39 protein-coding genes and 1 pseudogene are annotated in these 44033 nt (G+C 66.2%); 24 read left to right on the top strand and 16 right to left on the bottom strand.

The annotated features are described in order from the left end of the window. The coding region (locus INE98_RS02280) for a CopG family transcriptional regulator (protein ID WP_293536215.1) at window positions 1–314 on the top strand (314 nt) is incomplete at its 5' end. Window positions 315–570: 256 nt separating this feature from the next. Here INE98_RS02280 and INE98_RS02285 read toward each other — a convergent pair. The 5 genes from INE98_RS02285 to INE98_RS02305 are packed head-to-tail and all read right to left on the bottom strand — an operon-like array spanning window position 571 to window position 6703. Next, on the bottom strand, window positions 571–3828 hold the full coding sequence (locus tag INE98_RS02285; protein WP_293536216.1) for a DEAD/DEAH box helicase: 3258 nt from the start codon (window positions 3826–3828) through the stop codon (window positions 571–573). Next, window positions 3821–4609: a hypothetical protein gene (locus INE98_RS02290; RefSeq protein WP_293536218.1), complete on the bottom strand. Its 789-nt coding sequence runs from the start codon at window positions 4607–4609 to the stop codon at window positions 3821–3823. Before INE98_RS02290 ends, INE98_RS02285 begins: the two co-directional genes overlap by 8 nt. Window positions 4610–4611: 2 nt before the next feature. Beyond that, on the bottom strand, window positions 4612–5148 hold the full coding sequence (locus tag INE98_RS02295; RefSeq protein WP_293536219.1) for a gamma-glutamylcyclotransferase family protein: 537 nt from the start codon (window positions 5146–5148) through the stop codon (window positions 4612–4614). After that, the gene (locus tag INE98_RS02300; protein WP_293536221.1) at window positions 5145–6464 is read right to left on the bottom strand and encodes a type II toxin-antitoxin system HipA family toxin; all 1320 of its coding nucleotides are present in this window, start codon (window positions 6462–6464) and stop codon (window positions 5145–5147) included. Before INE98_RS02300 ends, INE98_RS02295 begins: the two co-directional genes overlap by 4 nt. Then, window positions 6461–6703 (bottom strand): helix-turn-helix transcriptional regulator, encoded by a 243-nt coding sequence (locus tag INE98_RS02305; RefSeq protein WP_293536223.1) that lies wholly within the window; start codon window positions 6701–6703, stop codon window positions 6461–6463. Before INE98_RS02305 ends, INE98_RS02300 begins: the two co-directional genes overlap by 4 nt. Before the next feature lie 350 nt (window positions 6704–7053). Between INE98_RS02305 and trbB the strand changes: the two genes are divergently transcribed. The 11 genes from trbB to INE98_RS02360 are packed head-to-tail and all read left to right on the top strand — an operon-like array spanning window position 7054 to window position 16560. Continuing rightward, the gene (gene trbB / locus INE98_RS02310; RefSeq protein ID WP_367120158.1) at window positions 7054–7995 is read left to right on the top strand and encodes a P-type conjugative transfer ATPase TrbB; all 942 of its coding nucleotides are present in this window, start codon (window positions 7054–7056) and stop codon (window positions 7993–7995) included. Continuing rightward, complete coding sequence (locus INE98_RS02315) at window positions 7992–8324, top strand: TrbC/VirB2 family protein (RefSeq protein WP_293536226.1); 333 nt, start codon at window positions 7992–7994, stop codon at window positions 8322–8324. The genes trbB and INE98_RS02315 overlap by 4 nt, the downstream gene beginning before the upstream one ends. Next, window positions 8324–8605 carry a VirB3 family type IV secretion system protein gene (locus tag INE98_RS02320; protein ID WP_204993715.1) on the top strand — a complete coding sequence of 94 codons (282 nt, stop codon included), beginning with the start codon at window positions 8324–8326 and terminating at the stop codon, window positions 8603–8605. The genes INE98_RS02315 and INE98_RS02320 overlap by 1 nt, the downstream gene beginning before the upstream one ends. 9 nt (window positions 8606–8614) lie before the next feature. Continuing rightward, on the top strand, window positions 8615–11053 hold the full coding sequence (gene trbE, locus INE98_RS02325; RefSeq protein ID WP_293536230.1) for a conjugal transfer protein TrbE: 2439 nt from the start codon (window positions 8615–8617) through the stop codon (window positions 11051–11053). After that, the gene (trbJ, locus tag INE98_RS02330; protein ID WP_293536232.1) at window positions 11050–11811 is read left to right on the top strand and encodes a P-type conjugative transfer protein TrbJ; all 762 of its coding nucleotides are present in this window, start codon (window positions 11050–11052) and stop codon (window positions 11809–11811) included. The genes trbE and trbJ overlap by 4 nt, the downstream gene beginning before the upstream one ends. A 10-nt stretch (window positions 11812–11821) precedes the next feature. After that, window positions 11822–12103, top strand: a complete 282-nt coding sequence (trbK-alt, locus tag INE98_RS02335; RefSeq protein ID WP_293536233.1) for a putative entry exclusion protein TrbK-alt — start codon at window positions 11822–11824, stop codon at window positions 12101–12103. 3 nt (window positions 12104–12106) lie between these two features. Next, window positions 12107–13447 (top strand): P-type conjugative transfer protein TrbL, encoded by a 1341-nt coding sequence (gene trbL / locus INE98_RS02340; RefSeq protein ID WP_293536235.1) that lies wholly within the window; start codon window positions 12107–12109, stop codon window positions 13445–13447. Continuing rightward, the gene (gene trbF / locus INE98_RS02345; RefSeq protein WP_293536237.1) at window positions 13444–14133 is read left to right on the top strand and encodes a conjugal transfer protein TrbF; all 690 of its coding nucleotides are present in this window, start codon (window positions 13444–13446) and stop codon (window positions 14131–14133) included. Before trbL ends, trbF begins: the two co-directional genes overlap by 4 nt. Then, a complete protein-coding gene (gene trbG / locus INE98_RS02350; RefSeq protein ID WP_293536239.1) occupies window positions 14130–15110 on the top strand; it encodes a P-type conjugative transfer protein TrbG in 981 nt (326 codons plus the stop codon). Before trbF ends, trbG begins: the two co-directional genes overlap by 4 nt. Further along, a complete protein-coding gene (locus tag INE98_RS02355; RefSeq protein ID WP_293536241.1) occupies window positions 15107–16306 on the top strand; it encodes a TrbI/VirB10 family protein in 1200 nt (399 codons plus the stop codon). The genes trbG and INE98_RS02355 overlap by 4 nt, the downstream gene beginning before the upstream one ends. Next, a complete protein-coding gene (locus tag INE98_RS02360) occupies window positions 16306–16560 on the top strand; it encodes a DUF2274 domain-containing protein (RefSeq protein WP_293536243.1) in 255 nt (84 codons plus the stop codon). Before INE98_RS02355 ends, INE98_RS02360 begins: the two co-directional genes overlap by 1 nt. On the opposite strand, the gene INE98_RS02365 is transcribed toward INE98_RS02360, so the two are convergent. Then, entirely contained in the window at window positions 16478–17446 is a 969-nt protein-coding gene (locus INE98_RS02365; RefSeq protein ID WP_293536244.1) for a LysR family transcriptional regulator, read from the bottom strand. The genes INE98_RS02360 and INE98_RS02365 overlap by 83 nt on opposite strands. Before the next feature lie 441 nt (window positions 17447–17887). Here INE98_RS02365 and INE98_RS02370 point away from each other — a divergent pair, with 441 nt between their 5' ends. Next, on the top strand, window positions 17888–18163 hold the full coding sequence (locus tag INE98_RS02370; RefSeq protein WP_293536246.1) for an AlpA family transcriptional regulator: 276 nt from the start codon (window positions 17888–17890) through the stop codon (window positions 18161–18163). On the opposite strand, the gene INE98_RS02375 is transcribed toward INE98_RS02370, so the two are convergent. The 7 genes from INE98_RS02375 to INE98_RS02405 form a co-directional block, all read right to left on the bottom strand. Continuing rightward, the gene (locus INE98_RS02375; RefSeq protein ID WP_293536248.1) at window positions 18138–19394 is read right to left on the bottom strand and encodes a site-specific integrase; all 1257 of its coding nucleotides are present in this window, start codon (window positions 19392–19394) and stop codon (window positions 18138–18140) included. The two genes, INE98_RS02370 and INE98_RS02375, sit on opposite strands and share 26 nt — an antisense overlap. Before the next feature lie 294 nt (window positions 19395–19688). Continuing rightward, window positions 19689–21251: a glutamine-hydrolyzing GMP synthase gene (gene guaA / locus INE98_RS02380; RefSeq protein ID WP_293536249.1), complete on the bottom strand. Its 1563-nt coding sequence runs from the start codon at window positions 21249–21251 to the stop codon at window positions 19689–19691. After that, on the bottom strand, window positions 21248–22540 hold the full coding sequence (locus tag INE98_RS02385) for an RsmB/NOP family class I SAM-dependent RNA methyltransferase (RefSeq protein WP_293536251.1): 1293 nt from the start codon (window positions 22538–22540) through the stop codon (window positions 21248–21250). Before INE98_RS02385 ends, guaA begins: the two co-directional genes overlap by 4 nt. Then, entirely contained in the window at window positions 22533–22931 is a 399-nt protein-coding gene (locus tag INE98_RS02390; protein WP_293536253.1) for an MAPEG family protein, read from the bottom strand. Before INE98_RS02390 ends, INE98_RS02385 begins: the two co-directional genes overlap by 8 nt. A gap of 1 nt (window position 22932) precedes the next feature. Continuing rightward, window positions 22933–24393: an IMP dehydrogenase gene (gene guaB / locus INE98_RS02395; RefSeq protein ID WP_293536254.1), complete on the bottom strand. Its 1461-nt coding sequence runs from the start codon at window positions 24391–24393 to the stop codon at window positions 22933–22935. Window positions 24394–24426: 33 nt separating this feature from the next. Then, window positions 24427–25161 carry an RlmE family RNA methyltransferase gene (locus tag INE98_RS02400; RefSeq protein WP_293536256.1) on the bottom strand — a complete coding sequence of 245 codons (735 nt, stop codon included), beginning with the start codon at window positions 25159–25161 and terminating at the stop codon, window positions 24427–24429. Beyond that, window positions 25154–26236, bottom strand: a complete 1083-nt coding sequence (locus INE98_RS02405) for a Ppx/GppA phosphatase family protein (RefSeq protein WP_293536257.1) — start codon at window positions 26234–26236, stop codon at window positions 25154–25156. The genes INE98_RS02400 and INE98_RS02405 overlap by 8 nt, the downstream gene beginning before the upstream one ends. A 148-nt stretch (window positions 26237–26384) precedes the next feature. On the opposite strand from INE98_RS02405, the gene hspQ reads away from it, so the two are divergent. Next, window positions 26385–26759, top strand: coding sequence for a heat shock protein HspQ (hspQ, locus tag INE98_RS02410; protein WP_293536259.1), 375 nt, complete (start codon window positions 26385–26387; stop codon window positions 26757–26759). Window positions 26760–26768: 9 nt separating this feature from the next. Here hspQ and INE98_RS02415 read toward each other — a convergent pair whose 3' ends face one another. Both INE98_RS02415 and INE98_RS02420 read right to left on the bottom strand, forming a co-directional pair. After that, complete coding sequence (locus tag INE98_RS02415) at window positions 26769–30899, bottom strand: translocation/assembly module TamB domain-containing protein (RefSeq protein WP_293536261.1); 4131 nt, start codon at window positions 30897–30899, stop codon at window positions 26769–26771. 23 nt (window positions 30900–30922) lie between these two features. Continuing rightward, window positions 30923–32788, bottom strand: coding sequence for an autotransporter assembly complex family protein (locus INE98_RS02420; protein WP_293536262.1), 1866 nt, complete (start codon window positions 32786–32788; stop codon window positions 30923–30925). Window positions 32789–32941: 153 nt separating this feature from the next. Here INE98_RS02420 and INE98_RS02425 point away from each other — a divergent pair. The 3 genes and pseudogenes from INE98_RS02425 to INE98_RS02435 all read left to right on the top strand — a co-directional run. After that, window positions 32942–34415, top strand: a pseudogene (locus INE98_RS02425) (circularly permuted type 2 ATP-grasp protein); the annotation flags it as partial. Beyond that, a complete protein-coding gene (locus INE98_RS02430; protein WP_293536264.1) occupies window positions 34402–35346 on the top strand; it encodes an alpha-E domain-containing protein in 945 nt (314 codons plus the stop codon). The pseudogene INE98_RS02425 and the gene INE98_RS02430, both read left to right, overlap by 14 nt. A gap of 8 nt (window positions 35347–35354) precedes the next feature. Further along, on the top strand, window positions 35355–36335 hold the full coding sequence (locus INE98_RS02435) for a transglutaminase family protein (RefSeq protein ID WP_293536266.1): 981 nt from the start codon (window positions 35355–35357) through the stop codon (window positions 36333–36335). A gap of 131 nt (window positions 36336–36466) precedes the next feature. Here INE98_RS02435 and INE98_RS02440 read toward each other — a convergent pair whose 3' ends face one another. Further along, window positions 36467–36862 carry a hypothetical protein gene (locus INE98_RS02440; protein ID WP_293536268.1) on the bottom strand — a complete coding sequence of 132 codons (396 nt, stop codon included), beginning with the start codon at window positions 36860–36862 and terminating at the stop codon, window positions 36467–36469. A gap of 83 nt (window positions 36863–36945) precedes the next feature. On the opposite strand from INE98_RS02440, the gene INE98_RS02445 reads away from it, so the two are divergent. The 7 genes from INE98_RS02445 to INE98_RS02475 all read left to right on the top strand — a co-directional run. After that, window positions 36946–37605 carry a 2-hydroxychromene-2-carboxylate isomerase gene (locus INE98_RS02445; RefSeq protein ID WP_293536270.1) on the top strand — a complete coding sequence of 220 codons (660 nt, stop codon included), beginning with the start codon at window positions 36946–36948 and terminating at the stop codon, window positions 37603–37605. 12 nt (window positions 37606–37617) lie between these two features. Next, window positions 37618–39267, top strand: coding sequence for a sulfatase-like hydrolase/transferase (locus INE98_RS02450; protein ID WP_293536271.1), 1650 nt, complete (start codon window positions 37618–37620; stop codon window positions 39265–39267). A gap of 61 nt (window positions 39268–39328) precedes the next feature. Continuing rightward, window positions 39329–40273, top strand: coding sequence for a nucleoside hydrolase (locus tag INE98_RS02455; RefSeq protein WP_293536273.1), 945 nt, complete (start codon window positions 39329–39331; stop codon window positions 40271–40273). Then, window positions 40270–41133, top strand: coding sequence for a ribokinase (locus tag INE98_RS02460; protein WP_293536275.1), 864 nt, complete (start codon window positions 40270–40272; stop codon window positions 41131–41133). Before INE98_RS02455 ends, INE98_RS02460 begins: the two co-directional genes overlap by 4 nt. Then, window positions 41130–42056 (top strand): 2-oxoglutarate and iron-dependent oxygenase domain-containing protein, encoded by a 927-nt coding sequence (locus tag INE98_RS02465; RefSeq protein ID WP_293536277.1) that lies wholly within the window; start codon window positions 41130–41132, stop codon window positions 42054–42056. Before INE98_RS02460 ends, INE98_RS02465 begins: the two co-directional genes overlap by 4 nt. A gap of 102 nt (window positions 42057–42158) precedes the next feature. Next, window positions 42159–43274, top strand: a complete 1116-nt coding sequence (locus tag INE98_RS02470; RefSeq protein ID WP_293536279.1) for an ABC transporter permease — start codon at window positions 42159–42161, stop codon at window positions 43272–43274. Further along, window positions 43271–44033: ABC transporter ATP-binding protein (locus tag INE98_RS02475; protein ID WP_293536280.1), on the top strand; the 763-nt coding region annotated here is incomplete at its 3' end. The genes INE98_RS02470 and INE98_RS02475, both read left to right, overlap by 4 nt.

Below are 44033 nucleotides of genomic sequence, written 5' to 3' on the forward strand. Positions count from 1 at the left end.
CGTCATTCTTGTCGCCCGATGGCGCGGACAAGCGCGAGGCCGCGTTCGCCCGCCGCCTCGACCGCCTGTCACGCCAGGTTCAGCGCCTCGAGCGCGACCTCGGCATCACCGCGGAAACGCTCGCCCTGTTCGTCCGCTTTTGGCTGACCATCACGCCACCGTTGCCGAACGACGCACAGGCCTCGGCGCAGGCTAAGGGGCGTGAGCGCTATGACGGATTCGTCGAGACACTGGGGCGACGCCTGCAGAAGGGGCAGAGCTTCTTGAGGGAGATTCCGGACGACATCAGCGGCGGGGACACATCAGATGGATAATATAACATTTGGAATAGTTTATGCTGTTCCGCTCAGCTCCCTCACCTCGGTCATTGCTGACGATTCTTCAAACGCCCGAAATCGACATCTTTGTCGAAGTTGAGACTCCAGCGGAGTCGGATAATTCAGCAAGTTTCTGGCCAGGCTGACCTCCTACCGATACTCGATCAGCTCTGGCTGATTTCCGGCTGGCACAAGGGCTCGCCTTCGCTGGGTACTGCCCAGTGCGAAGGAAGTGCAGTCAGGCACCTACGGCCTACAGCGTCTCGGACGGGTCCGCTGACGGGCTAGCGACCGACCCAAACGCTAGGATGGCGTCGAGATGGCGCATGACGTGCTCGAAATCGGAGCCGAGCACCGGCGGACGATCCCCGACCATTTCAGCAAACGCCCGGTGCAGAAGGACCCGCGAACGCGCGTTTGGGGTTCGGTATGCAAACGCGACCTTCTCCGGTGAGTCGACACCCCGACGGATCGCGTAGGCGAAGATTTCGAGCACCGCAGGATTCGCAGCGACCTTTTCCTTGGCCGTCAGCGTTTGGCGGATAACCTCAGCGGCCGCTGCAGCGACCATGTAGAGTTGTCGATTGGCGATCCGATTGATCAGGTCGCGCGTGCGCTTGCAGACACCGATCTTGGCCGCGGGAACGCCAAGTGAGGCCTCGATGCGATCGAAGGGTTCGCCTTTGAGCCACGCAGACAGCGCGGTCTTGAGTAGCGCCATTTCCGCAGCCGTGCTGTCGCCGCCGGTCTTCTTGCCGCGAGTAACAGCCTTGACCGTGTCGACAGCTGATCCAAACAGCAAAGAGTAGCTTGTGCGATCGGCGATCATGAAATCGATTAGCCATTCCATCCAATCGCATACGGTCGAGGGTAACGAGTCGATTTCCGCCTCAACTTTCGCCGCAATGGCCGCTAATGGCTCGACCGCAAGACCCGTGAAGGCGGCGATCTGCATCACGGGCACCGACGTATGTTCAGTGGCCGTGTCAAGCGCGGTCTTCAACGCACCTAGTTTCTCGTCGAAAGCGGCATCCTGCTTGGCTTGCCGCGCCTGGTATCCGGCAAAGGAACGGCTGATCATCTCGACCGCCATTTCGACGGCCGTGTCTTCCGCTTCGCCCGCCCGAAGTCGGCTCAGGAGGTAGCGCACACCCGCACCAGAGAGTTCGCCGGCCTGAATGCGGTCAAGCAACGGAGTCAGCGGATCGTCGATCGTCACGCATTGATCGTTCTCCGGCAGCACCGCCTTAAGCATCTTGAAGGCTTCGCTTTCGGGGGCGGAATTGGCGTCGAATTGCACCACTGGTTCCGGAATCAGGAGCACTGTACCGTTCGCCAGATGGCCGGCGCGTCCGGCACGACCGGCTGCGTTCAATATCTCATGGCCTTCGAGCGGTTTGCGGCCATCTTCATTGTGCCGCATCGTGCCTGCCAAGATTGCGATTTGCGCGGGAAGGTTCATGCCCTGCGCCAGCGTCGGGGTCGCGACGATGACGTTGACGCCTCCGGCCTTCTTGAAGACCGATTCGGCGAGCCGTCGCTCGAGCGGGATCATGTCTCCGTTATGTGGGATTGCAGGCGCAGTTGGGTCGAACAGCGAGCAGCATTCGGCACCGAGTTCAGCCACCGTGTCGACCCAGAGGCTATTTTCGGTTTCAGTGAGAGCGGGTGGAGACGGCAGCTTGCCACGAAGCCGCTTCGCCGTGGTCGGCGCGTGGTCGGCTTGCTGTACGAACATGATGGTCTTCAGTCCAGCAACAGCCGCGTTCTTGGCCAAAGCTGCCCCAACATCATTCGCGTTTGGGCTTGCGCCGCCCGTCCCATGCCCGAGGACGACGGGCACATCGGAAAGCCGCACGAGCCGCATGTCGGTCGGTACGGTTTTAAGCCAGGCATGGTGCAGCCCGAACAATGCATATGCGTCGACATCGAGCGGTGGTGCCTTGTAGGACGCTTTGAGCCGTTTCTTACGCCGGACGATCATGTTTGCGGCATCGACTTGCGCCTTCGGATAGATCACCACGCCGCGTGCCTGCCGGCTCGGCTTCCAGGGATCATGAAAACCGACGCAGGGACGCCCGGTAATCGAGGCAAGCCAATCGGCCACCTCTCCGGCATTCTTCAGCATCGCAGAGAGCAACAGGAGATCGGCGTTTGGTGCGCGTTTGATAGCATGGAGCAAACACAGCATTGCGTCCACGCTACGGGATCCGCCGCCATCGGGGCTCAACAGATGGCATTCATCGAAGACCAACAGGCCAAGATCGCTCATGTCGGTGTCGGTGAAGCTCAGCAGCGCAAGGCATCGCTCGGGAGTCATCACTTCGATCGATTCGAGCTCTGGTCCGCGGATCAGCGCGGTGAGGTCGCCATCGGCCGACACGACGCTGTCTATCAGACTCTCTGGAAAGCTCTCGGCAAGATCATCACGAAGCTGATCGACCAGAGCCAAGGTCGGGACGAGGAAGATGACCTTCTTGCCGGCGGACAAGGTCGAGGCGATCTTCAACTCTGAAAGCGTGGTTTTGCCCGCGCCGGTGGGCAGTACCAGCACCGCTGACTTTCCAACATCCAGAAAATGCGTAGCCAGAGCGGCGCGGTGATTCGGCCAAAGCACCGGTTTGCTCGACGCGCGATGGCGAACCCACAGCTTCCAAGAATTCTCTTCCGCACCCGCGGGCGGTGGGATTCGAGTGACGCCAACGTCCTCAAGTCCGTCTGCGACGTGCATAAGCAACCGCGCCAGATGACGCGGTCCCGCATAGCTGGAGGTAATATTGAGGCCAGTGTCCGGAAGACTCAGCGGACGGGTTGCGAGTTCCACCACTCTGGCGAAGGCAAGCTGAGGGGTTTCGAACGATTGATAGGCGAGCTCGACACGAGGACGATCGAGCAAGCGTGCTACCATTTGCACCAGACCGCTCCAGCACAATCCGTACAACGCCTGCGTCGCCCGTTCATCAAACGGCGCATCGGCCCCAGGCCGCAATCCTGCCAAACGGTTGGCACGCTCGAGGATCGCTTCAAATCGTTCCAAGGCAAGGTCTTCGACGCTTTCTACCAGAGCGCCGCGATGAATATCTTCAAGACGGGGGCCTGCGAGTTCGCGAGCGGCTTCACGCGCGTCAGGGCTCTGCTCAGCGATCAGGAACAGAAGTGGTGCCGATACGCGCGGATCAATGGCCCGCGTGGTCAGGAGTTCATCGCGCTCCTCGAGATCCGGGCGGATACGGGCCAGAAGCTGATAAGCGGTCGCTGCGACGAAGGCGGCGGCCCGGCGTTCGTGATCTTCTGCACCGCGGTCGACAAGCGCTTCGTAGATAGTCGCGATCCGCTCGATACGCGCGAGTTGGGCGAGGTAGTCGGGCTGCTCGGCTAGCGATGCCGCACGCAGCCTGAGGCCGGCCAGTTCGGCGTAGATACCGGTCAGTTCTTGCGGCAGCATCGACGGGTCGACGCCCTCAAGAGCCGGCGCGCTCCGGATCAAGGCTGCGGTTTGCGCGTCAAACATCGAACGTCGAAATCCGCGCCCAGACGCGATCCGCGAAATCAGCAAACCAGGCCCGAACGTCGTCTAGCGGGAGCGTGTTACCGCCGCGCTTGTCCAAAGCCACCTGAAGAGAATCATAGTCCTTGAACAACGCGACGCATTTGGCCGCTGGAAACTGCGATGGCGAAACAGTCAGCGATGCTTCAAACGCCAGCGGGCGCGTCTGAATCAGCGTGTCATATGCCGTCTTGAGCTCGTATCCATTGAAGCCGTAGCTTTCCAGCAAGGCGAGAACGGCTTGAGCCAGCTGATTATCGCGCTTGCCAGAAATGTACTCACGAAACGACTTCAGCACCTGGCTCTGGAATTTTTGCCGAGCATGGATCGTGCATTTGTACTCGTATACGGTCGCCTTCGTCAGCGTCTTCGTCGCCGGATCGACCGTAATCTTGACGCCATCAGTGCCCTGGTTGGTCGCCTTAAGGTGCGAATTGTCGATCTTTTCATCGCCCGTCTTGCCCTTGCGGGCAGCGACCCAGCAAATGATCTCGAATAAAAGACCATCGCGATGTTCGATACCCTTTTCCGTCGTAGGATGCAGATCTTTGTCGAGCGTCTCTTTCAGCCCGGCCGTGATTTTCGGCGGCGCCAATTGCGTGCCCACAAGGATCAGCGCCGCGTGGAAAGCCTGACCGACCAACACCAGCGCGACAAGCTGCGCGAGATCGTCAGGGGCATCGACGCTCCATTGTTCTCCCTCGCATTGGGGGAGCGCCGCCATAGGATTGAGAGTGATCGGCACGCCTATCCCAGACCTTCAAGTAACGTTCGGTAATCTTGGATGCCATGCTCTCGCATCGCCTCAATGGCTTCGACGCGGGTCCTTCGACCCAATTCGGTATCCGCGACGAAGCGCGTGCCCCTCAGCGCGGCGACATGAGCTGTGTCCAGCCCATGATATTCGGCGCCGGCAACGACGGTCGCGAGGTACCAATCGAAAGGCCGTTGTGTGTGGTCCAATGAAGTGCCCAGATAGCTGCTCGTCGGAACAGTGACTCCCTCGACGGCGAAAGCGTCGTCGCGCCGGTAGCCAGATCCTACCCCCTCGTACCGGTCCAACAGCTCTCGTTCGGCCAGATCAATCTCGAAAATGACCCCGGGCACGGCGGAATTCGGCTCGGCAACCAGTGTCGCTTTGCCCGAGCCGTCTTTACTCGCCTTCGAGAACGCAAGACTCCAGGCGCGCGCAACTCCCGTCCCGACGACCTTCGCCGACGGGCAGCGGCCAAGCAGTCGTGCCGGCAACATGTTGGAGCCATACGCGAAGTAGAGAAATGTCATTGGCCATTGCTCCCTTCGACATTCCCGCCATCGCGCAGTTGGTTGGCCGAGCGGACGGGTTCCGCCACCGTCAATGCGCAGCGCTCCGCTCGTTCGCGGACCATCGCGGCAAGGCTTTCGATGGCCGTCCGATCGAAGCCAGGGCGCACCAACTCGGCGGCAACCTCGCCTGTTCGCGTAATCACGCCTTTGCTGATCTCCGCAACCCGTCTTCGTATCAGGGGCACGCCGAGTCCCGCGTCCGCCGCAAATGCTGCCCATCCCTTCGCGTCCAGTTCGGCGAGCGTGGCGCGTTTCCCGATCTTCATGGCGAATTTCGGCGAGAGATCGGGATAGGCAACGGTCGCAAGCAAATCATACAGCGGGGCGAGGCGTGGGCCTTCGGCGTCGTAGAGGATCGAGAAATTCTTGCCGTGTGCGTCGGCGTTCCCGGCGATCACATTGAAGATCACCGCATCGAGAAGCTTCAGCACGTCGACGGCGGGCCTGGCGGCGACGCGGCGGAGCAGCGCGAAGCAATCCTTAAAGGTCGGGCCGCCCTCGCTGGCGTATTTGGTTTCCGGCGGCACGCCGAGCGCCTGGCAGAAATCCTCCTGGTGGATCCGGCGCACAATGCCATCGGCGCCGATGGCGCGGTCATAGCGATGGACCAGCAGAAACGTTCGATCCTGAACGGTGCGCGCTTCTGCCTGCGCGACATCGAGACCGATTGCGGCAGCAAGGCGCATCACGAACGCTTCGTTCTCGGTCGTGGCCGCGAAACGCGATATCGGCGGCTTGAGAATATGAGTCGTGGCCTGGCCCGGCGCAGGCAACGCCACCGCTTCATCCAGCAGAACCACCGGCACCTTCGATTGCGCGCCGGCGAGCGAGAGGCGCAATCCTTCCTCGCCCGCGAGCAGCGGGCGGACGGGCAGCGCGTCCAGCACCCGGATCAGGCCTGCATCGTCAAGCGGGGTTGGCCGTTGATCGGGGGCAAGAGTAGCCGGTACTTCGCCGGGCGGCAGAAGCTGGAGCGCGCCCGCGACATCGCCGCCGAGACGATCGAGAAGGGCGAAATCATTGGCGCGCGACACGCCGAGTGCCTGAGCCGCCGCGTCGCGCTGGCCTTCCTCCGGCAGGAGGCCACCGAAGAACGGGCGGCACTCGCGGCGAGTGAACGGTTCCGCCCGCTTTGGCAGCGAAGCGGACAAGGGCTGCGCCGCCTCATCGTCAAGCCAATCCGGCGCATAGGCGAAGCCGAGTTCACCATGCTGGTCCTGCGTCAACTGGCCCACCAGGCGCCCGTCCCACCAGATATCGAGGGTGCGCGTCATCCCTTCCGCGCTCCTTTGGTGTCGGACGGCGGCGTGATATCGAGCGAACATCCGAGCGCAGACAGGACCTGAAGCGTCTTGCCGATCTGTGCGGTCGGCTTGCCCGCTTCGAGATCGACGATGAAACGCAGGCCGACGCCCGCTGCACCCGCAAGCTCGTCCTGCCGCAGGCCAGCGGCTTTGCGGGTGGTTCGGACGATGTCGCCTATCTCGGCGGTGGTGAGGTTGCGTCTGGCCATGATCTTTACCGAACGGGAAAGTATCATGGATTCCTGGAGAATGTCTATCAGAATTTCCCGCTCGGGAAAGCCTGCGTCTCGGGGTAGCTCCCGGGCCTGAATTGTTCCCGCTCGGGAAAACGTGCCGATCGGGAGCCTCAGACGCTGCCGTGACTCGACGCCAGTCCGCCGATCACCTGTCTTTCTTCGCCACAGTACGATGACCCCCTGAGCGTTGTTGCAACGCCTCAATTCCTGCCTTTCTTACTCATCCCCGATCCAGGGCCGCGCATCGCGCGGGCCCGCAAGCGAACGGGGACGACGTGGCGGTTAACCATCAGCAATCGGAAGCAGCCTCACGCGGCGCACGCATGTTGCGCACCGCACTGGGGCCTGCAATCGCCCGATTCATGGAAGACCCCGCGATCGTCGAGGTCATGCTCAACCCGGATGGGCGGCTCTGGGTAGACCGGCTCTCTGACGGACTGTCCGATACGGGAGAGCGACTTTCGGCGGCCGATGGCGAACGCATCGTCCGCCTCGTCGCCCACCATGTCGGCGCCGAGGTGCATGACCGTCGGCCGCGCGTCTCGGCCGAGCTCCCCGAAACCGGCGAGCGCTTCGAGGGCCTGCTGCCGCCAGTCGTGACGGCTCCGGTTTTCGCGATCCGCAAGCCCGCCGTCGCCGTCTTCACGCTCGACGACTATGTCGCCGCGGGCATCATGACGGCAGACCAGGCCGCCATTCTCCGGCAGGCGGTCGCATCGCGCGCCAACATCCTCGTGGCCGGCGGAACCAGCACCGGCAAGACCACCCTGACCAATGCTCTGCTGGCCGAGGTCGCGAAGACGACCGACCGCGTCATCGTCATCGAAGACACACGCGAGTTGCAATGCCGGGCGCAGAACATCGTCGCCATGCGCACCAAGGACGGCGTCGCGACGCTGTCCGACCTGGTGCGCTCGTCGCTGCGGCTGCGGCCGGATCGGATCCCGATCGGCGAGGTGCGTGGGTCAGAGGCGCTCGATCTCCTGAAGGCCTGGGGCACCGGCCATCCCGGCGGGATCGGCACGATTCACGCGGGCACTGCGCTCGGCGCGCTACGCCGCCTTGAACAGCTCATCCAGGAAGCCGTCGTCACCGTCCCCCGGGCGTTGATCGCCGAGACCATCGACCTCGTCGCCGTTCTCTCCGGCCGCGGTGCCGCGCGGCGCCTCGCCGAACTCGCCCGCGTCGACGGGCTCGCAGCGGGCACCGACTACCGCCTTTCCCCTGCAACCCAGCCTCCAGCCCCACAAGGAGATCCCGCATGATCCGACACATCGCGCGCGGCCGCCAGCGCCTCGCGACCGCCGCCACGGCGCTGGCCCTGAGCTTTCTTCTAGCGCCCGCTGCTCATGCATCCGGCTCTTCCATGCCTTGGGAAGCGCCGCTGCAGTCCATACTCCAGTCGATAGAGGGTCCGGTCGCCAAGATCATCGCGGTCATCATCATCATCGTCACCGGCCTGACGCTGGCGTTCGGCGATACGAGCGGGGGATTTCGCCGCCTCATCCAGATCGTCTTCGGCCTGTCGATCGCCTTCGCGGCGTCCAGCTTCTTCCTGTCGTTCTTCTCGTTCGGCGGCGGGGCGCTCGTCTGATGGCGGGCCTCCTGCATCATCCCGATGAGGTCGCGGGCTTCTCGGTTCCGGTCCACCGCGCGCTGACCGAACATATCCTGCTGGGCGGCGCACCGCGCAGCATCGCCATCATGAACGGCACGCTCGCCGGTGCTGTCGGTCTCGGCTTGCGGCTGTGGCTGGTCGGTCTCCTCATCTGGGCGATCGGCCATTTCGCCGCCGTCTGGGCAGCAAAGCGCGATCCGCTCTTTGTCGAAGTGGGCCGCCGGCATCTGCGCATTCCGGGTCATCTCGCGGTCTGAGGCGCGGCCATGATGAACCTCGCCGAATATCGCCGCACCGCGACCCGCCTCGCTGATTTCCTGCCCTGGGCGGCGCTGGTTGGCGAAGGGGTCGTGCTCAACAAGGATGGCAGCTTCCAGCGTAGCGCGCGCTTCCGTGGTCCCGATCTCGACTCTGCTGTGGCCGCCGAACTGGTCGCCGTCGCCGGTCGCCTCAACAACGCCTTCCGACGTCTGGGCTCGGGCTGGGCGATCTTCGTCGAAGCGCAGCGTCACGAGGCCGCCTCCTATCCGGCAAGCCGCTTCGCCGATGCCGCCTCCGCCCTCGTCGATGCCGAGCGCAAGGCCGACTTCGAGGAAGCCGGCGCGCATTACGAGTCGAGCTACTTCCTGACCTTCCTCTATCTCCCGCCCGCCGAGGATGCCGCGCGGGCGGAGACCTGGCTCTACGAGGGCCGCCAACAGTCCGGCGTCGATCCCCATGAAGCCCTCGCGGCTTTCATTGACCGCACCAACCGGGTCCTCCAGCTCGTCGAAGGGTTCATGCCGGAATGCCGGTGGCTCGATGACGGCGAGACCCTGACCTACCTGCACGCGACAGTGTCCACGAAGCGCCACCGCGTGCGCGTTCCGGAAACGCCGATCTACCTCGATGCGCTTCTCGCCGATGAGCCGCTGACCGGCGGCCTTGAGCCGCGGCTCGGCGCCGCCCATCTGCGCGTGCTGACGATCAACGGCTTTCCGACGGCGACGACCCCAGGGATTCTCGACGATCTCAACCGGCTCGCCTTTCCCTACCGCTGGTCCACGCGGGCGATCCTCCTCGACAAGACGGACGCCACCAAGCTGCTGACGCGCATCCGGCGGCAGTGGTTCGCCAAGCGCAAGTCGATCGCCGCGATCCTGAAGGAGGTGATGACCAACGAGGCATCCGCGCTCGTCGATACGGACGCTGCGAACAAGGCGGCCGATGCCGACATGGCCTTACAGGAGCTAGGAGCCGACTATGCCGGTCAGGCCTATGTGACCGCCACCGTCACCGTCTGGGATGCCGATCCGCGCACCGCCGACGAGAAGCTGCGCCTCGTGGAAAAGGTGATCCAGGGCCGCGACTTCACCGCGATGTCCGAGACGATCAACGCCGTCGATGCCTGGCTCGGTTCGCTGCCCGGCCATGTCTACGCCAACGTCCGGCAGCCACCGATCTCAACCCTTAACCTCGCCCACATGATTCCGCTCTCGGCGGTCTGGGCCGGGCCGGAACGGGACGAGCATTTCGGTGCGCCGCCGCTGCTTTACGGCAAGACCGAAGGCAGCACGCCGTTTCGCTTTTCGCTGCATGTCGGCGACGTCGGCCACACGCTGGTCGTCGGGCCGACCGGCGCTGGCAAGTCCGTGCTGCTCGCGCTCATCGCGCTTCAATTTCGGCGCTATCCGGATGCACAAGTCTTCGCCTTCGACTTCGGCGGCTCGATCCGGGCGGCCGCGCTGGCGATGGGGGGCGACTGGCACGACCTCGGCGGCAGCCTGACGGACGGCGCCGCGTCGTCGGTGTCCCTTCAGCCGCTCGCGCGCGTTCACGAGACCCACGAGCGCGCATGGGCAGCCGACTGGATCGCCGCCATCCTTGCCCGCGAGGGCGTCACGATCACGCCGGAGGTGAAAGAACATCTCTGGACAGCGCTGACTTCGCTGGCGTCTGCGCCGGTCCCCGAGCGCACCCTGACAGGCCTTGCCGTCCTCCTTCAGTCGAACGATCTGAAGCAGGCGCTGAGACCCTATTGTGTGGGCGGTGCCTACGGACGGCTGCTGGACGCCGAAGGCGAGCAGCTAGGGGAAGCTGCGGTCCAGGCCTTTGAAACCGAAGGGCTGATCGGCGGCGGCGCGGCGCCGGCCGTCCTTGCGTATCTTTTCCATCGGATCGGCGACCGTCTGGATGGACGGCCCACGCTCCTGATCGTCGACGAAGGCTGGCTCGCGCTCGACGATGACGGCTTCGCGGCGCAACTGCGCGAATGGCTGAAGACGCTGCGCAAGAAGAACGCGTCCGTCGTCTTCGCCACGCAATCGCTGGCCGACATCGATGGGAGCGCGATCGCTCCGGCCATCATCGAAAGCTGCCAGACGCGCCTGCTGCTGCCGAACGAACGCGCGATCGGGCCCCAGATCACCACGATCTATCGACGCTTCGGCTTGAACGACCGCCAGATCGAGATCCTCAGCCGGGCCACGCCCAAGCGCGACTATTATTGCCAGTCGCGACGCGGCAACCGGCTGTTCGAGCTGGGGCTCTCCGAAGTCGCCCTCGCGCTTTGTGCGGCATCCTCGAAAGCTGATCAGGCCGCCATCGAGGCGATCCTCGCCGAGCATGGCCGCGACGGCTTCCTGCCGGCCTGGCTGCGCGCCCGCGATGTCGGATGGGCCGCCGACCTCATCCCCGATCTCACCAACCTGGAGCCCAAGCCATGATGATCCGACGCTCTCGCGCGGCGCTGTTCGCCGCAACCATCCTGTCGATGCCCGTGGCCTTCTCGCCGGTATTCGTCACCCCGGCTGCGGCGCAGTGGGTCGTTTATGATCCGACCAACTACGTCCAGAATGTCCTGTCGGCCGCGCGGGCACTCGAGCAGATCAACAACCAGATCCAGAGCCTTCAGAACGAGGCGCAGATGCTGATCAACCAGGCCCGCAATCTCGCGAGCCTGCCCTATTCCTCGCTTCAGCAACTCCAGCAATCGGTGCAGCGCACGCAAGCGCTTCTGGGTCAGGCACAGCGCATCGCCTTCGACGTGCAGCAGATCGATCAGGCCTTCCAGAGCCAGTACGGCAACATCTCGCTGTCGACCTCGGATCAGCGGCTCGTCGCCGATGCTCGCTCGCGCTGGCAGAACACAGTCGGCGGCCTTCAGGACGCACTCCGCGTGCAGGCCGGTGTCGTCGGCAACATCGACACCAACCGCGCCGAGATGGCGGCTCTGGTCGGGCAGAGCCAGGGCGCGACCGGCGCGCTTCAGGCGACCCAAGCAGGCAACCAGCTGCTCGCATTGCAGGCGCAGCAACTCGCAGACCTGGTCGCGGTCGTCGCCGCCAACGGCCGAGCGCAGGCGCTTGTCGATGCCGAGCGGGCCGCTGCCGCCGAACAGGGTCGTGAACAGCGCCGCCGGTTCCTGACCCCGGGGTCCGGCTATCAGCCCGGCAACGCCCGGATGTTCCCGAACGGCAACTGAGGGCGGCGGGATGGACGGCAAGACGCTGGCCCGCGTGGGCGCGATCATCTTCGTCTCTGTTGCGATCACGGCAACGGCGATCGAGATGAGCCGGAAGGAGGAAAGGCCAGCAATTCGGCCGACGCCCGTGCTTGAGGAGGCGGCGGACCCGCTGCGCGAAGGCCAGCGTCGCTGCCAGCAGATGGGGGAAGCCGCGGCTCGGGACAGCGAGTGTCTGCGCATCTGGGCCGAAACCCGCGACCGTTTCCTTGGCACCCGCACCGCGCCTGGACGCGCCGACGAAGGGCGGTGAGCCATGGGCGGCAGCGGCGTCATCGACAATTTCCTCGGGGTCTTCACCTCCTACATCGACAGCGGGTTCGGCCTGCTCGGCGGCGAGGTGGCGTTCATCGCGACGACGCTGATCGTCATCGACGTCACGCTGGCCGCCCTGTTCTGGAGTTGGGGCGCAGATGACGACATCATCGCGCGTCTTGTGAAGAAGACGCTGTTTGTGGGCGTCTTTGCCTACATCATCGGCAACTGGAACAACCTCGCGCGGATCGTCTTCGAAAGCTTCGCAGGCCTCGGACTTCAGGCGTCTGGCACCGGGTTTTCCATCCAGGACCTGATGCGCCCGGGCCGGGTCGCGCAGACGGGTCTCGATGCAGCAAGGCCGCTGCTCGAATCCATCTCAAACCTGATGGGCTGGATCGCCTTCTTCGAAAACTTCATCCAGATCGCCTGCCTGCTCTTCGCCTGGGCGCTGGTGCTGCTCGCCTTCTTCATCCTCGCCATCCAGCTCTTCATCACGCTGATCGAATTCAAGCTGACCACCCTGGCCGGCTTTGTCCTGATCCCGTTCGGCCTGTTCGGGAAGACCGCCTTCATGGCCGAGCGCGTGCTGGGCAACGTCATCTCGTCAGGGATCAAGGTACTGGTGCTCGCCGTCATCATCGGCATCGGCTCGACTCTGTTCAGTCAGTTCACGGCAGGATTCGGCGGTCAGCCACCGACCATCGACGACGCGATGGCCGTCGTTTTGGCGGCGCTGTCGCTTCTCGGTCTCGGCATCTTTGGTCCGGGTATCGCCAACGGCATCGTTTCCGGCGGCCCGCAACTTGGCGCAGGCTCCGCCATCGGCACCGGCCTCGTCGCGGGCGGCACAGCCATGGCTGCCGGTGGCGCGGCCGGGCTCGCCCTGCGCGGTGGCGCCAGCGCCATTTCCGGCGGCGCCGCTGCCGTGCGCGGTGGGGCCACCGCGGCGGGTGCCGCCTCCGCTGCCTACAGTCTCGGCTCCCTCGGCCAGTCGGGTGCCGCCGGCGTCGCGTCGGGCCTCGGCGGAGTCGCACGAGCGGCCGGCGGCGCAGCAGCCTCTCCGCTGCGCCGGGCCGCGCAAAGCGTTCGCTCCAGCTTCGCCGACGGCGTCAAGACCGGCTTTGGCGCCACCGGCGGCTCCTCGAGCATGGGAACGGTTGCGAATGATGCCGCACCGGCTGCGACAGGCTCTGCCGCCAACCCGCCGGCTTGGGCGCAGCGCATGCGGCGTGGGCAGACCATGAGCCACGGCGTCACGCTCGCGGCACACGCGATCCGATCGGGCGACAGCCATGGCGGCGGCTCTTCCATCAATCTCTCCGGAGGCGACCGCACATGAGCTTCTTCAAGCGACCCGCAACCCACTATGGAAAGACGCCCGGCCCCGAGACGCCATATCAGCGCGCGGCGCAGATCTGGGACGATCGGATCGGCTCAGCGCGTGTCCAGGCCCGAAACTGGCGGCTAATGGCCTTCGGCTGCCTGATCCTCTCCGCCGGCTTCGCTGCCGCGCTCGTCTGGCAGTCGGCGCGCGGGACCATCGTCCCGTGGGTGGTGCAGGTCGACAATCTCGGCCAGGCGCAGGCGGTCGCGCCAGCGCAGGCCGACTATCGCCCCACCGACCCGCAGGTGGCCTGGCATCTGGCGCGGTTCATCGAGCAGGTCCGCTCGATCCCGGCCGACGCCATCGTCGTGCGGCAAAATTGGCTCCGCGCCTATGAATTCACGACCGACCGCGGCGCGGCCGCCCTCAACGACTATGCCCGCGCCAACGACCCCTTTACCCGCGTCGGCAAGCAGCAGGTGTCGGTCGAAGTGTCGAGCGTGATCCGCGCTTCGCCCGACAGCTTCCGCGTCGCGTGGACTGAACGCCAGTACGAGAACGGCCAGCTTTCCACCACACAGCGCTGGACGGCGATCCTGACCATCGTGATCCAGCCCCCGCGCGACGCCGAGCGGCTGCGAGCCAACCCGCTCGGAATCTATGTTAACGCCATCAACTGGTCGCGGGAGATGGGGCAATGAGAGATCATCTCCGTCGACCCGCTCGTTATGGCTTCCGTACATCCGGCTCTGCGCTTTTGCTGATTTCCGGATTGGCGCTCGCCGGCTGCGCGACCAACCGGCCGCCACAGATTAGCTACGACGCTGAGGTGCCGCCGCTTCCCCCTGTGCCGGCCGCCGTCACCGAGGCGCCACCAAGGCCGCTTCACACACCGCCGGCCTGGACACCCGCGCGCGGTGGCGCTGCCGCGGGGTCGCCGACAGGTCGTGTCGAGAATGCCAATGCCGCCGCGCGGGTCGAGCCGCGCCGCGAGGGCTATTACAACTCGATCCAGATCTACCCCTGGAGCGAGGGCGCGCTCTATCAGGTCTATGCCGCACCCGGGCAGATCACCAACATCGCGCTGGAGCCTGGCGAAAACCTGACGGGCGCCGGACCGATCGCTGCGGGCGACACGGCGCGCTGGATCATCGGCGACACAGAGAGCGGATCCGGCATCACCCGTCGCGTCCATGTTCTTGTGAAGCCGACACGGCCGGACATCACGACGAATCTGGTCATCACCACCGACCGGCGCATCTACATGATCGAGCTGCGCTCGGGCGAACGCCCCTATATGCCCGCCGTCGCCTGGGCCTATCCGCAGCCGCCCGCCTCGCAGAGACAGGCAGTGCCCGCTACGCCAGTGATCCCAGCCGTTGCGGCACGGAACTATCGCTACGGCCTCACGGGCGACACGCCGCCGTGGCGGCCGCTCTCGGTCTACGACGACGGGCGCCGCGTCTATGTCGAGTTCCCGCGCGGGATCGTTCAGGGCGAGATGCCGCCGCTCTTCGTCATCGGCGCCGATGGCGAACCGCAGATCGCCAACAGCCGGATCCACCAGAACATCCTGATCGTCGACCGCCTGTTCGGCGCCGCCGAGCTCCGTCTCGGCAGTGGCGAGCGCCAGCAGACGGTCCGGATCGTTCGCACCGATGGGAGGCCCGCGTCATGAGCGAACGCGATACGCAGGGCGAAGTCGACGCACCGCTGGTCGGCACACACTCCGGCGACGCCGCTGCGCCCATGCGGCTGCGCGCCGAACCGCCCCAGGTCACCCGACTCTCGCGCAAGGTCCTGGGAGGCATAAGTCTCGTTGCCGCCCTCGGGGTCGGTGGCGCGCTCATCTATGCGCTTCAGACACGCAGTATCGGCCCGGGCAGTGAGGAGCTCTACTCCACGCAAAACCGACGAACTGCAGACGGGCTTGCAGGCCTGCCACGCGACTATACCGGCCCGGTGCTCGGGCCTCCGTTGCCCGGGGATCTCGGACGCCCCATTCTTGACGCGCAGAACCGCGGCCAGCCCGTCACACCGCCGATGGCGGCAGCGCCCGCCGTCGATCCGGTCGAGCAGCGCAGGCGCGCGGAGGAAGAAGCGGCCCGAACAAGCCGCGTCTTCTTCCAGACCGAGGCGCGCGTCGCAGCTCCGATTGGCACAGTTGGCGGACCGGGCAACCCGAGCCTGACTGGGCTGGGTCTTCCGGGCCAGCCAGGTGCACTCACGGCACAGGATCGCCAGCTCGCATTCCTGAATGCGGGCGTGGACCGCCGCACGGTTTCGCCGGATCGCGTCGTCGGGCCGGCATCGCCCTATGTCCTCCAGACCGGCTCCGTCATCCCCGCGGCGCTGATCACCGGCATCCGGTCTGACCTCCCGGGCCAGATCACCGCGCAGGTGACGGAGCATGTCTACGACAGCCCAACCGGGCGCATCCTGCTTGTGCCGCAGGGCACGCGACTGATCGGCGAGTACAGCAACGACGTCGGCTTCGGTCAGCGCCGGGTGCTGCTCGTCTGGAAGCGGCTCATCCTCCCGAACGGCCGTTCGATCGTCCTGGAACGTCAGCCCGGAGCCGACGCACAGGGTTATGCGGGGCTTCAAGATGGCGTCGATTATCACTGGTGGGATCTCGCCAAGGCAGCCGGCCTTTCGACCCTGTTATCCGTCGGCGCCGAACTGGCCGTCGACGATCAGGATCGGCTGCTCCGGGCGATCCGGAACGGTGCGCAGGACACGATCAACGACGCCGGCCAGCAGATCATCCGACGGCAGCTCAATGTCGCGCCGACCCTCACAATCCGGCCGGGATTTCCCGTGCGCGTCATTGTCACCCGCGACCTCGTGCTCGAACCTTATGGAGGGTTCTGATGACCAAGCTGAAGCTCGGCCCGATCGTCGACGACAAGCCGGTGAAGGTGACGATTGAACTCCCTGCGCCCCTGCATCGCGACCTCGTCGCCTACGCGGCAGCCCTCGGCCGCGAACAAGGCCAGACCATCGGCGACCCATTGAGGCTGATCGTACCCATGCTCGAGCGCTTCATTGCAACCGATCGGGGGTTTGCCCGCGCGCGCCGCGATGGCGGTCAGCGTGCGGCACGCGCCGATGCTCAGGGCGCATGAGCCGTTGCCGGGCGAACCAAGCGTCATCTCGCTCTGAGAAAGACTTTGCCAGCGACAGCAGGCGCTCGAGATTCCGATGGAGCGCACCTCGCGGGTGGACAGCACCATAGCGGAGAACAGCATCCTCGATCAGGCGAAAAACAATGCCTGGTAGTCCGTGACGGACATGCGCGCTGCCTGCGATGGTGACGCCATCCCCATGCGCGACGATCTGCATCAGCGATTCCCGCGTGACTGACAATTGCTCGATCTGGAGGTCCCCGGGCGACGTCTGGAGGTGTCGCATCAGGTAATTCTTCGCGAAGTCGCCGGTCGGCAAATCGGTCACCACAAAATGCCGATGCCGCAAGTCATCCCACCGGAGCGCCTTCTGATCGGCGAGTGGGTCGCCGTCCCGCATTGCCACGTAAACAGGCTCAGCCCACAGATGCGTCACGTCAAAGCCCTTTGCGGGCAATGCTTCGGCGACGATACCAACATCAAGCTGCCCCCGCCGCACGGCCGCGATCAGTTCGGGACAGCTGCCCTCGCTGAACCGCAGCTTGACCCCCGGGCGGTCACCCCGAAAGGCCCCGAAGAGCTCCGACAGGAAGCCCATAGTCAGAGGTCCGAACACGCCGATCCGAAGATGCCGCCCTCTGTTCGCCACCGTTCTTGCGCCGTCGAGCGCCGATCCGATCTGGCGAGCCCCAGGGGCCGCCTGATTCAGGAATTGTTTGCCGATGTCCGTCAGGTCGACGCCGGCAGGGTGACGGCGGAACAGCTGAGCGCCGATCTCATCCTCGACATCGCGGATGCGGCGGCTGATAGCTGACTGCTCGACGCCGAGATCTTGAGCCGCGCGCCGGAAGCTGCCGCTTTCCGCAGCGGCGATGATGTAACGCACGTGGCGTAGCTCGATCTTCGGTCTCGGCACGATGGTTCCCCATGATGCAAAGGTCTTCGCAACGTAGCCCCGTCAGCCCCCGAGAACTGTTCCAATCAGATTATGAATCTTCTCCGTCTCCTCGCTACCGCCGCCCACGAAATCCTTAAGTGTCGCACGGTCGACTTTTGCTACGTCGCTTGCGGACTTCCGGATCGCATCTCGCCGGTGCAGGAAGTAAATGGTGCGTGATCTGAACAGCGCAATTACGGCGCGCAACGCCTGCGGCGAGTCGTGCAGATTCTGTGGGCTGATGGATATCCGGCTGCCCTGCCAAGACTGAATATGACCCGCCGATTTCTACGCCAGAGCCCGAAATTGCCGCACGCCACGCAGAAGGGACTTCCGGCATCGGCACCTATCGTTCTCAATCGCCAGCGACAGCCGCGAAGGAGAGTGAGCATGGGTCAGAGTGAGCCTTTGGAGATCCGGAAGACCATCAGGCGGCACCAACTGCGAGAGATGGTGCCCCTGGCCGACAGCACGATCTACGAGATGGAGCAGCGCGGCGACTTTCCGCGGCGTTTCGCGCTGTCGCCGCGCTGCATCGTCTGGGATCTTGCGGAGGTCCAGGCCTGGTTGCTGGCACGGCGCGCGAAACCGATCGCCCGCGCTCAGCATCCCGATGTGACCAAACGCCATTCCCGGCCAGTCAAAGGGCAGGATCGAGCGCGATAGGCGGCATGACTGTCGGCAACAGCGTCGGAACATACTTCCGGCCCTCGACCCAGGCATCGACGGTGTCAGCCCATTCCTGCATCATGTGGCGACGCTGAACTTCGTACTCGGCCTTGTTGTAGACGCCGCGCGATGAACGCCCATCCTCGTGCGCCAGGCACTTCTCGATCCAGTCGCGGTTGAAGCCCAGCTCGTTGAGCAGCGTCGACCCCGTGCGCCGAAGATCATGGACCGTGAACGGCTCCAGCGGCAGCCCCTCCTTCTTGGCCTGTTCGACAACGGCGTAGGTGACCCGGTTAAAGGTCGCCCGCGACATCGGCGCGTCCGCATCGTACCGGGACGGCAGCAGATACCGGGAATTGCCGGCGCAGGTCTTGAGCGCAATCATGATGTCGAGGGTCTGCCGGCACAGGTAGACATTGTGCGGCTTCGATCGCTTCATGCGCTCCTTCGGGATCGTCCAGACGGCGTTTTCGAAATCGACCTCATCCCAGACCGCGTCCTGCAGCTCGCTCTTCCGGACCATGGTGAGGAGGTAGAGTTTCATGCCGAGACGGATCGTCGGCAACGTCGCGACATGTTCGAGCTGCTTGAGCATGATGCGGATCTCGGTCGGCGAAAGCGCCCGGTCCTTGGGCGTGAAGGTGGCGATCGAAGCAGGACCGACATCATCGGCCGGGTTCGCGACCTTCTCGCCATGCAGAATGGCGAAGGCGTAGATCTGCTTCAGGATATCCCGCACATGGATGGCTGTCGCCGGCGCGCCCCGTTCCACGATCTTGGCGCAGTGAGCGCGCAGGTCATCAGGCGTTATCTCGGTCAACAACCGGTTCCGCCAGACGGGCTTGAGTTCGCGCTCGAAGATGGCGCGGCGCATGGCGCGCGTGCTGTCCGCCATGGGCGCGCCCGTCAGCCACTTCTCGCCGAACTCACCGAAGCTCTTAGCCTCCTTGATCCGGCGCTTATCCCGCTGCTTCTCGATGGCGGGGGACCGCCCCTCGGCGATCATCCGTTTCGCGTCCAGACATAGTTCGCGCGCCCTGGCGAGCGAGATCCCATCTCGGGCGTACTTGCCCAGATGGACGGTCTCGCGCCTGCCATTCAGCCGGTAGTCGAGCCTGAACGAGATGCCGCCTGTGGGTGCGACGCGCACATACATGCCGTCACGATCAGTCACCTTGTACATTTTGGCTTTTGGTTTCAGACACTTGAGTGCCGCATCCGTCAACATTCTGGGCCTCCTCGCGCAAAAAGACCGTCACGCGGTTTTTGGAGGCTTTCGACGAACTTTTCCATTTATGTTCAGCGTGTTAGGCTGAAAAAAGTACCGTCAAGAGCCTCTGTCGCTCTGACGGTACTTTCGATTTTCAGGATGATCAACGGGGGCGCGGTCCGTCAGCGGGCACGACAGACGCGTTCCATGCCCACCGATAGCTCTCGATAGGTCTAGGATGAATTGTTTTTGTTTTTCAGGTGGTTATGTCGTATTCTAGCGTAGTTTCGGATACCCTCGGATGGGCAAAAATTATTCCCACTCGATCGTCCCCGGCGGCTTGGACGTCACGTCGTAGACCACGCGGTTGACCCCCCTCACCTCGTTGATGATCCGGGTGGCGCAGCGGCCGAGAACCTCCCAGGGGAACTCGAAGAAGTCAGCGGTCATGCCGTCAGTGGAGGTCACGGCGCGCAGGGCCAGGACGTCCTCGTAGGTCGGGGCGTCGCCCATGACGCCGACGGTCTTCACCGGCAGCAGCACGGCGAAGGCCTGCCAGATGCTGTCGTAGAGGCCAGCCTTGCGGATCTCCTCCAGGTAGATGGCGTCGGCCTTCTGGAGGACGGCCACCTTTTCCGGCGTGATCTCGCCGGGGATACGGATGGCGAGGCCAGGCCCCGGGAAGGGATGGCGGCCAACGAACTGCGGCGGCAGGCCCAGCTCCACGCCCAGGGCGCGGACCTCGTCCTTGAAGAGCTCGCGCAAGGGTTCGACCAGCTTCAGCTTCATGTAGTCCGGCAGGCCGCCGACATTGTGGTGGCTCTTGATGACCGCCGAGGGCCCGCCCCGGGCCGAGACGCTCTCGATCACGTCTGGATAGAGGGTGCCCTGGGCCAGGAAGGCGGCGCCCTCGATCTTCGCCGCCTCGCGGTCGAAAACGTCGACGAACAGCCTGCCGATGGTCTTGCGCTTGGTCTCCGGGTCGGTGACGCCTCTCAGCTCACCCAGGAAAAGGTCGCCTGCATCAACGTGCACGAGGGGTATGTTGTAGTGGTCGCGGAACATGGTCACGACCTGCTCGGCCTCGTTCAGGCGCAACAGGCCAGTGTCCACGAAGACGCAGGTCAGCTGGTCGCCGATGGCCTCATGGATCAGGACGGCGGCGACGGAGGAGTCCACGCCGCCGGACAGGCCGCAGATCACCCTGCCCTCGCCGACCTGCTCGCGGATGCGCCCCACCGCCTCCTGGCGGAAGGAGGCCATGGTCCAGTCGCCGGACAGGCCGGCGATGCGATGGGTGAAGTTACGCAGGATCAGGGCGCCCCGCGGCGTGTGGGCCACCTCCGGGTGGAACTGGACGCCATAGAATCGCCGGCCCTCGTCGGCGATCACCGCGAAGGGGCTGCCCTCGGAGGAAGCAACCACCTCGAAGCCCGGCGGGATGGCGGTGACCTTGTCGCCATGGCTCATCCAGACGATCTCCCGGTCGCCGACATCGCCCAGGCCATGCAGCAGCGGCGACTCCCGCTCGATGCGGATCTCGGCGCGGCCGAACTCCCGGTCGTGGCCGCCCTCGACCCGTCCGCCCAGTTGGGCGCAGAGGGTCATCTCGCCATAGCAGATGCCCAGGACGGGCACGCCGAGCTCGAAGACACGGGAGGTGACCGACGGGCTGTCGTCCTCGTGCACGCTGGCCGGGCCGCCGGACAGGATCACCGCCTTGGGCGCGAAGGCGTCCAGCATGGGCTCGATGCGGTCGTAGGGATGGATTTCGCAATAGACACCGCTCTCGCGAAGCCGCCGGGCGATCAGCTGGGTCACCTGGCTGCCGAAGTCGACGATCAGAACGCGTTCATGCACGGGGGCGGCGGTCATTCGGGGGTCCTTCCATCGGCCCGGGCCAGGACGGCGACGAAGAATCCGTCGGTGTCCGAGGACGCAGGGGTCAGCCGGAGATAGCCCTCCGCCGTCAGGCGGGGAAGCCAGTGGGGGTCATCCGTGGCGGGACGGACGCGGAAATCCCGATGCCGGCCCAGGAAGGCGGCGACCCGGTCCTCGTTCTCCTCGGCCAGGACCGAGCAGGTGACATAGACCAGCCGCCCGCCGGGACGGACAAAGGCGACCCCGGCGTCCAGGACTGCATCCTGATCCGCCTGGCGTCGCGCCAGGGCCTCGGGAGTCAGCCGCCACTTGGTGTCCGGGTGCCGGCGCCAGGCGCCCGACCCGGAGCAGGGGGCGTCAATGAAGACGAGGTCCATCCGGCCTTCGAGGTCCTTGAGGGGATCGGGGCGCAAGGGCGTGCGGACCTGCAGGTTGCGCACCCCGGCCCGCTCGGCCCGGCGCACGGTGTCGGCAAGGCGCCGGGCGTCGGAATCGTAGGCGTAGACCTGTCCGGTCGATCCCATGGCGGCGGCCAGGGCCAGGGTCTTTCCCCCGCCTCCCGCGCAGAGGTCCAGGACCTGGAGCCCCCTCACCTCCCCGGCGCAGGCTGCGGCGATCTGTGAGCCGGCGTCCTGGACCTCCATCCAGCCCTTCACAAACTCCGGAAGGCTCTCGACAGACGGGGCCCTCTCGGAGGCGACCGGGGGATCGATTCTGAGGGCCAGGGGCAGGCCCGGTAAAGGATGGGCGCCAAGGGGCCCGGCGGCCTTCAGCGCCCGGGCCGGGTCACTCTTCAGGGTATTGACCCGCAGGTCCACAGGCGCGCGCCGGGCCAGGGCCTCGGCCTCGGTCCGGAGGCGGTCGCCGAACACGCGCGCGAAGGCAGGTGCCAGCCAGTCCGGCAGGTCTGCGGCGACCGCGTCGGGGGCGTTGGCCGGATCCCGGGGGGCGACGAGACCGGCGGCCTCATCCCGGTCGAGTTCACCGGGCCCGTGAGGCGTCTCGGCGAAGGCCGCAGCGATGCGCTCGATCGGCCAGGCCCAGTGCAGGGCGAGGACGCCAAGAACCGCGCCGCGGGGACTGTCCGAACCCATCCGCCATGCCGCGGAGCGACGCCGTCGCAGGGCGTCCAGCACCAGTCCGGCCACGAAGGCCCGGTCTCCGGAGCCGGCGTAGCGGGCGCTGTCGCTCCAGGCCTTCAGGGCCAGCCTCGCCGGACGCCGCGCCGTCTCGATCACCGTCAGGACGCGGATGGCCGCCTCGATGCGGCCGCCGTCACGCAAGGAAGAGCGCCGCGACCACCATGCCGAGGCCGACCAGGGAGAGGGTCCAGACCAGGCTCCGGACCATGTAGGTCCCCGACGCATAAATCGGCGCATAGACCGCCCGACAGACGACGTACAGGGCGGCGCCCCAGAGGCTCAGGGTCCCGGTCTTGCCCGCGATCACCACGGCGAGAACCGCCGCAGCGAACAATGGGAAGGTCTCCATGAAGTTGCGGAAGGCGCGATCAAGCCTCGCAGCCACGCCGGAGATGGGCATGGCCTCATCGCGCGCACCGGCGGCCCACTTGAGGTCCTGCTGGCGGCGGGCCGCGGCTGCGGCCCACATCAGCTGGACCAGGCCGATCGCGATGGCGGCGCCGAGAAGAAGCAGTTCAGGTTCTGCGACCATGTCAGACAGGGCTCGTATAGTTGGGGGCCTCACGGGTCATCATGACGTCGTGAACGTGGCTCTCGCGCAGGCCCGCGCCGGTGATCCGGACGAACCGCGCCTTGGCCTGGAAGGACGGGATGTCGGCGGCTCCGACATAGCCCATGGCGGCCCTCAGGCCGCCCACCATCTGGTGAAGTACAGCGGAGATCGGTCCCTTGTAAGCGACCTGCCCCTCGATGCCCTCAGGCACCAGCTTGAGGGCCGAGACCTCCTTCTGGAAGTAGCGGTCCGCCGAGCCGTTCGCCATGGCGCCCAGGGAACCCATGCCGCGATAGGCCTTGTAGGATCGGCCCTGGTAGAGGAAGACCTCTCCCGGCGCCTCGTCCGTGCCGGCGAAGGCCGAACCCATCATCGCCGCCTGGGCGCCCATGGCGAGGGCCTTGGCGAAATCCCCGGAGTACTTGATGCCGCCATCGGCGATGACCGGAACCCCGGTGTCCCGCGCGGCGCGCGCCGCGTCGGCGATCGCCGTCAGCTGGGGCACGCCCACACCGGCGACGATGCGCGTCGTGCAGATGGACCCGGGACCAATGCCCACCTTCACGGCGTCCGCGCCGGCGTCGATGAGCGCCCGAGTCCCGTCGTAGGTCGCGACATTGCCGGCGACGATCTGGACGCGGTTGGCCTCGCGGCGCAGGCGCGCAACGGCGCGGATGACGTCGGCGTTGTGGCCGTGAGCGGTGTCGATGACCACGACGTCGGCCCCGGCCTCGACGAGGGCCAGGGACCGCTCGTGACCGCCATCCCCGACCGTGGAGGCTGCACCGACCAGAAGGCGCCCGTGAAGGTCCTTGGCCGCGGAAGGGTGAGCCTGGGCCTTTTCCATGTCCTTGACGGTGATCAGCCCGACCGCCCGGTTGTCGTCATCCACCACGATGAGACGTTCGATCTTGTGCCGCCGCAGGAGGGTCCGCGCCTCCTCCTGAGTGCAGCCCTCGCGAACAGTGATCAGGTTCTCCGAGGTCATCAGCTGACGCGCGGTGACCTCCTCGCCGCTCTCGAACCTCACGTCCCGATTGGTCAGCATGCCGACGAGGCGACCGGTCCCGGGCTCGACCACCGGAAAACCCGAAATCTTTCGGCGCGCCTTGATCTCACGGATTTCCCGCAGGGTGGTTTCAGGGTGGATGGTCACCGGATTGATGACCATGCCGCTTTCATAGCGCTTCACCTCGCGCACCTGGTCGGCCTGTTCCTCGACGGTCAGGTTACGGTGCAGGATTCCCATTCCGCCGGCCTGGGCCATCGCGATGGCCAGCCGGCTCTCAGTCACCGTGTCCATCGCGGAAGAGACGATGGGAATGTTGAGGCTGATCTCGCGGGTGAACCGGGTGACGGTGTCTACCTGCCCTGGCATGACCTCGGAGGCGCCGGGTTCGAGCAAAACGTCGTCGAAGGTAAGGCCTTCGCGAATCTCCATGAGACTCTCCATTTTGCGAGCCGCGTATAAGGGCTAGCGGGGCTCCTGCGCAAGGCCGCCCGGCGTACGCCCCCGGAATCCGGTCGCCACCAGATAGGTCTCCGAGGAGTCCGCCCGGCTGGCGGGCGGCTTGACGTTCCGGACCTGGGCGAAGCTGCGCTTCAGGCGGGTCATCACCTCGCTGATCTCGCCGCCCTGGAAGGCCTTGGCGACGAAGGCGCCGCCTGGCGGAAGGACGGCCTCCGCAAAGTCCACAGCCGCATCGATCAGGCCCACAATGCGGAGATGGTCCGTGCGCCGGTGCCCCACCGTATTGGGCGCCATGTCCGACACGACGAGGTCGGGCGCGCCTCCCAGCGCTTCGACGAGCTGGTCGCCGCACGCGGGGTCTGTGAAGTCCATCTGGAGAAACATGGCGGGCGGCAGGGGCTCGACCGGCAGGAGGTCCACCCCGGCGATCCGCGTGACGCCCCGCTCAAGGGCGACCTGCGTCCAGCCTCCGGGGGCGGCGCCGAGGTCGATGATCCTCTGCCCCGGTCTCAGAAGGCCGAAACGGTCCGCGATATCAATCAGCTTGTATGCGGCCCGGCTGCGGTAGCCGTGAGCGCGCGCCTTGGCCGCCCACGGATCATTGATCTGACGGGAGAGCCAGGCCTGAGAGGAAGGCGTTCTCATCTTGGCGGTCTTGAGACGGGCAGGCTTTACCCGTCCCTCCTCCGCCCCGCCGGTGGGCGGGCGCACCATACGCCGGCGGGGTGGATCAGGCATGGGGCCGGGTCCCCTTGCGCATTCTCGCGCCTCTGCGCCTGCGGGGCGTCATCATCGTCAGGAGAATGCCTTCCCGCAGCCCACGGTCAGCCACCCTGACCCGGTCGCAGGGCCAAACCTCTTGAACGGCCTGCAGAATAGCGGCGCCTGCGAGCACCAGGTCCGCGCGGTCCGGACCGATGCAGGGCTGCGCCGCCCGTTCCGCCATGGTCATGGAGATGAGACGATCCGCAGCGGCCTCGCACTCCGCCCGGGTCATCCAGATGCCGTCGACGCGGTTGCGGTCATATCTGGGGAGGTCAAGGTGCATTCCGGCAAGACTGGTGATCGCCCCGGAGGTCCCCACAATGTGTGCGCGCCCCGACAGAAAGGTCGAACGCAAGGCCTCGGCGCCGACAAACCCCTCAAGGCGCCGCCGGAAGGCATCCACCATCTCCCGGAACCACAACTCAGGTTCGCCGTTTCCCTCCGGAAATTCCTCTGCGAGGGTCACGACCCCAAGAGGGATGGAACACCAGGCCCGTATCGGCGCCTGGCCGCCCCTTGGTCCGGGTCCTGCGGAAAGATCGATCCAGGACAACTCTGTGGAGCCGCCGCCCACGTCCACAACCAGGGCGGCGTCCGCCGTCCGATCCAGCAGATTGACGCAGCCCGCCACAGATAGCCTCGCCTCTTCCTTCGGCGAGATCACCTCCAGCCTCAGGCCGGTCTCGGCGGCCACCCGTTCAATGAATTCGGCGCCGTTCGCTGCAGATCGACAGGCCTGCGTGGCGATCGCCTTGAAGCGGGTCACCCCCCGTCTCCGGACCTTCTCGGCGCTGACCCGCAGCGCCGCAAGGGCCCGCTCCATGGCGGCGTCCGAGAGCCGGCCGGACTGGGAGAGCCCCTCGCCAAGCCGCACGATCCGGGAGTAGGCGTCAACCACGCGGAAACCCCTGCCGGAGGGCGCAGCGATCAGAAGACGGCAGTTGTTCGTTCCGAGGTCGAGGGCGCCGTAGAGAACCCTACCCTCCTTCACCCCGCTCTTCTCACGACCGTCCTGCATGGCGCCGGTGGCGCCTGGCGCCTCTGACATGGAACCCGGTCCCAGACGTGCGGGACAAGCCGTCCCGCCACTCTTCGTGCAGCCTATCCGAGACCCGAAGGCGCCGGAAGGCGTCTTGCGACCTTCGGCGATTGAATTAGGTATGGGGTGTGGCTCTCGTTGCCCGGAGCGTGCTGTGATGAACATTCTGAGATCGGCCGGCCCCGCCGGCGAGCCCGATCCCGCGATCGTCAGGGAGGCGAAGTTCGCAATCGGCGACGTTGTCCGGCACCGGATTTATCCCTTCAGGGGCGTGATCTTCGACGTCGACCCCACCTTCAACAATACCGAGGAGTGGTGGTTGTCCATCCCCGAGCATGTACGCCCGCGGAAGGATCAGCCGTTCTACCACCTGCTGGCGGAGAACGAGGACAGCGCATACCTGGCGTATGTCTCAGAGCAGAACCTTCTGGCGGACGAGACCGGCGAACCGGTCGGACACCCGCAAGCGCCCGAACTCTTCGAGTCCTTCGAACCCGGCCGTTACCGTCTGCGACCCCGGATCAGCAACTGAGCTTCGGGCTCAGTAATCCCTCCGCCAACGGACGGACAGGGTGTTCCCTCCCTGCCCCGAGAGCTTCGAGATCAGACTCAGCGAGCGGCTGACATTCCACTCGACCTGGGCCGAACCTCCCTCGCGCCCACCGCCTGTCACGATCAACAGCACGTTATCCGTCAGGTATTTGCCACCGGATACCTGGACGCCATCTTCGTCCGTCCCGCCCGCAAAGGTCAGCCGGTCGAGCCCGGCAAGGCCTCTCAGATTCCCGATGACGTCGAGAGCGCCGCCGCCGGCCATGGACGCTACGGCGGACGCAAGCTGGGCGGTCTCCAGCGGGGACAGCTGGGAGGCCGAACGCCCGAACAGGATCTGCGAGAAGATCTCGTCCGTCGGCAGTGCAGGGGTGGATGTCAGCGTGACTTCAGGCCGTACCGCCGTGCCTCGGATCCGGACTGTCGCCGTGAGGGCCGGATCGGCCCGGACCGCAGCGAGGTCAAGCCGGATCCGGGCGGGATCCTGCGACAGGTAGACCACCCCGGACGGGTCGATTTCGAAGCGCTTGTCGGCGAAGGCGTAAGACCCCCTGATCACCCTGGCCAGCCCGGTAAGCCTGGGACGCGCGGTTGTTCCGGTGACCCGGGCGTCAAGCGACATCTCAAGGTCCAGGCCCTGCCCGCGGATATACACCTGCTGAGGCGCCTTCAGCGTGACGTCGAGGGCCACTGCGGGGCCTATGTCCTGCACCGCAGGCCCGCGGCCAACACGGACAGGGCGGTTGATTTCCGTAACGGCAAGAGGGGTCACCCCGGTCGGGGTCGGGGCCGAGGCGGTGACGTCCGCCCTGTTGATCGTAAGGCCCCCTTTCAGGGTGACCCGGCCATCCGCAGCGCGCGTCATCGACGCCTGTCCTGAGGCCAGAGCGGTCGCGAGCTCGTTGTCGATCACCCTGAAGTTGAGGAGATCAAGACGGAACGAGCTGGCCGCCCCTTCCTGCAGGGCGATTACGCCTGAGCCTGACAGGACGCCGCCCTGCCCATCGGCGCCTGTGGCCCGGTCAATCCGGATCTCGGTCTCCGAAAGCCTCGAGCGCACTATGACGTTCTTCAGGACCAGTCCCGTCGTGGCGTCCGAGAAGGCGCCGTTCTCGATCTCGGCCTCCCCCTGCGCACGAGGCGCCGCCAGAGTCCCTCCGAGGACTCCGGTCATGCGAACCACGCCGCTGAGCGACTGTTCTCCGCCGACCAGGAGATCCCAAAGCGGCTTGATCTCGCCGTTCGCCCGGACCTCACCCCGCAGGGGCCGCTCGCGATCCGGCAGGATCTGAAGATCCGACAGTCGGGTCTTGACCGGCAAGGTGACCTCAGAGGTTGCGGTCATGCCTTGCGCATTGCCCAGATCCGCCTGCACCCGGACCTCCTCGTCAGAGAGGGTTGCGGCGAAACGCCCATTCAGCCCAAGCGCAACCTCACTGTCCCTCGCCCGAACGTCCGAGAGCCGGCCGGAACTCGCGCCGACCAGCCGGCCGGCCTGTCCCCGGATCCTGAAATCGACATTGAGCTTCCCGGCGAGATCAGGGTTCAGGAAGGCTGCAGGAAGGTCATCCACCCGACCCAGAATCTCGGCGGCTTCCGGCCCAAGACTGAAGTCGAGTGAAGCCAAGCCTCCCTGCTCCAGCGCAAGGCGCAACCTGCCGCTCCGGGAAGACCCCTCCAGATCGATGCGTGCGGTCTCTTTGGTCCGCACCTCCCGTCCCGCCGCCTCGGCGGAGCCATCGAAGCCAATCCGCACGACCGACCCGGCGCCGGTGGCGAGGCCCGTCCCGTCCAACCGCCAGTCCCCGCCCTGGGTCTCGCCCCGCGCATTGACGTCATAGGTCAGACGGTCCAGGGGCCCCTCGGCCCGGAACCGCCCTTCGGCGATGGAGACGGTTTCCCCGGGCGACAGGGCGTTCCTGGCCACAAGGTCAGCGTCAAGCCAGAGCCCCGAGCGGGCGCGCTCCTCTATGCGAAGCGCCCCCTTGACGGAGCCCTCGGACAGCAGGGCGCCCCGGGTCACCTCGATCGTCAGGTCCGCGCGCGATGCATCCCCGCCAGCCAGGATCGCCTCGCCTCCTACCCTCACCCCTCCACCGTCGACGCGGAGGTTGCGCAATGCAAGGTTCCCGCCTGGAAACGCGAACTCGGCGGCGGCCATGGCCGGGCCATAGCGGCTTGCCGCGCGGACCTCCGCCGAACCTCCGTCCGGGGTCCAGTTCAGCTCAAGCCGGGCAGCCGTCAGCTGCAGGCCCGGAAGCTCGATCATGTCAAAGCCCGCGCCCATCTGCACCTGCGGAGAGGCCAGCGGACCAGTGATGCGGCCTGTTCCCGACGCCTTTCCGGCGACTTCGACGGGGCCTGCCTGGAACGGACCCGAAGCCGACCACTCAAAGCCAAGGTCGGTCCTGCCCGCCGCGAGGACGCCCCCCTTGGCCGAAGCCCGGACCGAGGCGCCGACAAGGTCAAGGTTTTCAACCTGGACCTCTTCCCCTTTGAGCCTGAAGCGCGCGTCGACGGATGGACGGCCGCCCAGCAGACGATCAACCTCCTCCTGACCGGTGCGCAGGCCCTCGCCCCGGGCCTCGAACGCGACATTCCAAGGCGCCTGGGAAGACTCTGACCGCGCGCGCCATTGTCCCGTCAGTCGCCCCCTCGCCCCAGGCAGACCCAGGTCGAGTCGGCTTATCGATGCGGTTCCCGAGAAGGACAGGCCGCCGAGGAGCCCTCGCGATCCAGCTCCGGTAACGCGGAAGCCGGCCCCCTCGGCCTTCAGGTCCTCGATGAGGAGGGCGCCGTCGGCAAGTCGTGAGGCCTTCAGTTCCATGACGGGCCCCGGTCCGAGCAGGGCGGGCAGGAGACCCGAACCGCGCCCCCCTACGCCCCTGGCCGAAAGGTCCAGATCAAGGCGTTCATTGCGCAGGGCGAGCTTCAGGGGTCCGGCGAGATTGCCGAGACTGTAGTCCATCGCGCTATACCCGGAGATCCCGGCCCGGCCTTCAAAGCCCCAGTCGTCGGCCTTCCCTTCGAGACGTCCGTTGATCCTGAAGGCGCCGCCTTCGCCCACCCCTGCGATCCGGCCCAGAGAGGGCGCCGAGCCCTCAAGCACCAGACCCTCGGGACCCGTTCGACGCCCCTCGATATCCACCTGTCCCGCGAGAGAAAGCTCCGCCGCCTCGGTCGAGAGCGAGAGCCGGCCCTCATACCTCCCAGGATCATCCCGAAGCCCCTTCGCCTGACCCTTCAGCTTCAGCACCTCGCCGATCCGTTCCGAAAGCGGTCGGGTCAAGGTTGAGGCGGACAGGTCCACCTCTCCTGACAGATGGCCATCCTCGGGGGTCCAGCCGCCCTTGATGAAGACCGGCCTCAGACTTCCGGAGGACAGCTCCGCCTCCACCCGCCCGCGCGCGACTGCACCGTCAGCGATCAGGGTCAGCCGGAACGGGTCGCGGGATGGCAGGCCCAGCGCACCGGCGATGGCGCCGCCCTGCGCCTCGAGAGCCGACGCCCTCAGGGCGAGAGGCCGATCCGGCCCGAGTTCAACGGCGAAATCAAGGTGGTCGCCGGACGCGAGAAGACTGTCCGCGTCGAGCCGTAGGGAGAGTCCCCCGTCATCCCGCCGCAACTGGAGAGCCCCGTTCACTCGGAAGGCGCCGCGGCGCGCGGTCGCGGCGGGCTCACTCTCGATCACCGCTCCAAAGCGGCCGATGCTGACGGTCACCGGCAGGCTCTGTTCCGGCTGGGGAGCCCTGAGAACGGGCGCCCGAAGGACCCTGATGAGCGTGGCTGATGCGCTCCGGATCTCAACAGTCCGCGAGAGAAGCCTCGACGGGTCCCAGTCCACCTTCAGGCTGCGGGCCTCGAGCCAGACGCCCTGGCTATCCCTGAGGGCGACCCGGCGGACCGAAAGCTCCCTGAGAGGGTCGCCGGACACCCCTTCGACCACAAGATGTCCAAGCCGGCCCGCCGGGAGCCCGTCCGCGAGGGATTCGATCGCCTTCAAACCGGATGGACTGCGAAGGAAGACTGGCGCCGCGATCAGGGAAAACGCCACGAGAAGACAGACACCCCCAAGGACCGCCAGGCCGATCCTCGGGGCCCACCAACCGGGCCCCTTCACGGAGCCAGAGGTCTCAGGCGGCTTCAAAAGCTTTGCCCGATGCTGACATAGATCTGATACCCAGGATCGTCGGATCGACGGTTCAGCGGGACCGCGAGGTCAAAGCGAATAGGGCCGAACCCGGGATTGAACCGGACGCCCAGGCCGACGCCCAGGTCGAGATCCTCGAACCGCGGCTCCTGGGCCAAGCCAACGGAGCCGCCGTCGAGGAAGGCCACCACCCCCCACTGATCGGACAGCCTGTGCCGCACCTCTCCCGAAAACTCGACCACCGAGAGACCCCCCAGCGGGGTGTTGTCCGCAAGATGTGGCCCGATCCCCTGGAAGACATAGCCTCTGACCGATCCGCCGCCTCCTGCATAGAACCGCCGGGACGCAGGGACACCGGAGATTGTGCCGCCCAGGATCGACCCGGCCTTGATCCGTCCGGCAAGGACCGTGCGACGCGTCGGGGCAAGGGGGACATAGGCGGAACCCTGCGCGGAAGCCTTCACATAGCTCAGGATGACGGACCCGGTCACCAGGGTCGGCTCGGCCCGAAGGTCGACCCTCCAGCCGGCCCGCGGATCAAGCACGTCATCCGTCTGGTCCAGGGCCACGGCCCCGAGCAGGGAGCCCACGACCTGTTCACGCCGGATCAAGGCGGCGGCGCCCACAGCCTTCTCGCGGGTCTGGGTGTACTCAAGGGCCCCGCCCAGGGTCAGAAACGCAACCTCTGACCGCTTTCGTTCAATGTCCGCCCTGACTTCAAGCCCGGTCTCGTCGAAGGCGGATGTCTCCCGGTTGAAGACCGCGGCGTACCCGGTCAAGGCCTGCCGCAGCCGTCTCCAGTGCGGCAGGGTCAACTCGACGCCGAGACGGCTGTCCACGGTCGAAGCCCGGCCGAAGACCGCCCCCGTGTCGGCGAGGCCGAAGCTGTTGAAGTGGGTCCATCTCAGGTCGGCGCCGACCCCCTCGCTGCTGGAGTAGCTGGCCCCGGTCTCAAGCCGATGAGGCCGCTTGTCCGAAAGCGAGACGAGAACGGGTCGCAACCCGCCCTCGGGGGCGTTCTCCAGGGGCGCGAGGTTCACGGAGACCTGATCAAAAACCCCGGTCTCGACAAGGCTCCTCTCCAGCTCCGCGACGGCGGCCGGATCGTAGGGAGCCCCGGAAACCCAGGGCGACAGATCCGAAAGCCAATCAGGCCTGGTGCGGCCGGCGGCCTCCAGCCGCGGTGCGTCCAGCCGGACCGGCAGGCCCGCGCTGATGCGGAAGGTGGGCCTGAGGGTATGGTCTGCATGGTCGACAATCACGTCCCGGGGCCCGATGAAGGCGTCGGCGTAACCCTCCTGCTGGACCACCGAGAGAATCCGGGCCTCCGCAGACACGACGTCAAGGGCGCGCGCCGGGCTCCCGGGCTCGATCTTCGCCTCCCCCATCGCCATGACCTGGAGCGACTCCGGCGGCGCGGGATCGATCCACTCGATCTGTGGCCTGGCAATTCGGAACCGTGGACCGATCTCGACCTCGACAAAGGGCTCTGCATCGGCGCCTTCCGAGACATTGGGGCGGACCCGGAAGTCGTAGTACCCCTCGGACCGCAGCACCGCCGCCGCTTCGTCAGCGGCCACGTTAGCCCTCTGCCGGGCGTCAAAACGGTTCCGGGCCGGTCGGTCGATTGCCCCGACGGCGGCCTCGATGCGGGTTCTGAGGTCGGCCGGGAGGTCACCACGGATCTCTGCCCGCAGCCTCGGCTCCGCATGGGCGAACGGCCCCGAAAGGAGGAGGGGACCGGCAAGGCCCGCCAGGAACAGTCGCCATCCCTTCAAGGTCCGCCTCCGCTCGTCGGCCTGAGATACCCCGCCGCCGCCGAGGATGTCACCCACCGACATGACGTCGATTCCGCTCATTGGCCGTGCAGGCGCTCATTATTCAGGCGCCTCCGCGAGGGACTGTCGCCAAACTTCAGTCCACGCTCTATTCAGAGACCTGGTTTTTCAGGCTCCTGCCTTCCGTATCCGAACGGATGGGAGCACCGGGTGAGATACGCTTTGGCCGACGCAATGCAGGGCGCCGGCGCAACTGTGCATGCAGAAGCGCCGTATGATGAGATGGTCGACCCTTCCGGCGAGGTGCGTCCGCATTACGCCGCCCTCGCGCGACGGGTCGCGAGCCTCTCAGACGAGGATCTTGCCGAACGGCAGAGGCTTCTCGAGCGGTTCTTTCTGCTTCAGGGCATCACCTTCACGGTCTATGGCGCGGAAAGCTCCACCGAGAGGATCATTCCGACCGACCTCTTGCCGCGGATCATTCCGGCCGAGGAGTGGGCCACCATCGAGGCAGGCCTTGTCCAGCGCCTCCGGGCGCTCAACATGTTCCTGGCGGACGTCTACAGCGACCAGAAGATCCTGATGGATGGCGTGGTCCCCCGTGAACTGGTTCTGGGGGCGCCGTCCTACCGGCGTGAAATGCAGGATCTCTTCGTGCCTCACCAGGCTTACGCCAACGTCTGCGGGAGCGATCTGATCCGGAAACCGGATGGCGGCTTCGCAGTCCTGGAGGACAACCTGCGAGTTCCGTCGGGCGTCTCCTACATGCTGGCGAATCGGGAGGCGGCGAAGCGGACCTTCCCCGGCTCGTTCCGGCTGGCGGGAGTGCGCCGGATCGAACAGTATCCCGACCTCCTTCTCTCGACCCTCAGAAGCATGGCTGCGGACTGGCGTCCGAACCCCCAGGTCGTGGTGCTTACCCCCGGCGTCTACAACTCCGCCTACTTCGAGCATGCCTACCTGGCCCGCCTGATGGGGGTTCCCCTCGTTGAGGGGCGAGACCTCGTGACGCATGACAACATGGTCTACATGCGGACCACCACCGGGCTCAGGCGCGTGGACGTCATCTACCGCAGGGTCGATGACGACTTCATCGACCCCCTCACCTTCCGCCGGGACTCCAGCCTTGGCGTAGCGGGCCTCTTCAACGCCTACCGCGGCGGAAACGTCGTGATCTGCAATGCACCCGGAACCGGTGTGGCGGACGACAAGGCCGTCTACGCCTACGTGCCCGAGATCATCAGCTACTACCTCGGTGAGGACGCCATTCTCCCGAACATCGAGACCTATCTGTGCCGCGAGCCCTCCCAGCTCTCCCACGTACTGGCCAACCTCGACAAGCTTGTCGTCAAGGCGGTGGGCGCTTCGGGCGGCTATGGCATGCTGGTGGGGCCTCACGCCAGCCGGGCGGAGCGTGAGAGCTTCGCAGAGGCCCTCAGCGCCAATCCTGACAACTACATCGCCCAGCCGACCATTCAGCTGTCGACAGCCCCTTGCCTGATCGATGGAGCCGTCGATCCGCGGCACGTCGATCTCAGGCCCTTCATCCTTTCCGGGGACAAGATCCGCGTCACCCCCGGCGCGCTCACCCGCGTCGCCCTGCGCAAGGGATCGCTTGTCGTGAACTCCAGTCAGGGCGGCGGCTCAAAGGACACCTGGGTGCTGGGCGCCGGCGAACAGGGGGACCACGCACCATGATGCTCGCCCGGGTCGCAGACAGCCTCTACTGGATCGGTCGATACGTGGAGCGCGCAGAGCACATGTGCCGCCTCGCGGATGTGCTCCTGAACTCCACACTCGACAGGACAGAGAGCTCTGGCCAGGTGGCGCGCATGGTGGTCTCCGCAATCTCGGACGGAGATCCCCGGTTCGAGGTCTCACCCTGGGACGCAGCCGTGGCGATCACAATGGACAGCGAGGAGGGCGACTCGGTCACGGCCGCCCTCGCCCGGGCCCGGGAGAATGCGCGACAGGTTCGTGACCAGCTCACCACAGAGACCTGGGAAAGGCTGAACCTCATCTATCTCCGGGTCACAGGGCCTGCCGCACCCCGGGAGTTCTCGGACGCCCCTTCGCAGTTTCTCCACGACATCATCGCCGATCTGCATCTCTTCAAGGGCGCGGCGGACGCCACGATGAGCCACGGCGAGGGCTGGGGCTTCCTCCAGCTCGGGGTGTTCATCGAGCGGGCCCAACTGACGGGCCGGCTCCTTCAGGCCGGGTTCGGCCGGAGCCTCGGCCGGCCGGTCACGGAACACGCGGCCATGACCGCCCTCCTGAGGATGAGCTGCGCCCTTGAGCCCTATCTGCGCAAGCACACGGCCGATATCCAGCCTCGGCTCATTCGCCAGTTCCTGATGTTCGACGAAGACTTTCCACGGTCGCTGAGATTCACCACCGCACGCATCGAGGAGCATCTTTCAGGGGTCGGCAGGAACGTGGACCTCGGCGGCGCAGCGGGTCCAGAGCGACTTGCGGGCAGGTTGAAGGCCCGGTTTCAGTACGCCGAGGCCGAGACCCTCACGGCCGAGGACTCAGACCTCCTCGTTGCGACCGTTCTGGAGGAGTGTGCACGCCTCCACGCAGGGATCTACGAGAACTTCGTCGCCTACTCCCTTGAAATGCGCCTCCCCGCATAGGATCGCCCATGCTTCTCGAGGTCAGACACGTCACCCGCTACCATTACGCCGCCCCTGTCCGGGAGAGCGTGATGGAGGTCTGGATGCAACCTCAGAAGACGCCGAGGCAGCGGCTGGCGAGCTTCGAGCTCGACCTCGATCCCGCCGCCCAGGTGTTCTCGTACGCCGATCCCTTCGGAAACGCGGTCTATCACTTCGATGTGCCCCATCCGCATGACCAGCTGACCATCACCGCACGCTCGATCGTCGAGACCAGTGCGCCCGAACCCCTGCCAGCGGCCCTGGATCTTGGCGAGTGGGACAGGCTGAGGAGTGACCGGGTTCTGGGCGAGAACTTCGATTTCCTCCGGTTGCAGGGCTTCTGTGTCGAGACTGACGCCCTCCGCGCCTTCTCCGTAGAGCGCGCGCTGGACCGTCTGCGGGACAGCGACCCGCTCACGGCGGTGCGCCGCCTCGCGGAGACCATCTATGACGCATTCGACTACGAGCCCGGGGTGACGGACGCAGAGAGCCCGATAGACCTCGCCCTGTCGGCCCGAAGGGGTGTCTGCCAGGACTTCGCCCACATCATGATCACCCTTTGCCGCAGCTGGGGAATACCGGCGCGCTACGTCTCGGGCTACCTCTTCACCGACCGCGAGGGTGGAGACCGCTCGGACCCCGACGCATCCCATGCATGGCTGGAGGTGTTTCTGCCTTCGACTCGCTGGATCGGCTTCGACCCGACCAACAACACCCTTGGCGGAGAAAGGCACGTCTCGGCGGCGATAGGCCGCGACTATTCGGACGTGCCTCCGTCACGAGGGGTCTACAAGGGTGAGGCCGAGAGCCAACTGGCCGTTGGGGTGAATGTCCGGCGCGCCCGGCCGACGGCGGGGGAGCCCGAGTTCATGCGCCTCGCCAGCCCCAGCTTCGCCCGCGGCGGCGGCCGCCGGCGTCCCGGGAGCGGGTCCTCCCTGCTGGAGCGGCAGCAGCAGCAACAGCAATAGTCGGACGGTAAAATAGTTGCACTCCGAGTGCCGATATTTCAATCTCCCTCCATGAGGGGGAATGAACGAGAGTGCACGGCCGACCGGGCCGGACGCCTGCAACGGCCGGGCGACATCCCTCGTCTCAGGATTCAGGCCGATGAAGCGGGCGCCGAGACGGGGCGAAGGCTCCGGAAACCCGCGAGCAGGACCGCCAGGACCACCACCTCGGTCAGGATGGGAGCGACCTGTTCGACGGTGAACCCCGCCGCAGCAAGGTTCAGAAGTCGCCCCGCGAGCGCCGCCCCGATCAGGCAGACAGGTCCCAGCAGAAAGCGCCCGTCCCCCTTGAGTGCGGCAAAGACGGAAAGGCCGCCGGTCACGGCGAACAGGGCGGCGACATCGGCCCTGAGGGTCGCCTGCCCAAGCGCCCCCTTGACCTCCAGCCCGAACTGGATGGCGGCGGCGGAGGGATCCGCAAGGACACGGCCCGCCACCATCAATGACAGAAGCCCGAGGGCTCCCAGTACAATCCTCAAGGCCAGCATCAACCCCTCCCCTTCAAAGGTTCCCGCCGGCCAGCCTATGCCAGGGCGGGCCGACTCGCCAAATTCCGTCCCGGAGCCCGCGCATGACGCTTGAGTATGACCTCTACTGGTCCTTCCGCTCGCCCTATTCCTACCTCGTGACACCCCGCCTGCTGTCGCTGGAGACAGACTACGATGTGCGCTGCAGGGTTCGTCCGGTCTATCCCCTCGCCGTCCGGACGCCGGTCTTCTTCGAGGGCCGTGACCCTCTCTGGTTCTCGTACCTGATGCTGGACACCCGGCGGGAGGCTGAGCGTCTGGGCATGCCCTACCGCTGGCCGCGTCCTGATCCCGTTTACATGGACATGGCGACCGGAACCTACCCCGCGGAACAGCCCTACATTCACCGGTTGACCCGCCTCGGAGTGCTGGCGGCCGAGGCAGGGCGCGGCCTGCCCTTCCTGAAGGAGGTCAGCGCGCTCATCTGGAGCGGCGACGTCGATAACTGGCACGAGGGCGACCACCTCGCCGCGGCGACCCGCCGGGCCGGACTCGACCCCGAGGAGCTGTTCGCCCGGGTCGAGACCGAGGCCGGACGCCTCCATGCCGTGATCGAGGACAATCAGGTCGCACAGCGCGACGGTGGGCACTACGGCGTCCCGATGATGGTCTTCAATAACGAACCCTTCTTCGGCCAGGACCGGATGGACACCTTCCGCTGGCGTCTGGAGCAACAGGGACTCACACCCCGGAAGACCGCCTGAGGAGGCGCAGCAATGAAGATCATCAAGGTCCTCGCCCTTGTTTCCCTGGTTCTTGTGGGGCTTGGCGCCCTGGCCTGGAGCAATCGTTTCGCGATCCTGAGCTTCATCGCCCAGTCGAGGCTCCCGGACGTCGCCCCGAACCGGCCTGTCACCTGGCTGGAAGGGCCGGCGGATCCGCCCCCGGCGCGACGACAACCCAATGTCATTCTGATCCTGGTCGACGACATGGGGTTCAACGACCTGACGCTGAACGGAGGAGTCGCCGGCGGCGTCGTTCCGACGCCCAACATGGACTCCCTCGGGCGTGAGGGGGTGATTTTCGAGAATGGGTATGCCGGAAACGCCACCTGCGCGCCGTCCCGGGCGTCCCTGATGACGGGGCGGTACGCCACCCGATTTGGATTCGAGTTCACCCCGGCGCCGGTCGCCTTTCAGCGCATGGTGGGCACCGAGGCCGAACCCGGCAGCATCGTGAAGCCGCGCTTCTTCGGGGATCGCGTCAAGGACGTGCCGCCTATGGAGGCGCTGGCCGTGCCGGCGAGCGAGATCATGGTGCCGGAGCTGCTGCAGAAGCAGGGGTACCACACCCTGCACTTCGGAAAGTGGCACCTGGGAGCGAAACCGGGCGCCCGGCCCGAGGACCGGGGTTTTGACGAGAGCCTTGGATTCATGGCCGGGGCCTCGCTCTTCCTGCCGGTCAATGACAAGACCGTTGTCAACGCCAAGCAGCCCTGGGACCCGATCGACCGGTTCCTGTGGCCGAACCTGCCCTACATGGTCCAGTTCAACGGCTCGGAGATGTTTGCGCCGAAGGGCTACATGACCGACTACCTCACCGACGAGGCGGTCAAGGCGATCCGGGCGAACCGGAACCGGCCCTTCTTCATGTACTTCTCGCCCAATGCGATCCACACGCCGCTGCAGGCGACGCGGGAGGACTACGACGCCCTGCCCCAGATCCAGGATCACCGGCTGCGCGTCTATGCCGCCATGGTCCGGAATCTTGACCGCAATGTCGGGAAACTCCTGGAGACCCTTCGCCGGGAGGGGCTCGAGAAGGACACCCTGATCATCTTCAGCAGCGATAACGGCGGTGCGGGCTATATCGGCCTTGAAGACATCAACAAGCCGCTCCGGGGGTGGAAGTCGACCTTCTTCGAAGGCGGGATCCGCACGCCGTTCTACATGAAATGGCCCGGCGGGATGCCGTCGGGGCAGCGTTTTGCGGCTCCCGTCACCCATGTGGACATCTTCTCGACCATCGCCGGAGCCGCCGGGGCGCCTCTCCCCGCCGATCGTGAGATCGATGGGGTGAACCTCCTCCCCTACGTCACGGGCGCGAAGGACGGGCGACCCCACCAGGTGCTGTTCTGGCGCTCGGGTCAGTACAAGGCGGTGCGCGACGGGGACTGGAAGCTGCAGAGCAACGAGGCCCGGTCCAAGGTCTGGCTGCACAACCTGGCTGTTGATCCCTACGAGAAGACCGACCTCTCGGCCCAGGAGCCCGAGCGGGTCAAGGCCATGCTGGCCCTCCTCGCCCAGCAGGACGCCCGGAGCGTCAAGCCGCTGTGGCCTTCCCTGCTCCAGGGGCCCGTCTTCATCGATCACCCCTCGGGACGTCCTCAGAAGGCCGGGGATGAGTACATTCTCTGGGATAACTGACGCAGCAGGCGGGCTGCTCCGGCGACTTGCCGTCAGGGGACGAAACGGGGAAAGCTGAGCCATGCCCGGCCTGCCCCTGATCCTCGACTGCGACCCTGGGGTCGACGACGCCGTCGCACTGCTGCTCGCCCTCGCCGCGCCGGAGGCCCTTGACCTGCTCGCCATCACCACGGTGGCGGGCAATGTCGGGGGCGACCTTACCGCCCGCAACGCCTGCCTCATCCGGGAATTGGCGGGACGGCCAGACATCCCTGTCTTCGCCGGCCAGGATCGGCCGCTTGTCCGCCCTCCCGTCGCGGCTGACCACTTCCATGGCGCCAGCGGCCTGGGCGACCTGCCGGCGGGCGTCCCGACGCAGGGTCCCGAGATCCGGCCTGCGGTGGACTACCTGATCTCCGTCCTCAGGGACCGCCCCCCTGGTGAGGTGACGATCGCAGTCACTGGACCCATGACCAACCTCGCGGAGGCGATCCGCCGCGCCCCGGACGTCGTCCCGCGCATCCGCCAGGTGGTGGCCATGGGGGGCGCACGCCGGGAAGGCGGCAACATCACCGCCTCGGCGGAGTACAACATTCACGCCGATCCTCACGCGGCCGACATCGTGGTCCGGGCGGGGCTGGACCTTGTCCTCCTCGGTCTTGATGTCACTCACCAGGTCGCCGCGACCGAGGCGAGGCGCGATCGGATCGCCCGGCTCCGCAGTCCGCAGTCGCACGCCGTACGCCAGCTGCTGGCCTTCAGCGCCCGGACAGAGGCCGAGCTGGGAACCGGCGGACCCCCGCCCCTGCACGATCCCTGCGTGATCCTTTGGCTGCTCGCCCCGGAGATCTTCACCCTCCGGCCGTGTCACCTCGCTGTCGAAACCGAGTCCCCCCTGACCCTCGGCCACACAGCCGTGGAGTTCCGAACCAGCGAGCGGCTCCCCGCCAACGCGCGCTGGGCGACAAGCGCGGACTCCGACGCCGCCTTCGCACGGATCGAAGCCCTTCTGGAGCGCTACGGATGAACGGCCCCTCCATCCTGGTCCTCGGATCCGTGAACCTCGACATCGTGGCCAGCGCCCCCTCCCTGCCCCGGCCCGGAGAGACCGTGATCGGCGCAAAACTCCAGAGGCATCCCGGAGGGAAGGGGGCCAACCAGGCCTTGGCGCTCGCGCGCCTCGGGGCCAGGGTGCGGCTTTGGGCGCGGACCGGGCAAGACGCCTTTGCCGATGAAGCCCTGGCGCTTCTCTCGGCCGAGGGGGTCGACCTTTCGGGCGTCGTGCGGCTGCAGGGCGAGACAACGGGCGTGGCCCTCATCGGGGTGGATCCGGGCGGGGAGAACCAGATCCTCGTCGCCTCGGGCGCAAACGCCCGGATGACGCCCGCCGACCTTCCCGCCCTGATCACGGAGGCTCTCCTCTGCCAGCTGGAGACCCCGTTGGAAGTTGTCGAGGCCGCCGTGGCGCGGGCGCGGGGTTTCATCGCCCTGAACCTCGCCCCGTTTTCTCCCCTCCCCGCCCGTTGCCTTGCACGGGCGGACCTGGTGGTGGTGAACGAGCTCGAGGCCGGGGCCCTGGGGACCCGGGCGGACGACATCCGCGGCGCTCTGGCCATCACCTTCGGCGCCAGGGGCGCACGACTCTACCGGCAGGGCCGGATGACAGCCGAGGCCCGCCCGCCGGGGGTCCAGGTCGTCGACGCCACCGGGGCCGGTGATGTCTTCACGGCCGCCCTGATGCTGGCCCTGCTGGAAGGTCAGCAGGACGGCGAGGCCCTGGACTTCGCCTGTGCGGCGGCCGCCCTATCCACCACCCGACCCGGAGCCCAGCCGGCCAGCCCGCGGCGCGGGGAGGTAGACGCCCTGATTGCGGGAGACCGACCATGAGCGGGAGCGTTCCCGAACTGAGACTTTCGGATTTCACCGGCGGCGATCCAGCTACGCGCGCCAGATTCCAGAACTCCCTGTTCGCCAGCCTCAGGCGCTGGGGGTTCGTCATCCTCTCCGATCATGACGTGCCTGTTGGGCTGCTGGACCGGGCCTACGCCCTCTCGGCCGCCCTCTTCGACCAGCCCGAGACGGACAAGCGCGCCCTGGCCGGCGGACTTCGGGGCTACACGCCGTTCGGTGCGGAGCACGCGCGCGACAGTCACGCCCCGGACCTGAAGGAATTCTGGCAGATCGGCCGGGAGCCGACCCCTGAGGCCCTGGAGGTGGAACCCCTCCCCCCCAATGTCTGGCCCGCGACACCCCCCGGCTTCCAGGACACATTCCAGGCGCTCTATGAGGGGCTCGACCGGACAGGACAGCTGCTTCTGTCCGCCCTGGCGCCCTCGCTGGACCTTCCGGAGGACTGGTTCGACTCACGCGTGCGCTTCGGGCCTTCCATCCTTCGGCTCCTGCACTATCCCCCCGTCCCGTCGGACGCCCCGCCGGGAGCTGTCCGCTCCGCGGCGCATGAGGACATCAACTTCCTCACCATCCTGGTCGCCGCCCGGGGCGCCGGGCTCCAGCTGCGTGATCGGGATGGAAGCTGGGTCGCTGTCGAGACGGAGCCCGGAAAACTGATCGTCGATTCCGGGGACATGCTGGCGCGTCTGACGAACGGAGTGATCCCGGCGACAACCCACAGGGTTGTGAACCCTGAGGGTCCGAACATCAGCCGTTACTCGATGCCCTTCTTTCTTCACCCTCACTCCGACCTTTCCCTGGCCGCGCTTCCCTCCTGTCGTCATCTTCGCCCCCCGGAACCGGACATCACCGCAGGAGAATTCCTGTCCCAGCGCCTTCGGGAGATCGGCCTTGCGTAACCCCTGATGCGAAACAACGGCTTTGCGAATAGGGATCAAGCCGGACTAGTCTAACCCGGCGATCGAGGTTACCTGAGAGTGGCCGCATCGCGGGATAGGTTGATGAGCGTGACCCCGACATTCCGTCAGCCCGACCCCGAAGAACCGGGCGCTTTCCGGTTGGCCGGAGACTGGTGCGGCTCTCCGGTGCAGGCCATAGCGGATGCATTCATCTCGTCCGTCCAGGACATCCCCGCCTCGGCCCTCGATCTGACGGATGTCCGAAGGATGGATGTGGCGGGCGCCTGGGCCGTCCTGAGAGCCCTCGGCCCCCAGCCTGAACTGGAACGCGTCAAGGCCCACCCGGATCACTCGCGCCTGCTCGCCATGGTGGCCGAGGCGGACGCATCGCGCCTGCGCAAGACTCCCCCGAAGAGTTCGATCCGCACCTTCCTTGAGCGCATCGGCAAGGGAGTCGCCGGTGTCGTTGACGAGACCTACGGAACCCTGGCCTTTGCCGGAAGGCTGATGGTTGTGACCGGGCGGTTGCTGTCTGACCCCCGCCGCATCCGGTGGGCGCCCTGCTTCTCTCTGGCCGAGCGGGCCGGCCTGGACGCCCTGCCCATCGTCACCGTGACCACATTCTTCATCGGCGCCGTCGTTGGCCTCCTGGGGGTGAACACCCTCAGGCAGTTCGGCGCCGAGGTCTTTGCGGTGGAGCTAATCGGCATAGCCGTGACCCGCGAGTTCGGCATTGTCATCACCGCCGTGCTTCTTGCCGGTCGATCCGCATCGGCCTTCGCCGCCGAGATCGGCTCCATGAGAATGACCCAGGAGGTCGACGCCATGAGGGTCATGGGCGTCGATCCCTTCGAGGCCTTGGTCTTCCCACGGGTCGCCGCCCTGCTCCTGACCATCCCCCTGCTGACCTTCGTCGCCACTGTCGCCGGGCTCATGGGGGGAGCCCTCGTCACCTGGTCGATGCTGGGGCTGGGGCCAACCTTCTTCATGACGCGTCTGGTGGAAAGCGTCGGGGATACGCACTTCTGGATCGCACTCTCCAAGGCGCCCGTCATGGCCATCGCCATCGCAGGAATCGGCTGCCGGCAGGGCATGCTGGTGAAGGGCGACGTCCTGTCCCTGGGCCAGCGGGTCACCGCCGCGGTCGTCCAGGCCATCTTCGCCATCATCCTGATCGACGCCGTCTTCGCCCTCATCTACATGGAGCTGGACCTGTGACGGCGTCCGAAGCCGCTCCCTCCCCTGACGACGCCCCTGCGATCGAAATCGTGGGGCTGAGGTCCCAGTTCGGATCGCGAGTGATCCATGAGAACCTGGACCTGACCGTCCAACGGGGAGAGATCCTCGGCGTTGTCGGAGGCTCAGGGTCCGGAAAGTCGGTGATGCTGAACTCCATCATCGGCCTGAAGCGGCCGGAGGGAGGCACGGTCAGGGTTTTTGGCCACGACATCCACGCCGACGCCGGCCGACCCTGGGGCGCCATTGAAAGACGCTGGGGCGTGCTCTTCCAGCAGGGCGCCCTGTTCTCGAATCTGACCGTGGCCGAGAATGTCGAGGCGCCGCTGCTGGAGCATACGAACCTCTCCCGGGCCACAGTCCGGGAGCTTGCGGAAATCCGGATCGGGCTGGTGGGGCTTCCCCCGGACGCCTGCAACCTGAAGCCCTCGGAACTCTCGGGCGGCATGAGGAAGAGGGCGGGTCTGGCGCGCGCCCTGGCGCTCGATCCCGAACTGCTGTTCCTTGACGAACCGACAGCCGGGCTCGATCCGATCGGAGCTGCAGGTTTCGACGAGCTCATTCTCGAGCTGTCCGGTAATCTCGGGCTGACCGTCTTCATGATCACACACGACCTCGACACCCTTTACGCCATCACCACACGGGTGGCGGTCCTGGCGGACAAGCATGTCGTGGCCGCGGCGCCTGTCCGTGACCTCGAATCTTCAACGCACCCCTGGATCCGGGAGTACTTCCTGGGCC

This window comes from Phenylobacterium sp. (genome assembly GCF_020253645.1).
GTDB lineage: Bacteria > Pseudomonadota > Alphaproteobacteria > Caulobacterales > Caulobacteraceae > Phenylobacterium.

Excerpts from the sequence above, each read along its gene's own strand:
- INE98_RS02285 (WP_293536216.1), bottom strand. The coding sequence starts at position 3,828 with ATGTTTGACGCGCAAACCGCAGCCTTGATCCGGAGCGCGCCGGCTCTT.
- INE98_RS02295 (WP_293536219.1), bottom strand. The coding sequence starts at position 5,148 with ATGACATTTCTCTACTTCGCGTATGGCTCCAACATGTTGCCGGCACGA.
- INE98_RS02300 (WP_293536221.1), bottom strand. The coding sequence starts at position 6,464 with ATGACGCGCACCCTCGATATCTGGTGGGACGGGCGCCTGGTGGGCCAG.
- INE98_RS02305 (WP_293536223.1), bottom strand. The coding sequence starts at position 6,703 with ATGGCCAGACGCAACCTCACCACCGCCGAGATAGGCGACATCGTCCGA.
- trbB (WP_367120158.1), top strand. The coding sequence starts at position 7,054 with ATGTTGCGCACCGCACTGGGGCCTGCAATCGCCCGATTCATGGAAGAC.
- INE98_RS02315 (WP_293536226.1), top strand. The coding sequence starts at position 7,992 with ATGATCCGACACATCGCGCGCGGCCGCCAGCGCCTCGCGACCGCCGCC.
- INE98_RS02320 (WP_204993715.1), top strand. The coding sequence starts at position 8,324 with ATGGCGGGCCTCCTGCATCATCCCGATGAGGTCGCGGGCTTCTCGGTT.
- trbE (WP_293536230.1), top strand. The coding sequence starts at position 8,615 with ATGATGAACCTCGCCGAATATCGCCGCACCGCGACCCGCCTCGCTGAT.
- trbJ (WP_293536232.1), top strand. The coding sequence starts at position 11,050 with ATGATGATCCGACGCTCTCGCGCGGCGCTGTTCGCCGCAACCATCCTG.
- trbK-alt (WP_293536233.1), top strand. The coding sequence starts at position 11,822 with ATGGACGGCAAGACGCTGGCCCGCGTGGGCGCGATCATCTTCGTCTCT.
- trbL (WP_293536235.1), top strand. The coding sequence starts at position 12,107 with ATGGGCGGCAGCGGCGTCATCGACAATTTCCTCGGGGTCTTCACCTCC.
- trbF (WP_293536237.1), top strand. The coding sequence starts at position 13,444 with ATGAGCTTCTTCAAGCGACCCGCAACCCACTATGGAAAGACGCCCGGC.
- trbG (WP_293536239.1), top strand. The coding sequence starts at position 14,130 with ATGAGAGATCATCTCCGTCGACCCGCTCGTTATGGCTTCCGTACATCC.
- INE98_RS02355 (WP_293536241.1), top strand. The coding sequence starts at position 15,107 with ATGAGCGAACGCGATACGCAGGGCGAAGTCGACGCACCGCTGGTCGGC.
- INE98_RS02360 (WP_293536243.1), top strand. The coding sequence starts at position 16,306 with ATGACCAAGCTGAAGCTCGGCCCGATCGTCGACGACAAGCCGGTGAAG.
- INE98_RS02370 (WP_293536246.1), top strand. The coding sequence starts at position 17,888 with ATGGGTCAGAGTGAGCCTTTGGAGATCCGGAAGACCATCAGGCGGCAC.
- INE98_RS02375 (WP_293536248.1), bottom strand. The coding sequence starts at position 19,394 with ATGTTGACGGATGCGGCACTCAAGTGTCTGAAACCAAAAGCCAAAATG.
- guaA (WP_293536249.1), bottom strand. The coding sequence starts at position 21,251 with ATGACCGCCGCCCCCGTGCATGAACGCGTTCTGATCGTCGACTTCGGC.
- INE98_RS02390 (WP_293536253.1), bottom strand. The coding sequence starts at position 22,931 with ATGGTCGCAGAACCTGAACTGCTTCTTCTCGGCGCCGCCATCGCGATC.
- guaB (WP_293536254.1), bottom strand. The coding sequence starts at position 24,393 with ATGGAGATTCGCGAAGGCCTTACCTTCGACGACGTTTTGCTCGAACCC.
- INE98_RS02400 (WP_293536256.1), bottom strand. The coding sequence starts at position 25,161 with ATGCCTGATCCACCCCGCCGGCGTATGGTGCGCCCGCCCACCGGCGGG.
- INE98_RS02405 (WP_293536257.1), bottom strand. The coding sequence starts at position 26,236 with ATGTCAGAGGCGCCAGGCGCCACCGGCGCCATGCAGGACGGTCGTGAG.
- hspQ (WP_293536259.1), top strand. The coding sequence starts at position 26,385 with ATGAACATTCTGAGATCGGCCGGCCCCGCCGGCGAGCCCGATCCCGCG.
- INE98_RS02420 (WP_293536262.1), bottom strand. The coding sequence starts at position 32,788 with ATGAGCGGAATCGACGTCATGTCGGTGGGTGACATCCTCGGCGGCGGC.
- INE98_RS02430 (WP_293536264.1), top strand. The coding sequence starts at position 34,402 with ATGATGCTCGCCCGGGTCGCAGACAGCCTCTACTGGATCGGTCGATAC.
- INE98_RS02435 (WP_293536266.1), top strand. The coding sequence starts at position 35,355 with ATGCTTCTCGAGGTCAGACACGTCACCCGCTACCATTACGCCGCCCCT.
- INE98_RS02440 (WP_293536268.1), bottom strand. The coding sequence starts at position 36,862 with ATGCTGGCCTTGAGGATTGTACTGGGAGCCCTCGGGCTTCTGTCATTG.
- INE98_RS02445 (WP_293536270.1), top strand. The coding sequence starts at position 36,946 with ATGACGCTTGAGTATGACCTCTACTGGTCCTTCCGCTCGCCCTATTCC.
- INE98_RS02450 (WP_293536271.1), top strand. The coding sequence starts at position 37,618 with ATGAAGATCATCAAGGTCCTCGCCCTTGTTTCCCTGGTTCTTGTGGGG.
- INE98_RS02455 (WP_293536273.1), top strand. The coding sequence starts at position 39,329 with ATGCCCGGCCTGCCCCTGATCCTCGACTGCGACCCTGGGGTCGACGAC.
- INE98_RS02460 (WP_293536275.1), top strand. The coding sequence starts at position 40,270 with ATGAACGGCCCCTCCATCCTGGTCCTCGGATCCGTGAACCTCGACATC.
- INE98_RS02465 (WP_293536277.1), top strand. The coding sequence starts at position 41,130 with ATGAGCGGGAGCGTTCCCGAACTGAGACTTTCGGATTTCACCGGCGGC.
- INE98_RS02470 (WP_293536279.1), top strand. The coding sequence starts at position 42,159 with ATGAGCGTGACCCCGACATTCCGTCAGCCCGACCCCGAAGAACCGGGC.